The organism is Micromonospora marincola (assembly GCF_056150385.1).
The window spans coordinates 74,146-115,355 of record NZ_JAXCFT010000017.1; the positions used below are offsets into that span (position 1 = coordinate 74,146).

General features: G+C 72.0%; 30 protein-coding genes and 2 pseudogenes. 13 read left to right on the top strand and 19 right to left on the bottom strand.

What is annotated here, in order from left to right; all coding sequences use genetic code 11:
* The first annotated feature begins 148 nt into the window (after positions 1-148).
* Both SM450_RS25950 and katG read left to right on the top strand, forming a co-directional pair.
* Positions 149-577: a Fur family transcriptional regulator gene (locus tag SM450_RS25950; protein ID WP_474622393.1), complete on the top strand. Its 429-nt coding sequence runs from the start codon at positions 149-151 to the stop codon at positions 575-577.
* Positions 578-620: 43 nt separating this feature from the next.
* Positions 621-2,897: a catalase/peroxidase HPI gene (gene katG, locus SM450_RS25955; protein WP_474622394.1), complete on the top strand. Its 2,277-nt coding sequence runs from the start codon at positions 621-623 to the stop codon at positions 2,895-2,897.
* Between the two features lie 62 nt (positions 2,898-2,959).
* Here the strand turns inward: katG and SM450_RS25960 are convergent, their stop codons facing one another.
* Positions 2,960-3,523, bottom strand: coding sequence for a GNAT family N-acetyltransferase (locus tag SM450_RS25960; RefSeq protein WP_474622395.1), 564 nt, complete (start codon positions 3,521-3,523; stop codon positions 2,960-2,962).
* A 48-nt stretch (positions 3,524-3,571) separates the two neighbouring features.
* Between SM450_RS25960 and SM450_RS25965 the strand changes: the two genes are divergently transcribed.
* Entirely contained in the window at positions 3,572-4,354 is a 783-nt protein-coding gene (locus SM450_RS25965) for a methyltransferase domain-containing protein (protein WP_474622396.1), read from the top strand.
* 283 nt (positions 4,355-4,637) lie between these two features.
* On the top strand, positions 4,638-6,827 hold the full coding sequence (locus SM450_RS25970) for a carbohydrate-binding module family 20 domain-containing protein (protein ID WP_474622397.1): 2,190 nt from the start codon (positions 4,638-4,640) through the stop codon (positions 6,825-6,827).
* A gap of 59 nt (positions 6,828-6,886) precedes the next feature.
* Here the strand turns inward: SM450_RS25970 and SM450_RS25975 are convergent, their stop codons facing one another.
* The 6 genes from SM450_RS25975 to SM450_RS26000 form a co-directional block, all read right to left on the bottom strand.
* Positions 6,887-8,107, bottom strand: a complete 1,221-nt coding sequence (locus SM450_RS25975) for an MFS transporter (RefSeq protein WP_474622398.1) — start codon at positions 8,105-8,107, stop codon at positions 6,887-6,889.
* A 77-nt stretch (positions 8,108-8,184) separates the two neighbouring features.
* Entirely contained in the window at positions 8,185-8,661 is a 477-nt protein-coding gene (locus tag SM450_RS25980; protein WP_474622399.1) for a hypothetical protein, read from the bottom strand.
* Between the two features lie 14 nt (positions 8,662-8,675).
* On the bottom strand, positions 8,676-9,503 hold the full coding sequence (locus SM450_RS25985; protein WP_474622400.1) for a hypothetical protein: 828 nt from the start codon (positions 9,501-9,503) through the stop codon (positions 8,676-8,678).
* A gap of 51 nt (positions 9,504-9,554) precedes the next feature.
* The gene (locus SM450_RS25990; protein ID WP_474622401.1) at positions 9,555-10,313 is read right to left on the bottom strand and encodes an SDR family oxidoreductase; all 759 of its coding nucleotides are present in this window, start codon (positions 10,311-10,313) and stop codon (positions 9,555-9,557) included.
* Complete coding sequence (locus SM450_RS25995) at positions 10,310-11,335, bottom strand: zinc-dependent alcohol dehydrogenase (protein WP_474622402.1); 1,026 nt, start codon at positions 11,333-11,335, stop codon at positions 10,310-10,312. Before SM450_RS25995 ends, SM450_RS25990 begins: the two co-directional genes overlap by 4 nt.
* Positions 11,332-12,333: an aldo/keto reductase gene (locus tag SM450_RS26000; RefSeq protein ID WP_474622403.1), complete on the bottom strand. Its 1,002-nt coding sequence runs from the start codon at positions 12,331-12,333 to the stop codon at positions 11,332-11,334. The genes SM450_RS25995 and SM450_RS26000 overlap by 4 nt, the downstream gene beginning before the upstream one ends.
* 110 nt (positions 12,334-12,443) lie before the next feature.
* Between SM450_RS26000 and SM450_RS26005 the strand changes: the two genes are divergently transcribed.
* Positions 12,444-13,139: a FadR/GntR family transcriptional regulator gene (locus SM450_RS26005; protein ID WP_474622404.1), complete on the top strand. Its 696-nt coding sequence runs from the start codon at positions 12,444-12,446 to the stop codon at positions 13,137-13,139.
* A gap of 16 nt (positions 13,140-13,155) precedes the next feature.
* Here SM450_RS26005 and SM450_RS26010 read toward each other — a convergent pair whose 3' ends face one another.
* The 9 genes and pseudogenes from SM450_RS26010 to SM450_RS26050 form a co-directional block, all read right to left on the bottom strand.
* Entirely contained in the window at positions 13,156-14,049 is an 894-nt protein-coding gene (locus SM450_RS26010; protein WP_474622405.1) for an amidohydrolase family protein, read from the bottom strand.
* Positions 14,019-15,332: an enolase C-terminal domain-like protein gene (locus SM450_RS26015; RefSeq protein ID WP_474622406.1), complete on the bottom strand. Its 1,314-nt coding sequence runs from the start codon at positions 15,330-15,332 to the stop codon at positions 14,019-14,021. Before SM450_RS26015 ends, SM450_RS26010 begins: the two co-directional genes overlap by 31 nt.
* 25 nt (positions 15,333-15,357) lie before the next feature.
* Positions 15,358-16,404: an ABC transporter permease gene (locus tag SM450_RS26020; RefSeq protein ID WP_474622407.1), complete on the bottom strand. Its 1,047-nt coding sequence runs from the start codon at positions 16,402-16,404 to the stop codon at positions 15,358-15,360.
* Positions 16,397-17,938, bottom strand: a complete 1,542-nt coding sequence (locus SM450_RS26025) for a sugar ABC transporter ATP-binding protein (protein ID WP_474622408.1) — start codon at positions 17,936-17,938, stop codon at positions 16,397-16,399. The genes SM450_RS26020 and SM450_RS26025 overlap by 8 nt, the downstream gene beginning before the upstream one ends.
* Complete coding sequence (locus SM450_RS26030) at positions 17,935-19,002, bottom strand: sugar ABC transporter substrate-binding protein (RefSeq protein WP_474622409.1); 1,068 nt, start codon at positions 19,000-19,002, stop codon at positions 17,935-17,937. The genes SM450_RS26025 and SM450_RS26030 overlap by 4 nt, the downstream gene beginning before the upstream one ends.
* A gap of 39 nt (positions 19,003-19,041) precedes the next feature.
* A complete protein-coding gene (locus tag SM450_RS26035) occupies positions 19,042-19,281 on the bottom strand; it encodes an RICIN domain-containing protein (RefSeq protein WP_474622423.1) in 240 nt (79 codons plus the stop codon).
* 257 nt (positions 19,282-19,538) lie between these two features.
* Positions 19,539-21,011 (bottom strand): annotated as a pseudogene (locus SM450_RS26040) (alpha-L-fucosidase); the annotation flags it as partial.
* Positions 21,012-21,200: 189 nt separating this feature from the next.
* Positions 21,201-21,500 carry an STAS domain-containing protein gene (locus tag SM450_RS26045; RefSeq protein ID WP_474622410.1) on the bottom strand — a complete coding sequence of 100 codons (300 nt, stop codon included), beginning with the start codon at positions 21,498-21,500 and terminating at the stop codon, positions 21,201-21,203.
* Positions 21,497-25,651 carry a SpoIIE family protein phosphatase gene (locus SM450_RS26050; protein ID WP_474622411.1) on the bottom strand — a complete coding sequence of 1,385 codons (4,155 nt, stop codon included), beginning with the start codon at positions 25,649-25,651 and terminating at the stop codon, positions 21,497-21,499. The genes SM450_RS26045 and SM450_RS26050 overlap by 4 nt, the downstream gene beginning before the upstream one ends.
* Before the next feature lie 287 nt (positions 25,652-25,938).
* Here SM450_RS26050 and rph point away from each other — a divergent pair, with 287 nt between their 5' ends.
* Positions 25,939-28,536: a rifamycin-inactivating phosphotransferase gene (gene rph, locus SM450_RS26055; RefSeq protein WP_474622412.1), complete on the top strand. Its 2,598-nt coding sequence runs from the start codon at positions 25,939-25,941 to the stop codon at positions 28,534-28,536.
* A 53-nt stretch (positions 28,537-28,589) separates the two neighbouring features.
* Here rph and SM450_RS26060 read toward each other — a convergent pair whose 3' ends face one another.
* Both SM450_RS26060 and SM450_RS26065 read right to left on the bottom strand, forming a co-directional pair.
* The gene (locus SM450_RS26060) at positions 28,590-30,098 is read right to left on the bottom strand and encodes an arabinofuranosidase catalytic domain-containing protein (RefSeq protein WP_474622413.1); all 1,509 of its coding nucleotides are present in this window, start codon (positions 30,096-30,098) and stop codon (positions 28,590-28,592) included.
* Positions 30,099-30,142: 44 nt separating this feature from the next.
* The gene (locus SM450_RS26065) at positions 30,143-31,762 is read right to left on the bottom strand and encodes a serine/threonine-protein kinase (protein WP_474622414.1); all 1,620 of its coding nucleotides are present in this window, start codon (positions 31,760-31,762) and stop codon (positions 30,143-30,145) included.
* Positions 31,763-31,922: 160 nt separating this feature from the next.
* Between SM450_RS26065 and SM450_RS26070 the strand changes: the two genes are divergently transcribed.
* From SM450_RS26070 to mmsB, 7 genes are all read left to right on the top strand, one after another.
* Positions 31,923-32,291: a MerR family transcriptional regulator gene (locus SM450_RS26070; protein WP_474622415.1), complete on the top strand. Its 369-nt coding sequence runs from the start codon at positions 31,923-31,925 to the stop codon at positions 32,289-32,291.
* A gap of 44 nt (positions 32,292-32,335) precedes the next feature.
* Positions 32,336-33,430, top strand: coding sequence for an oxidoreductase (locus SM450_RS26075; protein ID WP_474622416.1), 1,095 nt, complete (start codon positions 32,336-32,338; stop codon positions 33,428-33,430).
* A 128-nt stretch (positions 33,431-33,558) separates the two neighbouring features.
* Positions 33,559-34,935 (top strand): endo-1,4-beta-xylanase, encoded by a 1,377-nt coding sequence (locus SM450_RS26080; RefSeq protein WP_474622417.1) that lies wholly within the window; start codon positions 33,559-33,561, stop codon positions 34,933-34,935.
* Positions 34,936-35,015: 80 nt separating this feature from the next.
* Positions 35,016-36,359: an extracellular catalytic domain type 1 short-chain-length polyhydroxyalkanoate depolymerase gene (locus SM450_RS26085; protein ID WP_474622418.1), complete on the top strand. Its 1,344-nt coding sequence runs from the start codon at positions 35,016-35,018 to the stop codon at positions 36,357-36,359.
* 164 nt (positions 36,360-36,523) lie between these two features.
* Positions 36,524-37,663 carry a multiple monosaccharide ABC transporter substrate-binding protein gene (gene chvE / locus SM450_RS26090; RefSeq protein ID WP_474622419.1) on the top strand — a complete coding sequence of 380 codons (1,140 nt, stop codon included), beginning with the start codon at positions 36,524-36,526 and terminating at the stop codon, positions 37,661-37,663.
* An 82-nt stretch (positions 37,664-37,745) separates the two neighbouring features.
* Complete coding sequence (mmsA, locus tag SM450_RS26095; protein ID WP_474622420.1) at positions 37,746-39,284, top strand: multiple monosaccharide ABC transporter ATP-binding protein; 1,539 nt, start codon at positions 37,746-37,748, stop codon at positions 39,282-39,284.
* Positions 39,281-40,531: a multiple monosaccharide ABC transporter permease gene (gene mmsB / locus SM450_RS26100; RefSeq protein ID WP_474622421.1), complete on the top strand. Its 1,251-nt coding sequence runs from the start codon at positions 39,281-39,283 to the stop codon at positions 40,529-40,531. The genes mmsA and mmsB overlap by 4 nt, the downstream gene beginning before the upstream one ends.
* 76 nt (positions 40,532-40,607) lie before the next feature.
* On the opposite strand, the pseudogene SM450_RS26105 reads toward mmsB, so the two are convergent.
* Positions 40,608-41,210: pseudogene (locus SM450_RS26105) on the bottom strand (RICIN domain-containing protein); the annotation flags it as partial.

Genomic DNA, 41,210 nt, shown 5'->3' on the forward strand with positions numbered 1-41,210 from the left:
GCGCGGCCCCCCCCCGGTCCGGCGCCGCGCCCCCCCGCCCGGGGGGGGGGGCCCCCCCCCCCCCCCCCCCCCCCACCTTCGCGTGTGCCGGCCGACACACCCGGGTCGAAACTTGATTCATTCCAGAAGACTGGACTATGTTCGTCGCATGACGTCCGACTTCGAGACCCAGTTGCGGGCGGTCTCGTTGCGCGTGACCCGGCCCCGCCTGGCGGTGCTCGCCGCCCTGCGGGACCATCCGCACGTCGACACCGACACCGTGATCGCGCTGGTCCGGGCGGATCAGCCCACGGTCTCCCACCAGGCGGTCTACGACGTGCTCCGGGCGCTCACCGACGCCGGGCTGGTGCGCCGCATCCAGCCGGCCGGCGCCGTCGCCCGCTACGAGTCGCGGGTGGGGGACAACCACCACCACATCGTGTGCCGCTCGTGCGGCACGATCGCCGACGTGGAGTGCGCCGTCGGCCACGCCCCGTGCCTCACCGCCGCCGACGACCACGGTTTCGTGGTCGACGAGGCGGAGGTCGTCTACTGGGGCACCTGCCCCGACTGCGCGACCGACCGCACCGCCAAGTGATCAGCCAGTTCGGCCAACGATCCGCCAGTTCGGAAGGAAACAGATGAGCGACACCCAGGACAACGGGCCCGTCAGCGCCCAGGGCGTGGACGCCAAGGAGGCGGCCGGCTGCCCGGTCGCGCACGACTCCGTGACCGCGCAGGGCAGTGAGAGCGAGAACCCGGCGATCGACTCGCCGACCCCGAAGACCGGCGGCCGTCCGCGCACCAACCGGGACTGGTGGCCCAACCAGCTCGACCTGTCGGTGCTGCACGCCCACTCGTCCAAGGGCAACCCGCTGGGGGCCGACTTCAGCTACGCCCGGGAGTTCGCCACGCTCGACGTCGACGCCCTCAAGCGCGACATCACCCAGGTGCTGACCACGTCGCAGGACTGGTGGCCGGCCGACTTCGGCCACTACGGCGGCCTGATGATCCGGATGAGCTGGCACGCCGCGGGCACCTACCGGATCGAGGACGGCCGCGGCGGCGCCGGCGACGGCGGCCAGCGGTTCGCCCCGCTGAACAGCTGGCCGGACAACGCCAACCTGGACAAGGCCCGCCGGCTGCTCTGGCCGGTCAAGCAGAAGTACGGCCAGAAGATCTCCTGGGCCGACCTGCTGGTGCTGGCCGGCAACGTCGCCCTGGAGTCGATGGGCTTCAAGACCTTCGGTTTCGGCTTCGGCCGTGAGGACGTCTGGGAGCCCGAGGAGATCTTCTGGGGCCCGGAGGACACCTGGCTCGGCGACGAGCGCTACGCCTCCGAGAAGGAGATGGCGTCCGGCGTCGGCGCGACCGAGATGGGCCTCATCTACGTCAACCCGGAGGGCCCCCGGGGCAACGCGGACCCGCTCGCGGCGGCGCACTTCATCCGGGAGACCTTCCGCCGGATGGCGATGAACGACGAGGAGACCGTCGCCCTCATCGCCGGCGGTCACACGTTCGGCAAGACCCACGGCGCCGGCATCGCCGACAACCACGTCGGCCCGGAGCCCGAGGGCGCCCCGCTGGAGGCGCAGGGCCTCGGCTGGCTGAGCACGCACGGCACCGGCAAGGGCGGTGACACGATCACCAGCGGCCTCGAGGTGACCTGGACCGACCGGCCGACGCAGTGGAGCAACCGCTTCTTCGAGATCCTCTTCGGCTACGAGTGGGAGCTCACCACCAGCCCGGGCGGGGCCAAGCAGTGGGTCGCCAAGGACGCCGAGGCGATCATCCCGGACGCGCACGACCCGGCGAAGAAGCACCGGCCGACGATGCTGACGACCGACCTGTCGCTGCGCGTCGACCCGGCGTACGAGAAGATCTCACGCCGCTTCCTGGAGAACCCGGACGAGTTCGCGCTGGCGTTCGCCAAGGCGTGGTACAAGCTGTTGCACCGCGACATGGGCCCGGTCAGCCGGTTCCTCGGCCCGTGGGTGCCGGAGGCGCAGCTCTGGCAGGACCCGGTCCCGGCCGCCGACCACGCGCTCGTCGGTGACGCCGACATCGCCGCGCTCAAGGCGAAGGTCCTCGACTCCGGGCTCACCATCGCCCAGCTCGTCTCCACCGCGTGGGCCTCGGCCGCGAGCTTCCGCTCGACCGACAAGCGCGGCGGCGCCAACGGCGCGCGGATCCGGCTGGAGCCGCAGCGCAACTGGGAGGTCAACCAGCCCGAGCAGCTCGCCACCGTACTGGCGACCCTGGAGGGCATCCAGCGGGAGTTCAACGCCGGCGGCGGCGCCCAGATCTCGCTTGCCGACCTGATCGTGCTGGCCGGCTCGGCCGCGGTCGAGAAGGCGGCGCGGGACGCCGGTGTCGAGGTGACGGTGCCGTTCCACCCGGGTCGCACCGACGCCAGCCAGGAGCAGACCGACGTCGAGTCGTTCCGGGTGATGGAGCCGCGCGCCGACGGTTTCCGCAACTACCTGCGGCCGGGCGAGAAGACCGAGCCGGAGGTGCTGCTCGTCGACCGGGCGTACATGCTCAGCCTGAGCGCGCCGGAGATGACCGTCCTCGTCGGCGGCCTGCGGGCCCTCGGCAACAATGTCGGCGGCGCGGCACACGGCGTGCTCACCGACCGGCCCGGCGTGCTCACCAACGACTTCTTCGCCAACCTGCTCTCCCCGGGCACCCGGTGGAAGGCGTCGGAGTCCGAGGAGCACGTGTACGAGATCCGCGATCTGGCCACCGACACGGTGAAGTGGACCGCAACCGCGGTCGACCTCATCTTCGGCTCGAACTCCCAGCTCCGGGCGCTGGCCGAGGTCTACGCCAGCGACGACGCCCGCGAGAAGTTCGTGACCGACTTCGTCGCCGCCTGGACGAAGGTGATGGAGCTGGATCGGTTCGACAGGTCCTGATCCACCTGTTCCACCCGACGAGCCCCGGTCGATCCGTCACGGACCGACCGGGGCTCGCGTGGCTACCGCCGCTCCCAACGATCCTTGGTGATCTCGTACCGCACTTCTCCGTGCTCGGCGCCCTCGATCATCTCCAGGTCCGGGGGATGGGGAATGGTGGCCACGAGCGTCATGCCGAGCTTCTCCATGACATGGCGCGAACCGTGGTTCACCGCCATCGTCTCCGCCCAGACCACGCGCACACCGAGCGTCGTGAACGCCTTGCCCAGCAGCGCCCGCGAGCCCTCGGTGGCATAGCCGTTGCCCCAGGCCGCCTGCCGCAGCCGGTAGCCCAGTTCGACCTCGTCCAGCGGGCCCTGCGGCGCGGGGCGCAGGATGAACCAGCCGATGAACGGGCCGCCGTTCTTCTCGTGCGCGGCGAACACCCCGAGGTCGCCGCGCCACTTCTGGTAGCCGGTGAGGATGCTCGGGAGGTAACGTTCGCGGATGGTCTCCGGCGCGGTCGGCTCGCCGCCGGTCAGGTAGCGCATCACCGCCGGGTCGCTGTCCAGCTCGATCAGCAGGTCCGCGTCGTCGGCCGTGAAACGGCGCAGGATCAGGCGTTCGGTCTCCAGGTACGTGTCCACGAGCCGATCATGCGGGAAGCCGGCCGGGCAGCCAATAGGATTTCGCTCGTGCACGGGTTCACCGACGTCGACCGCCAGCCGACCCCGGACGCCTGGGTCGGTGTGCTCGACCGTCTCACCGAGGAGCCCTTCTACCGGTCGTATCAGCGGCGGGTCCGGGAGTTGCTCCACCCCGCCCCCGGCGGTCGCTACCTCGATGTCGGCGCCGGCACCGGGGCAGGCGCAGCCGCCCTGACGGACGAACACGAGGTAAGCGTCGTGACCGTCGACCACGCGCGGACCATGGCTGCCGCCATCCGGGCTCGCGGCCTGACCCGATGCGCCGTCGCCGACGCCCATCACCTGCCGTTTCCCGCCGGCGCCTTCGACGGGGCATGGGCCGATCGCACGCTGCAACACCTCGCCGATCCCCACGCCGCCATCGGGGAACTCATCCGGGTGGTCCGGCCGGGTGGCCGTATCGTCCTCGCGGACCCGGACTACGACACCCAGGCGCTCGACATCGCCGACCAGGGGCTGGCGCGGCGCGTGCTGAGGTTCCGGGCCGACGTCCTCCTGCGCAACGGCACCCTGGCCCATCAGCATGCCGGTCTTCTCGCCGGGCACGGCCTGGTCGACGTCGCCGTCGAGCCCCGGACGCTGCTGTTGCGGGACCCGACCGCCGTCGACAACGTGCTCGGCCTCCGCAGTTGGGCCGCCACCGCCGCGCGACGCGGAGCACTCGACCCGGCCGACGCCCGTGCGTTCGAAGACCAGTTCGACGAGGCCGTCGCCACGCGCCGGTTCACCTACGCGGTGACGTTCTTCCTCACCGCCGCGACGGTCACCTGACTGACGGCCCGCCGCCGACGCCGCCGGGGAGCGATCATGAGGTTGACGGCGGCGTTGATCTCCGTAGGCGGCGTCAACTTCATGGTCACCCCCTTCTCCGGCTGACCTCCGTGCAGATTCACGGAAAGAGTGCGGGGACGGCGGGTGGGGGTGTTGCTTGCAAGCTTCATAAAGTTTGCCGCAAGGTATTGCAAAGACTTTCATGGATGCCGCATCGTGGTCGCACCTGGACGGCCGTCCTTCCCCCGTGAGCCCTTTCGAAAGCGGAAGAGGTCCCTCTGCCATGGAACCCGTCAGGCCACACCCCCGTGGCCGCGCCGTTCGCCTGCTGCTCGCCGCCGCGCTCGTCGCGGCCGGCGGGACGGCCGTCGTCGCCGCTGCCACCACCGCCACCCCCGCCCGCGCCGCCACCGTCCTGAACGACAGCGAGGTGACCGCCAACCTCTGGGAATGGAACTGGACGTCGATCGCCACCGCGTGCACCGACCACCTCGGCCCCGCCGGATACGGCGCGGTGCAGGTGGCCCCGCCGCAGGAGTCGGTGAGCCTGCCGAACAGCCCCGACGGCGCGCACCCCTGGTACGAGGTGTACCAGCCGGTGTCGTACAGGCTGGACAGCCGGTTCGGCAACCGGCAGCAGTTCGCGGCCATGGTCACCGCCTGCCACGCCGCCGGGGTGCGGGTCTACGTCGACGCGGTGGTCAACCACATGGCCGGCACCAACAACCCGGCCGGCACGCGCGGCTACGCCGGCTCCGAGTTCACCGGCTACAGCTACCCGGCGGTGCCCTACGGCAGCGGGGACTTCCACCGACCGGGGGACAACTGCCCGACCGGCGGCGGCATCAGTGACTGGAACAACGAGGCCCAGGTGACAAGCTGTGAGCTGCTCTCCCTGTCCGACCTCTACACCGAGAAGGACGCCGTCCGCACCAGGATCGCCGGCTACCTGAACGACCTGATCGGCCTCGGGGTCGACGGCTTCCGGGTCGACGCGGTCAAGCACGTCCGGAAGGACGACTTCGCGGCGATCCTCGGCAAGCTGAACAACACCGTCGCCGAGGGCCGCCGCCCGTACGTCGCCCAGGAGATCTTCGACGGCGCGAGCAACCCGGCGTTGCAGGCCCGGGCGTACGTCGGCAACGGCGACGTGCTCGACTTCGGGTACGCCAAGGGCATCCGCTCGGCGTTCCTCGGCTCCATCTCCACGCTTGCGAACGTGCCGAACTGGAACCTCGACGCGCCGAGCGCCAACGTCTTCGCCATGGTCACCAACCACGACCTGGAACGCGACGGCGTGGTGCTGTCCTACCAGAACGGCGCCGACTACGTGCTCGCCAATTACTTCGCGTTGGCCTACCCGCACGGCAAGCCGTCGGTCTACGACAGTTTCACCTGGTCGAACCGGAACCAGTCCCCGCCGAGCGACAGTTCCGGGCGGGTCACCGACACGGTCTGCGGCGCCGCCTGGAACTGCCTGACCCGCAGCGCCGGCATCAAGGGCATGGTCGGCTGGGCCAACGCGGCCCGGCCGGTGCGGACCGTCTCGGACTTCACCACCGTGAACAGCAACGTGATCGGCTTCCACCGGGGCGACCGGGCCTGGATCGGCATCAACGACTCCGCTTCCGCCGCCACCGCCACGTTCGCCACCGGGCTGGCCGACGGCAGGTACTGCGACGTCATCGCGGGCAGCGCCACCGCCGGCGGTTGCGCCGGCGCCACGGTGACCGTCTCCGGCGGCCGGGCCACCGTCACCATTCCGGCGAACGGCGCCGTCGCGGTGCACGTCAACGCCCGGCCGGGCACGAACCCGTCGCCGACCGCGTCCGCGACGGCCTCGCCGACGGCCGGCCCGACCACCAGCCCCACCGATCGGGTCGCCACCACGTTCACCATGAGCGCGACCCCGGCCGCCGGCCAGGACGTGTACGTCGTCGGCAGCGTCCCCGAGCTGGGTTCGTGGACGCCGGCCAACGGGGTCAGGCTCGCCGCGCAGGGCGGTGGCGTCTACCGCGCCACGGTCGACCTGCCCCGGTCGACGGCGGTCGAGTACAAGCTCGTCAAGATCACCACGGGTGGGGCGGTCACCTGGGAGTCCGGCGCGAACCGCAGCTTCACCACGCCTGCCGCCGGCACGTACGCGGTGACCGGGACGTTCCGCGGCGACACCGTCTCGACGACGGTGGCCACCTCGTTCGCCGTCACCGCGACCACCACGTACGGCCAGAACGTGTTCGTGGTCGGCGACATCGCGGCGCTCGGCGGGTGGAACGCGGCGAACGCGGTCGCGCTCTCCCCGGCCACCTACCCGATCTGGCGGGCCACGGTCGACCTGCCGCCGAACACCGCGGTCGAGTACAAGTACGTGAAGAAGAACCCGGACGGCTCGGTTACCTGGGAGTCCGGCGCGAACCGGGCCTTCACCACCCCGGCCGGCGGCACCCGCGCCAACACCGACACCTGGCGGTAGCGGCCGGCGGCGCGGCCCGTCCTCCTCCGGTGGGGACGGGCCGCGCCGTGCACCCGAGGTCATGACTCCGCCCGCGCCCGGAGCCGGGCCGGCACTTGTCCCACCGGGCGGCGTCCGACGACTGCCACAAGCGCGGCGGACAGACACGTCACGGCGGCGGCGACGAGCGGTGGCCGGCCGCCGGTCTGCACGGCCACCGAGCCCAGCGGGATGGCCGCCACGATCGGCCCGAACATCACCGTGTTCGCGGTTCCCGACACCCGCCCGAGCGTCGCCGGCGGCGTGTGCGTCTGCACCGCGGTGACGGCGGCGACGAGCGTCCACGGCAGGCCGACCCCGATCACCGCCGAGGCGGCCACCGTGGCCGGCCACCAGGGCAGGCAGCGGCCCAGGCAGCCGACGGCGAACAGCACCGTGCCGGCGACACCGACGGCGGTGGCCCCCCAACGGCCGACGAGCCGGCCGGCGACAAGTCCGGCGAGCACCGAGCCGCCGCCCTGCGCGCCGGCGAGCACACCGAGGAACGTCGAGGGCAGGGCCAGTTCCGTCACCACCACGGCGTAGAGCGCCGCGGTGGTGAAGCCGGACATCGCGATCGACACCGCCGCCAGCGCCACGGGTACGCCTACCGCGCGCCGGCGCAGGATGACGGCGAGCCCGGCCCGGAGGCCGTGTGGGCGGGGCGTCGCCGGGCCGGCCGGCGTCTGCCCGTCGACCGTGGCCGCGCCGGTGGCCGGCAGCCGCAGCGCGGCGTAGAGCACTGCGACAAGCATCGGCATGGCGGCGCTGAGCACGGCGACCGAATGCCCGCCCCGCCAGGCGTAGAGGCCCGCCCCGGCCAGCGGCGCGACAAGCTTCATGCCCTCCTGCGCGCTGGACCGCCAGCCGTTGACGTCGGCGAGTCGCGCCGGGGACAGCGCCGCCGGCAGCAGCGCGGTCTCGCCGGCGTCGATCACCACGTAGCTGACGCCGTACGCGAGCGAGACGGCGTAGATCAGCCAGGTCTCGCCCGGACCGCGGACCGCGAGCAGGCAGAGCAGGGCGGCGGCCAGCGCGAGGTTGACGGCGATGACGAGCGGGCGTCGGGGCGCCCGGTCCAGCAGCCCGCCGAGCCACGGACCGGCAAGCACCGGCGCGTAGACGCAGAGCCCGGCGAGCGCGGCCAGCCCGGTGGAACCGGTGAGGTCCAGCACCCAGATGCCGGCGACAAGCGCCATGGCGCTGCTGCCGAGGCCGGAGAGCAGCGAGATGGTGACGAACAGCGCGGCGTTGCGGCGCATGGGTCCTCCACGGTTGAGCGGGGAAGACTCACATCCTCAATTCTTGAGTGCGGCCGAAGCAATGCTGATGGCTCACGTCAATCGTTTGTTGACAGGGTGGCCGCGATCCGTCGAGCGGCGTCGCGGGCGGGCGCCGGCAGTCGCGGTCCGACCTCGGCCAGGTCACCGACGAGGTACGCGGCAAGCGCGAACAGCGGCCCGGGGGCGGCGTCGAGGGCCGACGCGGTGGTGCCGCGCACAAGTGCCGCCCGGCGGAACCGGCGGTCCCACGCCCGGTCCGCCGCGATCCACCGGTCGAGGTCGGTCACGGCGGCCCGCAACGCCACCACCTCTGCCGACCAGGCCCGGTCGAGTCGCCCCAGCCGCGAACGGCGGGCCGCCACGAGACGCTGCCGGCGTTGCTCGGCGGCCTGGCGGCTGCTCAGCCCCAGCGCGCCGGCGATCTCCGCCCAGGTGGCGCCGTCGTGCCGGGCCCGGTCGATCAGCTCCAGCTCCTGCTCGTCGAGCCGGGCTCGGGCGGCCCCGATCTCGGCCAGGAGGGACAGGTCCGTCACCGCCACCGTGACAGTCAGCGCGGCGGCGCGACGTACAGGCCGGTCTTGCAGCCCATCTCGCCCGGCTCCAGCCAGATCCGGTCGTACCCCGGCTCCTCGATCTTTCCGGCCGGCGTCCGCACCAGCAGGAGGCACTGCCGTTCCGGCGGGACGCCCACGGCGGCGACAAGCGCGCCCTCGTGGGTGACCGTGTCCACGGTGATCCACTCCTGCGGGAACGCCGCTCGCACCGCGCCCGCAAGCGTCGCCGGGGTGGCGGTGCGCAGCACCGTCGTGAGCCGCCTGCGTCCGTCCGCCGGCAGCGCCGGCACCGGCGCGGCGCTCGGCGGCGGAGGAGCGGCCCCGGGCGGGCAGTCGATCTCCCGGTAGGTGGTGTAGCGGTAGAGCCGCAGTTCGTAGCGGTAGCAGCGGGTGGTCCGGCCGGCGGGTGGGCTGCTCTCGCCGGGCCCGGCCGTCGGCCCTTCACCGAGGGACACGAACCGGACGTCGATGGTGGCCAGTTCGTCCGCGTAGACGCGACCCGACCAGGCCAGGGCCTCCTGCCGGACGGCCGGGTCGGCACCCGGCGGCGGCGTCGCGACATCCGTCACGACCTCGGTGGCGGCGATCGACGCGGCGTCCCGGATCCGGTCACGGTGTCCGAGCGCCTGGTTGAGGCGCTCCGCCGCGTCCGTCGTCGGGTCGGTGGGCCGCGCGGCGTCCGACACCGGCGCGTTGTCCCTCGCCAGATCGTCGTCGCGGTGCACCCCGCACCCGAGAAGCACCAGCGCGACCGTCGCCGCGACACCGCCCAGTCGCCGCCGGCCGGATCCCGACGTCCCACCCACCCCTGCCCCGTTCACGGGCGACACGCTACCGCCGCGCCGCCACCGCGCAGGTCCCGGCCACCGGGGTCAGCGGGCCAGCCAGGCGCCGTCGACCGGGATGACCGCGCCGTGCACGTAGGCCGCCGCGTCGGAGGCGAGGAAGACGGTGACGCCGCCCAGGTCCTCGGGCCGCCCCCAGCGTCCGGCCGGGATCCGGTCCAGGATCGCCCGGTTGCGTTCCGGCTGCTCGCGCAGCGCGCGGGTGTTGTCGGTGGCGATGTAGCCGGGCGCGATCGCGTTGACGTTCACCCCGTGCGGCGCCCACTCGTTCGCAAGCGCCCGGGTCAGCCCGGCGATGCCGGACTTCGCCGCGGCGTAACCGGGCACGGTCACCCCGCCCTGGAAACTGAGCATCGACGCGGTGAATATGATCTTGCCGGAGCCGCGCCGGACCATGTCCCGGCCGATCTCCCGGGCCAGCACGAACGGCGCGGACAGGTCGACCTCCAGCACGTGGTCCCAGTCGTCGTCGGAGTGCTCGGCCGCGGGCGCGCGGCGGATCGTGCCGGCGTTGTTGACCAGGATGTCGACCGGGCCGCGTGCGAGCAGCCAACCAGCCAGCTCACGGACGGCGGCCCGGTCGGACAGGTCCGCGCGGCGGGGCACGAACTCCCGCCCGTGCGCCGCCACCCGCTCGGCCACCGCGCTGCCGGTCTCCTCCAGCGCGGCGCTCACCCCGACCACGTCGGCGCCGGCCGCGGCCAGGGCCTCCGCCATGGCCAGGCCGATGCCGCGCCGGCTTCCGGTGACCACCGCCACCCGGCCGCTGAGATCGAACGGGTTCACGCGCCCCCTCCACAGTCGACGAGCACCTTCACGTCGCCGCCGGCGGCAAGCGCCTCGAACGCCCGCGACACCTCGTCAAGCGGCACGATCCGGGAGATGAGCCGGTCGGCGGGCACCTGGCCGCCGTGCACCAGACGGACCGCCTCGGCGTAGTCGTCGGGCTCGTACACCCGCACGCCGATCAACTCCAGCTCGCGCCAGAAGACCCGGTGCAGGTCCACCTGCCGCGGGGTGGGGTGGATCGCCACCACCACCAGGCGTCCGCGCACCGCCAGCAGGTCGGTGGCGAGGCGTACCCCGGCGTCCGAGCCGGACACCTCGAACACCACGTCGGCCCCCGCGCCGCCGGTCGCCTCCCGGATCGCCTCCGGCACGTCGACCGCCGCCGGGTCAAGCGTGGTGAGCCCGAGGTCGGCGGCGAGCGCACGCCGGTCCGGGTCGATCTCCAGGACCGTCACCGTGGCGCCGGTGCCCCGGGCGACCGCGCCGATGAGCAGCCCCACCGGCCCGGCGCCGATGACGACCGCGTGCTCACCGGCGGCGAGTCGGGAGCGGCGGACATCGTGCACGGCCACCGCGGTCGGCTCCACGAGCGCGGCGCGCGGCAGGGGCAGGTCCGCCGGCAGCGGCACCACGATGCGCTCCGGGACCGTCCAGGAGCGCTGCATCGCGCCGGGCGAGTCGACGCCGACGAAAGTGAGCCGGTGACAGACGTGGGGATGTCCGGCGCGGCAGGCCGGGCACTGCCCGCACCATTCCAGCGGCATCACGGTCACCGGGTCGCCCACCCGGTGCGCGTCCACGCCCGGCCCGAGCTCGGCGATCCGGCCGGACATCTCGTGGCCGAGCACCGCCGGCACGCGGACCCGCTTGTCCATCGCGCCGTGCGCGATGTGCAGGTCGGTGCCGCAGATCCCGGTGTACGCGACCGCGATGCGCACCTGGCCGGGGCCGGGCGGCACCGACGGGGTGTTCTCGACGACGAAGCTCCGCTCGCCGACGTAGTGCGCGCTGCGGTTCACGCCGCCTCCTCGGTGTCGCCTGGTCGTCGCACGTCACGCCCTTCTGGGTTGTTCTCGTCCCGGCCGCTGCTCCAGGCGTGGCCGAGCACCGGCGCCAGCAGCGTCTCGATCTCGCCGAGCAGGTCGGGGTCGGTCTCGGTGAGCGCCCAGCGCACGTTGCGGGCCATGTTTTCGGCGCTCGCGGTGCCGACGAAGGTGGTGGCGAACGCGAGCGGCGCGGCGGCGAAGCTGAGCGCCACCTGGGCGATGTCGACGCCCCGGCGGGCGCACAGCTCGGCCGCCGCCGCGGCGGCCCGCCGCACCGGAGGCGGCGCCGGGTGCCAGTCGGGCGCGCCCCGCCGCGAGAGCAGCCCCATGGCCAGTGGCGACGCGTTCATCACCGCCGTGCCGAGGGCGGCGAACCCGGGCGCGCTGTCGGCCAACGCGCGGTCCAGCAGCGTGTAGCGGCAGTAGGACAGCACGGTGTCCACAGGCGTCGCCGCGGCGACCCGGGTGAGCGCGGTAAGCGGATAGCCGGTGACGCCGAGGAAGCGGACCTTCCCCTCCTCGCGCAGCTTCTCCAGCACGGGCAGCGTCTCGGCGATGATCTGGTCGAGGTCGCCGAACTCGATGTCGTGGCACTGGATCAGGTCGAGGTGGTCGGTGCCGAGCCGGTCCAGGCTCTCCTCGACACTCGCCGTGACGCGCGCGGCGGAGAAGTCGAACGCCGCGTCGCCGTACCGGCCGACCTTCGTGGCCAGGACGTAGCCGGACCTGTCGACGCCACGCAGCGCCCGGCCGAGCACCGTCTCGGCGACCGTGGCGCCATAGTAGGGCGACACGTCGATGATGTTCACGCCCAGGTCGAGTGCGGTGCGGACGGCGCGGATGCCGTCCTGCTCGTCGATCCGGCCGTAGACCCCACCGAGGGGTGAGGCGCCGTAGCCGAGCATCGACACGTCCAGGCCGGTCCGGCCGAGCGGGCGGTATCGCACGCCGATCACGCTCCCTTCGGCCACGACCGGATCAGAGATCCGACGTCTCTATAGTGGGGTGGGTCGCCGAGGCTCGCCACCCCGGGCGAGGTCGGGGCGACCGCGCACGGCGAGCCGGTCCGGAAGGGGCGTGGATGGCACTTACCGACGACGCGATCGCGAGGATCCGCGGCATGATCTCCAGCGGTGAGCTGCCACCGGGCGCCCGGCTGCCACCGGAGCCGCAGTTGGCGGCGCAGATGGGCCTGTCGCGCAGCGGCGTGCGGGAAGCGGTCAAGGTGCTCGAGTCGGCCCGGGTGCTCGACGTGCGCCGCGGCGACGGGACGTACGTGACGAGCCTCGCTCCCCGGCTGCTGCTGGAGGGCCTCGGCGTCGCGGTGGAGCTGTTGCGCGACGACACGCTGCTGGAGGTCATGGAGGTGCGCCGGATGCTGGAGCCGGTGGCGACCGGGATGGCGGCGCTGCGGATGACCGACGCCGGGCTCGACGAGCTGGCCCGGATCCTGGAGGACATGCGCGCGGCGGCCGGCGACGCCGAGAAGCTGATCACCTTCGACACCGCCTTCCACCACACCGTCGTGGCGTCGACAGGCAACGAGACGCTCACCTCGCTGCTGGACGGTTTGTCCGGCCGCACCCTGCGGGCCCGGGTGTGGCGCGGTCTGATCGAGGCCAACGCCGCGCACACGACAATCGACGAGCACCACGCGATCTACCTCGCCCTGCGGTCGCGGGACCAACTGCTCGCCCAGGCCAGCGCGCTGATGCATGTGAACACCTCGGAGGCGTGGTTGCGTACGGTGCTGGCGGCCAAGGCGGCGGCCGAGTGAGGTCCGGCGGCCGGGGTCACGCGGGTGGCTCCCGGCGTTCGGCCAGGCGGTAGGTGCGCACGGCGGTGCCGGCGAAGATCTCCTGCCGGTGCCGCGTCGGCAGCGGCGGCAGCGCGCTCTCCAACGCCCGGCGCACCCCCGGATAGTCGGACCGCAACAGGCAGACCGGCCAGTCCGACCCAAACATCAGACGATCCGGGCCGAATTCCGCCACCGCGACGTCGACGAAGGGCGCCAGGTCGGCCGGTGACCAGCCCGGCGTGGCCTCGGTGACCAGCCCGGACAGCTTGCCTGTGACGTTGGCGTTGGCGGCGAGCGCGGCGAGCGGGCCGCGCCAGATCCGCAGCCCCGCCTCGCCCTGGTCGATCCGGGGCTTGCCGAGATGGTCGAGCACGAGGCGTAGCTCGGGGACCGCGTGCGCGGCCCGGGCCGCCGCCGGTAGCTGGTCGGCGCGGATCACCAGGTCGAACGCGAGGTCGGCGGCGGCGACCTCGGCGAGACCCCGCAGCACGTCGGCGCGGTCCAGATAGTCCGGATCGGCCTTGCCCTGCACCTGGGAGCGCACGCCGACGAGGAACTCGCCCCCGCGCAGCGCCCGGTAGCGCGCGATGGTGGCCGTGACGTCGTCGGCCGCGACGTCGAGCCAGGCCACCACGCCCAGGATCGGCGGCGTGTCGGCGGCGTACCCGAGGAACTCGGGCGCCTCGTCGCGATGGCACCGGCCGCCCTCGACAAGCACGGTGCCGTCCACGGCGGACGCGTTCAGCTCGGCGGTCAGGTCCGCCGGGGTGAACGGACGGCGGATGGCGTCCAGCCCGGGCGCGTCGAGCCAGTCGTACCCGTGTTCCGGCCGCCACAGGTGGTGGTGCGCGTCGATGATCACGTCCGGGCCGCCCTCGCCGGGGCCCACCGCGCTCCGTCGGGGAACCGGTACGCGGCCCGCGACGCGGGGACCATCTCCGCGCTCATGCCCGGCGCGCGGGGCGCGTGGTAGTGGCCGTCCCGGACGACCACCGGGTCGGTGAAGTGCTCGTGCAGGTGGTCGACGTACTCGATGGCCCGGTTCTCGGTGCTGCCGCTGAGCACGAGGAAGTCGAACATGGCCAGGTGCTGCACCAGCTCGCACAGCCCCACCCCGCCGGCGTGCGGGCAGACCGGCACCCCGAACTTCGCGGCGAGCAGCAGGATCGCCAGGTTCTCGTTGACGCCGGCGACCCGGCAGGCGTCGATCTGCACCACGTCTACGGCGCCGGCCTGCAACAACTGCTTGAACATCACCGCGTTGTGCGCGTGCTCGCCGGTGGCGACCTTCACCGGGGCCAGGGCGGCGCGGACGGCGGCGTGCCCGAGCACGTCGTCGGGCGAGGTCGGCTCCTCGATCCAGTACGGGTCGAACGGCGCGAGCGCGCGCATCCACCGGATCGCCTCTGGCACGCCCCAGACCTGGTTCGCGTCGACGGCGATGCGGACGTCCGGCCCGACGGCCTGCCGGGCGATGCCCAGGCGGCGGACGTCCTCGCCGAGGTCGGCGCCGACCTTGAGCTTGATCAGGCGGAATCCGGCGTCGACCGCCTCCTTGCAGAGCCGGGCGAGCTTGTCGTCGTCGTAACCGAGCCAGCCCGGCGTGGTGGTGTAGGCCGGGTAGCCCTCGGACAGCAGCCGGCGCTCCCGCTCGGCGCGTCCGTCCCGGGCGGCCCGGAGCAGCCCCAGCGCGTCGTCCTCGGTGAGGGCGTCGCGCAGGTAGCGGAAGTCGACCTGCGCCACCACCTGTTCCGGGGTGAGGTCGGCGAGCAGCCGCCACAGTGGCTTGCCGGCGCGCCGGGCGGCGAGATCCCAGACCGCGTTGACCAGGCCGCCGGCGGCCATGTGCACGACCCCCTTCTCCGGACCCAGCCAGCGCATCTGGCTGTCGCCGACGAGCCGGCGGGCGAGCGCGCCCGGGTCGGCGAGGAGCCGGTCGACCGGCTCACCGACCACCATGGGCGCCAGCGACCGCAGCGCCGCGACCACGAGTTCGGTGCCCCGCCCGACGGTGAACACCAGGCCGTGCCCCTCGGTCCCGGCCGAGGTGTGCAGGAGCAGGTAGGCGGCCGAGTAGTCGGGGAAGGGGTTCATCGCGTCCGACCCGTCGCGCTGGCGGGACGTCGGGAACCGTACGTCGATGGCTTCTACGGACGTGATGCGCTCGCTCAACGGGTCTCCTGGGGATCGAACGGTCTCAGGTCTGTGCTTTGCCACCGGTGATGCGGGAGACCACCAGGGCCACCAGGATGACGGTGCCGTTGAGGAAGTTGGTCCACTGCGCGGGCACCCCGGCCAGGGTCAGCACATTTATGATCATGAAGAGCAGCAGGACACCTGTGAAGGCGCCGAAGACGCTGCCCCGGCCGCCGTTGAGACTGACGCCGCCGATCACCGCGGCGGCGAAGACCTGGAAGATCGCGCCGCTGCCCTGGGCGGCCGGCACCGCCGCGAGCCGACCGCTGATCAGCAGCCCGGCCAGCGCGGCGAGGACGCTCGCGACGATCAGGGCGATCCACAGCACCCGGTCGGTCCGGATGCCCGCGGCCCGGGCCGCGTCGGTGTTGCCGCCGATCGCGTAGAGCGCCCGACCGGCGCGGGTGAAGCCGAGGACGACCACCCCGGCGGCGAAGAGCAGCAGCGACACCCAGATGGACGCCGGCACCCCGAGCCAGCTTGTGGAGCCGAGGTATGTCATCGACTCGGGCAGCGCGAAGAAGGTCTGTCCGCCGGAGATGCCGGTGAGCAGGCCGCGCAGGACGATGAGCATCCCGAGCGTGACGATGAACCCGTTCAGCCCGAAGCGCACGATGAGCAGCCCGTTGAACGCGCCGACAAGCGCGCCGACGAGCAGGACCACGGGCACCGCCCAGGCGCCGGGCAGCAGGTCCAGCCCGAGCCCCCGGGTGAGCGCGGGGTCGACGGTCAACCAGGCCGCGATGCCCGGGGCGAGGCCGAAGGTGGACTCCAACGACAGGTCCATCTTGCCGGCGATCAGCACGATGGTCTGGGCGAGGACCACGATCGCGATCTCCGACATGCTCTGCAGCACGTTGATGATGTTGTCGGGGCTGAGGAAGACCGGACTGACGATCGACCCGACGATCGCGACCGCGACGATCGCCGGCACCAGGGCCAGGTCGCGGAGTCGGGCGAGGGCCAGGCTCCGCGACGAGGGCGCCGGTGGCGTCGCCGGCGGTGGCGCGGCCGAGGACGGCGTGGCGGCGGACAGCGTCTCAGACATGGTGGAGGTCCACCCCTTCCATGGCGGCTACCAGATCGTTGTCGCTCCAGTCGTGCGCCAGCTCGCCGACCACCCGGCCCTGGAACATGACAAGCACGCGATCGCAGATCCGCAGGTCGTCGAGTTCGTCGGAGACGACGAGCACGGCCGCGCCGCGCCGGCGCACGTCCTCCACCACCCCGAGCAGCGTCTGCTTGGACCGCACGTCGACACCGGCGGTCGGGGTGATGAGGACAAGCACCTTCGGATCGCTGGCCAGGGCCCGGCCCATGACCACCTTCTGCTGGTTGCCGCCGGACAGGTCGGCGACCGGGACGTGCGGACCGCTCGCTTTGACCGTCAGGTCGGCGATGGTCCGGCGGGCCAGGGCGTCGCGTCGCTCGGGGGAGATCAGCCCACGCCGGGAGATACGGTCCGGCACGGTCATGGTGACGTTCTCCGCGATGGACAGCGACGGCACCAGACCCTCCCGGTGCCGGTCCTGCGGCACCAGCCCGACCCCGGCGGCGAGGGCGTCGGGCACACTGCCCGGCCGCACCGCGCGCCCGTCGACGCTCACCGTCCCGCCCGCGCGCCGGGCCAGCCCGACGATCGCCTCGGCGGCCTCGACCTTGCCGCTGCCACCGCCACCGGCGAGACCGACCACCTCGCCGGCCCGGGCCTCCACCGACAGCTCGGCGCCGGAGGTGGTGACCAGGTCGCGCACCGACAGCCGCACCGGCGCGCCGGCCGGCAGCGGCCGGTGGTCCGCCCGGGGCAGCGTCACGTCCTCGCCGGTCATGGCCGCCACAAGCGCCGGCCGGCTCAGCTCGGCGACCGGCGCGGTGACGATGTGCCGGGCGTCGCGGAAGACCGTCACCTGGTCGCAGATGTCGTAGATCTCCTGGAGATGGTGGCTGATGAACAGGAACGTCACCCCCTGGGCACGCAGGTCCCGGATCCGGGCGAACAGCCGGCTGATGCCCGCGGCGTCGAGCTGGGCGGTCGGCTCGTCGAGGATGATGAACCGGGCGCCGAACGACAGCGCCCGGGCGATCTCCACGAACTGCCGTTGCTCCACCGAGAGCGTCGAGGCAGGCTGGCGGACGTCCACCTCGACCGACCACGCGGCAAGCGTCCGCTCCGCCTCCCGGCGCAGGCGCGACCAGCGGATCAGCCCGCCCCGACCCCGCGCGTGCCGGTTGAGGAACAGGTTCTCCGCCACGGTGAGCGTGGGGATGATCGTGGACTTCTGGTAGACGCAGGCCACCCGCCGACGCCAGGCGTCGCGGTCACCGAGCGGCGGCGCCGGGCGACCGTCGAACGCCACCGCCCCGCCGTCCGGGGCCTGCAACCCGGTGAGGATGCCGACGAGCGTCGACTTGCCGGCCCCGTTGCGGCCGACGAGCGCGTGCGTCTCACCGGGCCGGACCACGATGCCCGCGTCGGACAGGGCGACAGTCGAGCCGAAGCGCTTGGTGATGCGCACCGCCTCGACGACGGGCCGGCGCTCGCCCACCGGCCCGTCGTCGAGAGTTCGCGGGTCGGCGCTCATGCCTGGTTGCCCCACAGCGACCGGTCGTCGAACTTCAGCGTGGGCTGACCCCCGACCGGCGCGCCGTCGAGCGTCACGAGCGGCGCCGGGAGTTGGTCCTCCAGCAGCCCGTCCCGGACCTGGATGATGGTGCTGTCGTGGTCGGTGGGGCCGGGCTGGAACGTCTTGCCCTCGATCGCCGCCCGCACGTACTCCAGCCCGTACTTCGCGTACAGGTCGGCCGGCTGGCTGACGGTGGCGTCGATCAGCCCCTTGCCGATGTTCGTCAGCTCCTCCGGGATGCCGTCGTTGGAGACGACGAAGACGTGCTTCGGGTCGGTCGGTGGCACCTGGAGGCCCCGCTGCTTGAGGATCTGGAGCGTGCCCGACAACGCGAACGAGGACTGCATGTAGACGCCCTTGACGTCCGGGTCGGAGGCGAACCGGGTCTGCAACTTCGTCGCGGCCACGTCGGCCTTCCAGTCGGTGGCCTCGCCGAACACGGTGATGCCCGGGAAGTCCTTACGCATGCACTCACCGAACGCCTCGGTGCGGTCCCGGCCGTTGATCGAGTCGAGGCCGCCCTGGAGCATCACGACCTTTCCCTTGCCGCCGAGCTTGGCGCCGAGGAACTGGCAGGCCCGGGTGCCGTAGGCGCGATTGTCGGCGCGGACGACCATGAAGACCCTGCCGGTGTCCGGCCGGGTGTCGATGGTGACCACCGGGATCTTCTTGCTGTCGAGCTGGCTCAGCGTCGGCGCGATGGCGGCGGTGTCCTGCGGCGCCATCACCACGCCCTTGACGCCCTGGCTCATGAACGTCTGGGCGTTCGAGATGAGGTTCGCGATGTCGTTCTGCGAGTTGGTGGTCTTCAGCTCGACCTTCAGCTCGTCCGCGAACTGCGGCACGTATCTGATGTACGAGTTCCAGAAGTCGGTGTCGGAACGCGGGTAGTCGACGCCGACGAGGGGACGGGAGTCGTCCGATCCGCCACCGGCCGTGCCGTCACCGCAGCCGGCGGCGGACACGACCGACGCGCCGAGCATCAGTGTCAGTCCCGCGCTCAGGAGAGCCCTACGGGTCATGGTGCTTCCTCCATCGTCCGGGGGAGTCGTCACGGTGGTTCAGACGGCGGTGATCGTCCACTGCAGGTTGGTGCTGCCGTCCCAGGTCCACTGCTTGACCGGGGAGCCGGAGGCGACCTGGCCGCCACCGTCGAGGACCAGGCCGGTCGCCCGGTTGGCGATCCGGTACCGCCCGTTGCCCTGGTCGGTGAGCTGCCACTGTTGGTTGTTGCCGCCGTTCCACGGCGCCTGCGCGGCGGCGACGCCGTTGCCGGTCCGGCCGAAGCCGTCGACGACCATGCCGTTGGTCCGGTTGACGATCCGGTGGTATCCGGTGCCCAGGTCTGGAGGTTGGTGCTGCCGTCCCAGCTCCACTGCTTGAGCGCGGACCCGGAGGCGACGTTGCCGCCGCTGTCGAGCGCCAGCCCGTTCGTCACGTTGGTGATCCGCCGCCAGGTGGTCGTGCCGCCGCCCAGCTCCGGGATCGGGCCGTTGAAGGTCAGCTTGAGCACGTACGCGGGCGCGCTGAACGGCGCGCCGGCCGAGGGCAGGGTGACCCGCAGGCCGCCGGTGTCCTGGGTACGGGTCGGCAGGTTGACGTAGCTGCCGGCGGTGGAACCCAGCAGTTGCACGCCGGCCAGGCTGCTGAGGTCGATCCGGTTCGACGCGAGCGTGGTGATGGTGACCGCGCTGCCCGGCCAGCCGAGGACCGTGGCGTACAGCACCCGGTTGTCCTTGCTGCGGGTGAACCGGATGTCCTGTGCGGTGCCGGCCCGCGGCGTGCTGAACGATCCGCCGCCCATCTGGGTCGGACCCTCGCCGTACGTGGTCCAGGCCCGGGTGGCGTAGACGGACTCGCCGAAGCGCCGCAGGTAGTCGCCGATGCCGAGCAGGACGGTGCGCTGCCCGGCGGGGATGGTGCCGTCGGCCATCGGCGCGATGTTGAGCACCATGTTGCCGTTCTTGCTCACCCGGTCGAGCAGCGAGTGCAGCATCTGGTTGAGCGAGTAGTAGCCGATGCCCACCGTGTAGCACCAACTGGAGCTGCTGATGCTGTCGTCGGTGAGCCAGTAGGGCTGGCGCAGGGCGGCGGGACCGCCGCGCTCGTAGTCGAAGACCGTGCCGCCGAGGTCCAGGCCGTCCTTGTAGGTGGCGACGACCTCCTTGTCCCACGCCACGGCCCGGTTGTAGTAGTAGGCCAGGAACCTCAGCCGCTGCGCCTCGCTGATCCGGGTGAGGTTGAAGTCCTGCCAGATCATGTCCGGCTGGGCCTGGTCGATGACCTCGCGCAGCTTGTCGTACCAGAGCTGTTCCTGCGCGGCGGTGCCGAGCTGGCCGTAGAGCTTGCGCAGGCTCGCGTCGGACTGCTGCGGCACCCACTGGTAGAACCCGGTGAAGTTGTACGCGTGGTGCATGGCGACCATGACCTTGAGGCCACGGGCCCGGATCGCGTCGGTGTGCAGGCGGAGCAGGTCCAGCCGGGGGCCGCGGGCCACCGAGTTCCACTCGTTGACCTGGCTGTTCCACATGGAGAAGCCGTCGTGGTGCTCGGCCACCGGCCCGGCGAAGCGCGCGCCGGCGTCGGCGAACAACTGGGCCCACTCGCCCGGGTCGAAGGCGCCGCCGGCGGAGCGGAGCTTCGGAGCGAACTGGACGAGGTTGCCGGCCTTGTCCCGGGCTCCGTTGATGAAGTTGTGGTAGGGCCAGGCCGACGGGTCGCCGTAGACGGACCGGTGGTGGTTGTTCTCGTTCGAGCCGTTGTTGTACATGTTGCGCGGGTACCACTCGTTGGCGTACGCCGGGACGCTGAACACGCCCCAGTGGAAGTAGACGCCGAACTTGGCGTCCTGGAACCACTCCGGCGCGGCCGGGTGCTGGCCGACCGACGCCCAGGTCTCGGCGTAGGAGGACGGGCCGGGGATGGCGGCGGCGACGGGCCCGGGGCGGAGGACGCCGCCGGCGGCGATCGCGGCGCCGCTCGCGCCGAGGGCGGTCAGAACCGACCGGCGGGTGAGGTGGGGACGGGACATGGCGATCCCTCCGGAACACGGTGGTGGGCCTCAGACATCAGACGTTAAGCGTTTCCGGCATGTAACGTCAATGATGAGCTGCGCGCAACCCTGCCGCATACATCTTATGTATCTGCGAGAGGGGAGGTCACCGAGGTTAACGTTAACATCGATGGCCCTAAAAGCCAGAGAATCGGTCGCGTCGAGGCGTCAGCGACTTCGCACCGTGGTCATGTCCGCGAGCCCGGAGATGGTGAGCAGGGGCTCCAGCAGCGGGCTGGCGACGAGCGCGATGCGCTCGGCGTGCGGGAACAGCACGGCCAGGCCGGCGCTGTCCAGGTATTCCACCTCGGTCAGGTCAACCACGAGGGGGTCGCCGTCGGGCCGTACGGCGTCGTCGAGCGCGGCGGCGAAGGAAGCCGCGTTGCTCAGGTCGATCTCGCCGACCGCGGTCAGTACGCGCGCGCCGTCGGAACCGCTGCTCGTGGTGAGCGTCAGGGCCGTGCTCATCGGATGATCCTTGCCTGCATGTCGACGGTCGTGCCGGTGGCTCCCGGCGTCACGGTGATGCTGTCCATGAGAGCACGCATGAGCACCAGACCTCGACCGCGACTCGGGTCGGCGGGACGGTTCTGCTCCCGCCAGTGCCCGCTGTCGGTCACGCTGAGCCGCAGCGCGTCGGCGGTGGCGGCGGCACGGAGCCGGATCCGGCCGCCGGGGCTGTCCCGGTGGCCGTGCTCGATCGCGTTGGCGCACGCCTCACCGGCGGCCACCAGCACGTTGTAGGAGTAGGCGGGCGCCAGCCCGCACCGGTCCAGCCACCCGCGCAGCGCGGTGCGGACCTCGGCCAGGCGGGTCGACTCGGCGGGAAAGTCCAGCTCCAGCGGACCCGGATGGCGGTAGAGGAGCAGGGCCACGTCGTCGTCGTACCCGCCGTCCGGGGTGAGCCGCTCCATCACGTCGGTGGCCAGGGCCTCGACCGGGATGCCCCGGCCCTCCTGGATCGCGGCGGTGACCCGGTCGATGCCGGCGGTCAGCGGCTGGCGGCGGCGCTCGACGAGACCGTCGGTGTAGAGCATGAGCGTGGCCCGGGCCGGCACGACCGCCTCGGCCTCCGGGCGTTCCCGCCCGGTCCGCACCGCCAGCGGTCGGGAGCGGCCCTGGTCGAGGAACTGGGGCGTGCCGTCGGCGTGCACCACGATGGCCGGTGGGTGCCCGGCGCTGGAGTAGCGCAGCAGCCCGGTGACCGGGTCGAGGACACCGCAGAAGACGGTGGCGCACTGCGCGCCCGGAAGCAGGGCGGCGAACCGGTCCAGGGCCATCAGCGTCGGGGCGGGGCTGGCGTCCTGGAGCAGCAGCGCCCGGCAGGCGCTGCGCAACTGTCCCATCACGGTGGCGGCCTGGAGGCCGTGGCCGACACAGTCGCCGACCACGATGCCGATCCGTCCGTCGGGCAGCTCGACGGTGTCGTACCAGTCGCCGCCGACCTTGAGCGGCAGCGTGGCGGGGGAGTAGCGCACGGCGAAGCCGGCCGGTAGTTGGGACGGGCCGAGGATCGCCCGTTGCAGCGCCAGCGCGGTCTCGCGCTGCTGGTCGATCTGGTGCACGCGGTGCAGGCCCGGACCGAGGTGACCGGCGAGAAGCGCCAGCAGCGTCTGGTCCTGCTCGGTGAAGGGCCGCTTCTCGCCCAGGTCGATCCAGAGCGCCATCGCGCCGTGCGGGTGCTCCACCGCGATGCCGGCGCCGTGCGCCCGGGTCGCCACCGGCGTCAGCGGCGGCGTGTCCCGCAGCGCGAGCAGCGCCTGCCGGCGCCCGTCGGGCAGCGACTCCCAGCGCAGCGCCGGGTCGGTCGCGAGGACCTCGGGCACGGCGGAGTCACCGAAGACGGCGGTCACCACGGCGGTGGCCCGCCACAGCTCGCGCATCTCGTCCAGCACCCCGTGCAGGGCGTCGGCCAGGTCCTCCGCCTGGGACAGGCGCACGCTCACCCCGGCCAGCGCGGTTTCGCGCCGCACGGCGTAGTGCTCGGCGGTCACGTCGCGGAACGTCCCCACGATCACCCGGCGCCCGGTGTCCGGGTCGTCGACCTGGTTGAACGAGGCCGCGATCCAGAGCCGGTGCCCGTTGCGGTGCGTCACCGGCACGGTGTAGGTGCCCTGGCTCTGGCCGAGCAGCGCCGAGAACGCGGCGGACACCTGACGGTGCGCCTCGGGCTCGGCCTCCGGGTCCGGCCACCACGGCTGCACCGGCCCGTACGGCAGCCCCTCGGGGCCGTAGCCGAGGATGTCGGTGAACGCCGCGTTGATCTCGACGACCGAGCCGTCGGAGTCGCAGACGAAGAACGCCTCCTGCAACGAGTCGACGAGCGCGGTGCGCCAGCGGGCGTGGTGGTTGCGCAGCCGGGCCAGCTCCACGTTCGCCCGCACCCGGGCCAGCAGCTCGGCGGCCGGGAACGGCTTGACCAGATAGTCGTCGGCGCCGGCCTCCAGCCCCTCGATCGAGGCCTCCTGCCCGGCGCGGGCGGACAGCAGCAGCACCGGCGTGCCGGCCGTGCGGGTGTCGGCGCGCAGCGCGGCGACCAGTTGCAGGCCGTCGAGCCGGGGCATCATCACGTCGCTTACCACCAGGTCGGGCGTGTGGGTGCGGGCGGCGTCAAGCGCCGCCTGCCCGTCCGCCACGGCCTGCACCCGGTGGCCGGCGGAGCGCAGCAGGCGGGTGAGGTATTCCCGCATGTCGGCGTTGTCGTCGGCGACCAGCACCCGGGCGGGCACCTGCCCGGGCATGGCCGGCGTCGGCCCGTCGACAGGTGCGGGGTCCTCCGGTACCACCTCGGAGGTCGGGTCGTCGGGCAGCCAGCGAAGCGCCTCCTGCACGAACGGCTCGGCGGAGACCGGCGGGCGGCCCGGGTCGGCCGGGTCGATGGCGTCGTCGGGCAGGTGGGCGGCGCCGAACGGCAGCCGGACCGTGAACTCCGTGCCGCGACCGGGCGTGCTGACCGCGCCGATGGTGCCGCCGTGCAGGCCGATCAGCTCCTTGACCAGCGCCAGGCCGATCCCGCTGCCCTCGTCGGACCGGGACCGGGCCTTCTCGATCCGGTGGAACCGCTCGAACAACCGGGGCATCTCCTCCTCGGCGACGCCGATGCCGGTGTCGGCGACCCGCAGCACGGCCTGCCCGCCCTCGGCGCGCAGCGCCACCCGCACGCTGCCGTCGAAGGTGAACTTCAACGCGTTGCTGAGCAGGTTGAGCACCACCTTCTCCCACATCGCCGGGTCGATGTGCACCGGCTGGGGCAGGGGCGGGCAGTCGACCTCGAAGGCCAGGCCGGCGCGCTCGATCGCGGAGCGGAAGACGCTTGTCAGGTCCGCGGTCACCGCGGCCAGGTCCACCGGTTGGTAGCGGGCCTGCATCCGGCCGGCCTCGATGCGGGAGAAGTCGAGCAGGCTGTTGACAAGCTTCCCCAGGCGCAGCCCGTTGCGGCGGATGACCTCCAGCTCCTCGCGGACCGGCCCGTCGGCGTCCCGCAGCCGGCCGCGCAGTTCGTCCACCGGGCCCATGATCAGCGTCAGCGGGGTGCGGAACTCGTGGCTGATGTTGGAGAAGAACGCGGTCTTGGCCCGGTCCAGCTCGGCGAGTTCCTCGGCCCGCCGCTGCTGGGCCTGGTAGCTGCGGGCGGAGGCGATCCCGGTCGCCACGTGCCCGGCGGTCAGCTCCACGAACCCGCGGTATCCGTCGTCGAGGGTCCGGTAGCGGTTGAGCCCCGCCACCAGGAACCCGTACGGCGTGCCGCCCTGCTGGCGCAGCGGCACCAGCAGCGCCTCGGCCGGCGGGTCCGGCCAGTCGCCCGCCGGCAGGCCGGCGAACGGGCCGCCGTCGAGCGGCACCCGCACCGACTCCCCCTCGGCCAGGGCCCGGACCGGCCACACCGCGTCGGGGTCGCCGGGCGACAGCGCCGCCGGCGCCGCGGGATGGTCGGCCGTGAAACCCGTCGCCTCCACCAACCGCGCGTCGCCGTCCTCGCCGAAGAGGTACGTCAGCGTGAACGGCAGGTCCTGCGGGTTACGCCCCAACTGGCGGCCGGCGAAGGCGAGCGTCTCCTGCTCGGTGCGGATCACGCTCGGGTCCGAGCCGAGGTCGCGCAGCGTGGCCATCCGCCGTTCGCCGATGACCCGCTCGGTCTCCTCGCTCACCACGCAGAGCATCCCGACCAGGGCGCCGTCGTCGTCGCGGAGCGGGCTGTAGGAGAACGTGTGGTAGGTCTCCTCGCGGTAGCCGGAGCGCTCCAGGAACAGCAGCAGCCCCTCGTCCCAGGTCGCCTCGCCGGTGCGCAGCACGGTGTCGATGCGCGGTCCGATGTCGTCCCAGATCTCCGCCCACACCTCGTTCGCCGGCCGGCCCAGCGCCCACGGATACTTGCGGCCCAGCGTGTCGCGCCGGTAGGCGGCGTTGCAGAAGAAGGTCAGCTCGGGTCCCCAGGCCATCCACATGGGGAAGCGGGAGGACAGCAGGATGCGTACCGCGGTCCGCAGGCTCTGCGGCCAGTCGCCCGGTTGCCCCAGCGGGTGGGCCGACCAGTCGAGCCGGGCCAGGTCCGGGCCGATCTCACCGTCGACGGCGAACACGTCGGCACGTGTCCGCGGGTCGGTGCCAGCGCCGGTCATCGCCTGAGTCCCCCTCACCGTCTCGGCTCTCCGCGTTGTTCTTGCCCCGGCGGCGTGCCGGCCATGCCGCCGGGCCACGGTCAGGAGTGCCACAATTCGGCGGTGCGGCCGGACCCGCGCCCCGCCGGTCGGCGCTGTGCTTCCACCTGTGACAACAGGAAAGGCAGGGAGATCACACTCCCTGCCACCTCTAACGTATATCGCACCCGGGGGCTTGTGGCAAGACCGGGGTGGTGCCGCAGAATCGTCGGCCGGACGCGATTCACCTGGGAAAACGGGGGCACGGAATGACCGGACAGTACGTGGTCGGATTCGACGGGATCGACGAGACGCAGGTCGGCGTCGTCGGCGGCAAGGGCGCGCACCTCGGGGCGCTGTCCCGCATCGACGGGGTGAGCGTGCCCGCCGGCTACTGCGTGACCACAGATGCCTTCCGGCGGGCCATGGCCGACGTCCCGACGCTCGACGACCAGCTCGACCGGCTCTCCCGGGCGCGGCCGGACGACCGGGAGGCGATCCGCACGATCAGTGCGGAGATCCGCCGCGCCGTCGAGGAGGTCGCCGTTCCCGACGACGTCGCGGCGGCGATCACCCGCGCCCTGACCGGCTTGGGCGAGCACGCCGCCTACGCGGTCCGCTCCAGCGCAACGGCGGAGGACCTGCCGACGGCCTCGTTCGCCGGCCAGCAGGACACCTACCTCAACGTGGTGGGCCCGGCCGCGGTCCTCGCCCACGTCGGCAGGTGCTGGGCGTCGCTGTTCACCGAGCGGGCGGTCACCTACCGCCTCCGCAACGGCATCGACCACCGCGCCGTGCGGATGGCCGTGGTGGTGCAGCGGATGGTCCTGCCGGAGGCGGCCGGGATCCTGTTCACCGCCGACCCGGTCACCGGCAACCGGAAGATCGCCTCGGTGGACGCCGGCGTCGGCCTCGGCGAGGCCCTGGTCTCCGGGCTGGTGAACCCGGACGTGTTCGCGGTGCGCGACGACGCGATCGTGCGCCGAACGATCGCCGTGAAGCGGCGGGCCGTGCGCGCTGTACCAGGTGGCGGCACGCGGATCGAGACGATCGACCCGGCCCGGCAGGAGCAGCCCGCGCTGACCGACGCGCAGGTCCTGCGGCTGGTCCGGCTCGGCCGGTTGATCGAGGCCCGGTTCGGCCGCCCGCAGGACATCGAATGGGGCCTGGTCGACGGCGACTTCCAGATCCTCCAGAGCCGGCCGATCACCACGCTGTTCCCCGTCCCGGCGGTCGACGACGGGAAGAACCACGTCTACCTGTCGGTCGGGCACCAGCAGATGATGACCGACGCGATGAAGCCGCTGGGGCTGTCGATGTGGCGGCTGACCGCCATGGCGTCGATGCACTCCGCCGGCGGCCGGTTGTTCGTCGACGCCACCCGGCACCTGGCCACGCCGGCCGGCCGTGCCGCCTTCCTGGGCCTGATGACGCGGTCCGATCCGCTGACCCGGGACGCGCTGGAGACGATCCTGGAGCGCGGTGACTTCGTGCCGACGCTGCCGGACGCGGGCCCCGCCGGTCCGCCGGCCGGTCTGCCGCCGGCGTCGATCGAGACGGATCCGGCAATCGTCGCGGCGCTGGTCGAGGGCAACCAGGACAGCATCGCCGCGCTGCGGCGCGACATCCGGACCCGGTCCGGGCCGGGCCTGTTCGACTTCCTGACCGAGGCGTTCGAGGAGCACAAGCGGGTGCTCACCGACCCGCTGAGCATCCAGGCGATCATGGCGGGCATGGAAGCCACCTGGTGGCTCAACGACAAGCTGGGGGAGTGGCTTGGCGAGCCGAACGCCGCCGACACGCTCACGCTGTCCGCCCCGGGCAACGTCACCTCGGAGATGGGGTTGGCGCTCCTCGACGTCGCCGACGTCATCCGCCCGTACCCGGAGGTGGTGGCGTTCCTGCGCGACACCCGCAGCGACGACTTCCTGGACGAGCTGCCGAAGCTTCCCGGCGGGGTCGAGGCGCGCGACGCCGTCGTGGCCTACCTCGACCGGTACGGCATGCGCTGCGTCGGCGAGATCGACATCACCAGGCCACGGTGGAGCGAGCGGCCGGCCATCCTCGTACCGCTGATCCTCGACCACGTCCGGAACTTCGCGCCCGGCGCCGCCGGGCGGCGCTTCGAGCAGGGCCGGCGGGAGGCGGAGCGGAAGGCCGGGGAGGTGCTGACGCGACTGCGGGCGCTGCCGGACGGGGAGGAGAAGGCCGACCAGACCCGGCGGATGATCGACCGGGTCCGGACCTTCATCGGCTACCGGGAATATCCGAAGTACGGCGTCGTGAGCCGCTACCTCGTCTACAAGCAGGCGTTGATGGCGGAGGCGGACCGGCTGGTGCGGGCCGGCGTGCTTGCCGACCGCGAGGACGTCTTCTTCCTGACCTTCGAGGAGTTCCGCGACGCCGTGCGCACGCAGTGGGTGGACCGACGGCTGATCCGCGAGCGCGCGGACGAGTTCCGGTCCTACCAGGCGCTGACGCCGCCCCGGGTGCTCACGTCGGACGGCGAGGCCGTCGCCGGGGCGTACCGGCGTGCCGACGTGCCGAGCGGCGCCCTGGTCGGCCTGCCGGTCTCGAACGGGACGGTCGAGGGACGGGCGCGGGTCGTCCTGGACCTGGCCCGGGCCGACGTCGAACCGGGCGACATCCTCGTCACGGCGCACACCGACCCCAGTTGGACGCCGCTGTTCGTCGCGGTGGCCGGCCTGGTCACGGAGGTGGGCGGCCAGATGACCCACGGCGCGGTGATCGCCCGGGAGTACGGCCTGCCGGCCGTCGTGAACGTGCCGGGGGCCACCCGGCTGATCCGGGACGGCCAGCGGATCCGGGTGCACGGGTCCGGCGGGTACGTCGAACTCCTGCCCTGACCGGGGGAGGTGACGCGGCCGGCGAGCCGCGTCACCTCCCGCCGCCGGGCGGTTCAGCGGTAGCCGGCGGCCACCACGTTGGCCTGGACGGCGTTCTCGGTCGCGTCGGAGGGATAACCGGCCACCATGGCCCCCTCGTAGAACGTGCCGACGCTCTGGTTCCGGTTGTCGATGCAGCAGTCGCCGCCGCTGCCCAGGATGATCGCGCCCTGCTTCTTCATCGGGCTGTAGCCGGGTGGCAGCGACCCGTCGTAGAGCGTGTAGAGGTTGCCGGACTGGGCGTTGCTGCCCTTGATGGCGAATCGGCTGGTGCCGTTGTTCTTCAGCGTGGCGGTGACGAACTTGCTGGTGAAGGCGCGCTGGTTGGGGTTCCAGGACTGGCTGCCGCCGGGGTAGAGGCCCCATTCCAGGTCGGCCTGCACCCAGGGGCCGCTGCCGGAGCAGCCGCCGAACCAGCAACTGGTGCTGAAGTTGATCGCGTCCATCGCCCCGGCGCCGTCGGCCCGGCGGGTGGTCTCGCTGTTGCCGTAGTCGAAGCAGCAGCCGCTGTTGACGTGGGTGCCGCTGGTGACCATGTACATGCCCTCGGGCGCGCTGCCGGTCGGGATGCCTGTGGCGCGGCCGTCCCGCCAGTAGCTGCTGTTCCCGGGAATGAACAGCGAGTACGCCTTGGCGCCGCCGACCGTGACCGACTCGCGGTTCGCCACGGCCGGCTGGACCGCGCCGCCGATGCCGCCCGAGCCCTGGTAGCCGAGGTTGTTGCCCCGGGTGGTCTGGTCGTAGATCCAGGTGATGACGCATGTGGTGTTGGCGCAGAAGGAGTCCTGCGCGGCGGCGTTGGCGGGGCCGCCGGCGTTGACCGTGGCGATGTCGCGGGTGGTGTTGTCGGAGGAGCGGCGGACCTGGTAGAGGCGGCCGTTGTAGGCGCGGAACAGCGCGCGGGTGGTGCTGTGGGCGGCGACGCAGGGGGTACCGCCGGAGGCGTAGATGTCGCAGGGGCCGTTTGTGGTCGGCGGCGGGGTGGTGGGTGGTGGCGTCGTGGGCGGGGTGCTTGTCGGTGGCGTTGTCGTCGGTGGGGTGCTGACGCCGCCGGTGCAGGTGGTGCCGTTGAGGGCGAAGCTGGTGGGCGCCGGGTTGCTGCCGGTCCAGGCGCCGTTGAAGCCGAAGCTGGTGCTGCCGCCGGTGGGGATGGCGCCGTTGTAGGAGACGTTGGCGGCGGTGACGGCGGCGCCGGTCTGGGTGAGGGCGGTGTTCCAGTACTGGGTGACGGTTTGCCCGGCGGTGAAGTTCCAGGTCAGCCGCCAGTTGGTGACGGGGTCGCCGAGGTTGGTGACGGTGACGTTGGCGCCGAAGCCGCCGGACCACGACGACGAGACGGTGTAGGTGACCGAGCAGCCGGCGGCTGCCGCGGACGCGAACTGGGTGCCGGTGAGTCCGGCGGCGGTGACGGTGAGCGCGGCGGCGCAGGCGACGAACGCCCACCGCCGGCGGGAATGGCTCGTGGGTGGCACGGGGGACCTCCCGGTCCGTGGGTGGTGGAGCGAGCGCTCAGAGGCCCCCATGTTTGCGTTAACATTAGATGGATGTCAATGGACTGGTGAGTCGGTCAGGCCGTGCCGCGGTCGACCAGGCTGAAGGTGGTGTCGATCGGGGCGTCACCGAGCTCCTGGACGTAGATCTTCCTTTTGCTCTCGTCCCACTGCACCAGGCCGTACTTGTCGCTGACGATGGCGTACGACGTGCGCCCCTTGTCGTCCTTGCCCTCGGGGGAGATCCCGAACATGGTGGCCGCGGTGGGTTCGCAGTCGGTCCCCACAAGCGAGGCGTAACTCTCGGCGTCGAGCTTGACGCCGAGGCACGGGCGGTGCGCGATGTCCGGGTTCACCGATTTGATCATGAAGTCGACGCCCACCGGTTCGAGCACGAAGAGGGCGTCCTTGCCGGTACCGTCGCCGACCGTCAGATCGCCGTCGAACGGCAGCGAGAGATCGCGGTCGGCCTCCACCACGTGCAGCAGGACCCGCCGCTTTCCGGCAAGCATGGCGCGGGTCCGGTCGGCCGCGGCGGAGGGCGACCCGTTCGGCGTACGCGACGCCGGCGACGGGGACGCCGATCCGCCGGTCGCGGGCCCGCCGGTGGTCGTCCCGCCGGCGGCCGGCGGTTCGGTCACCCCGGGCTCCGAACCGGAACGGTCGCGCACCAGGTCCGGGCCGAACAGCACGGCGGACACCAGGGCCGCCGTCACCACCGCGCCGGCGACCAGCCCGACGATCCGGGGTCGTCGCCGCCAGCCGGCACGGGCGTCCGGGACGGGCGGGAGCGGGTCGGATCCGTCCCCGCCACCGGACGCGGGGGCCCCGGGCGTCGCCGCCCGCGCGCTTGGGAGCCGGCCGGCGTCCCGGCCCGGGTGAGCCGTGGTCAACAGTCCGTCGAGCAGTTCCCGGGCCGAGGGCCGGTCGGCGGGATCCTTGGCAAGCGCCCGGGACACCAGCTCGCGCAGCGACCCGTCGAGGCCGGTCAGGTCCGGAGGCTGGGTGAGGATCTTCATCGCGGTGGCGGTCGTGGAGTCACCCTCGAACGGGTTTCGGCCGGTCGCGGCGAAGGCGACCACGGCGCCCCAGGCGAAGACGTCCGCCGCCGGGCCCACCCGGTGCCCGGAGGTGGTGTCGAACCGCTCCGGCGCCATGTAGGCGACGGTGCCGACCATCTGGTTGGTTCGGGTGTGCTGGCTCGTCGCCTCGAACGCCCGCGCGATGCCGAAGTCGATGACCTTGATCCCGCCGGGGGCGACCAGGACGTTCGCCGGCTTCAGGTCCCGGTGGATCACCCCGGCGCCGTGGATGGCGATGAGCGCGGTGGCCACCCCGACCGCGGTGGCGTGCACGCCCGCCGCGGTCATCGGTCCCTGTTCCCGGATCACCTGGACCAGGCTGGGGCCCTCGACGTACTCCACCACCAGGTAGGGCGGGTCGTGGTCCGGGTCGGCGTCCAGGACCTCGGCGGTGCAGAACGGCGGGACCTGGCGGGCCCGGTTCACCTCGCTGCGGAACCGCCCCCGGAACTCGTCATGGTGCGACAGCTCCGAGCGGACCACCTTGACCGCCACCCGCCGTCCCTGCGGGGAGCGGGCCAGGAAGACGCTGCCCATGCCGCCCTCGCCGAGCCGGCCGAGCAGCTCGTACCCACCGAGCCGGACGGGGTCGCCGGGACGCAGCCCGCCGCTCACTCCGGACCACCGCGGACCGCAACCGCACCGCGAACCGCCACGCCTGCCACGCGTTCCCCTTCGGACACTCCGACGACGGCCCGCAGCCTATCGTCCGCCCGCCCGGCTCCCCGGCCTGGCATGCTTGGTGACGGACGCCGGATCCGGGCGGGGAGGGGCGATGCGGATCGGGGAGCTGTCGGCACGGACCGGGGTGAGCGCCCGGTCGATCCGCTACTACGAGCAGCAGGGCCTGCTCGCGGCCGTGCGCACGGCAAGCGGGCAGCGGGTGTTCGCCGAGTCGGCGGTCGAGCGGGTACGGCTCATCCAGCGTCTCTTCTCCGCCGGGCTGAGCAGCCGGCGGATGTCCGAGCTGCTGCCCTGCGTGACCGACCCGGAGATCCGTACCCGCTGGCTCACCGACCGGCTGCGCGAGGAGCGGGCCCGGATGACGGCCGAGATGGCGCAGCTCGCCCACGCGGTCGCGGTGCTCGACGAGGTCGTCACCGACATGACCGTCCCCGACGACGCCCCCACGTCCGCGGCCTGAACGGGCTTGCCCCTGACACCGGTGTCAACTCCTACCGTCGGGGCATGACAGTCACCCTGGCCGCCGGATCGCCTGTGGCACCGCTTGTCGAACCCGTCACCGTCGCCGGGATGCCGTTGCGCACCCGTTTCGTCATGGCGCCGATGACCCGCAACCGGGCGCCCGGCGGCGTGCCGACGCGGGCGGTCGCCGACTACTACCGGCGGCGCGCCGAGCAGGGCATCGGCCTGGTCGTCACCGAGGGCGTCCTGGTGGACCACCGCAGCGCCGGTCACGAGGACACCGTGCCCCGGCTCACGCCGGGGCCGGCCGAGGCGGGCTGGCGGCAGGTGGTCGAGGCGGTCCACGGCGTGGGCGGCCGGATCGCCGCGCAGCTCTGGCACCTGGGCAGCCTCCGCGAGCCGGTCGACGGCCGTCCGGCGTGGACGCCGTCCGGGGTGGCGGAACCGGGGCGGCCGGCCGCGCACGCGATGACGCTCGACGAGACCGACGAGCTGCTCGCGTCGTACGCGGCTGCGGCGCGGGTGGCGGGCCGGGTCGGGTTCGACGCGGTGGAGATCCACGCCGCGCACGGCTATCTGCTTGACGAGTTCCTCTGGCCGTACACCAACCGCCGCGGCGACGCGTTCGGCGGCTCCCCGGCACGCCGGGCGGCGTTCCCGGCGGCCGTGGTCCGGGCGGTCCGCGCGAACCTGCCGGCGGGCCGCCCGGTGATCGTGCGGTTCTCGCAGTTCAAGGAGCGCGCGTTCGACGCCCGCATCGCGGACACCCCGGCCGAGCTGGCCGAGATCCTGACCGCGTTCGCCGAGGCCGGCGCGGACGTCCTGCACGCGTCGCAGCGCCGCTTCTGGCAGCCGGCGTTCGACGGGTCGCCGCTCAACCTGGCCGGCTGGGCGAAGCGCCTCACCGGGCTGCCGTCGATCACCGTGGGCTCGGTCGGCCTGACCCGCGACTTTCTGCGCCCAGGCGGTCCGGAGTCGGTGTCCGGGCTGACCCGCCGGCTTGCGGACGGCGAGTTCGACCTGGCCGCGTTGGGTCGCGCCCTGCTCGGCAATCCGGACTGGGTGACGCGGGCGGCGGCCGGCCGGTCGGCGGAGATCATGGACTACCGCAAGGAGCACGAGGAGGTGTACCTCTAGGGCGGCTCGGACTTGACGTGGGGCATGTTATCGCTCACAGTCGATGGCAGGGCATCCGCAGCACAGGCTCTCCGGGCGAGCCGCGCTGGTCGTATCACCACCGCTGTAACCCGGAAGAGGAATTCTGCATGAGACCCACGAGAGCCTTGCTGTCCACCGGCCTGTTGGCGGGCGCGCTCGCCGCCGGCATGGCGGTGGCGCTGGCGCCCACCGCCAGCGCCGGCACGACGCTACGCGCGTCGGCGGCCGAGAAGGGCCGCTACTTCGGCGCGGCGGTCGCCACCAACAAGCTGTCCGACAACACGTACGTGACGGTGCTCAACCGTGAGTTCAACTCCGTGGTGGCGGAGAACGAGATGAAGTGGGACGCCACCGAGTCCCAGCAGGGGCGGTTCAGCTACACCGGCGGCGACCGGCTGGTCAGCCACGCCCGGGCGAACGGGATGAGCGTCCGTGGCCACGCCCTGCTCTGGCACCAGCAGCAGCCGAGCTGGGCGCAGGGCATGTCCGGCACCGCGTTGCGCAACGCGGCGATCAACCACGTCACCCAGGTGGCCACCCACTTCAAGGGCCAGATCTACGCCTGGGACGTGGTGAACGAGGCGTTCGCCGACGGCGGCGGCGGTGGGCGTCGCGACTCCAACCTCCAGCGCACCGGCAACGACTGGATCGAGGCGGCCTTCCGGGCCGCGCGGGCCGCCGACCCGGGCGCGAAGCTCTGCTACAACGACTACAACACCGACGGCGTCAACGCGAAGTCGACTGGCGTCTACAACATGGTGCGGGACTTCAAGTCCCGTGGCGTGCCGATCGACTGCGTCGGTTTCCAGTCGCACCTGGGCACCACGATCCCGGGTGACTACCAGGCCAACCTCCAGCGCTTCGCCGACCTCGGCGTGGACGTGCAGATCACCGAGCTGGACGTGATGACCGGCGGCAACCAGGCCAACATCTTCGGCACGGTCACCCGCTCCTGCATGGCGGTGTCGCGGTGCACCGGCATCACCGTGTGGGGCGTGCGGGACTGCGACTCGTGGCGCGGCTCGGACAACGCGCTGCTCTTCGACTGCAGCGGCAACAAGAAGGCCGCGTACACGTCGGTGCTGAACGCGCTGAACGCCGGTGGCACCAGCACGCCGCCGCCGAACACGACCTCACCGCCGCCGAACCAGACCACGCCGCCGCCGAGCACGACGTCCCCGCCGCCGAGTACGGGTGGTTGTTCGGCTTCGGTGTCGTTGAACTCGTGGACCGGTGGTTTCGTGGCCACGATCAAGGTGACTGCGGGTTCCGGTGGCACCCGGGGTTGGACGGTGAGTCTGACGCTTCCCGGTGGGGCGAGTGTCACGAACACGTGGAGCGCGACCGCGAGCGGTAGCACCGGCACGGTGCGGTTCGCGAACGTGGACTACAACGGCCAGCTCGGCGCCGGCCAGAGCACCGAGTTCGGGTTCCAGGGCAACGGCAGCGCGTCGGGCCTGACGCCCACCTGCTCCGCCAGCTGATTCCCGCGCCGGTCCGGCCCGCGTCACAGTGGGCCGGACCGGCGACCTCCGTCCGTACCCCCACCATGGAGGAACCGCCGATGAGAGCGAAGATCGCGCTGCTCGCGGCCGTGCTGGCGACGGCCCTGACGACGGCGGTCGCCGTCGTCACCGCCGCCGGCCCGGCGTCCGCCGCCGCGCTCACCCAGGTGACCAATTTCGGGACCAACCCGACCAACCTGCAGATGCACCTGTACGTGCCGGACCGGCTCCCGTCCCGGCCGGCCCTGCTGCTGGTCCTGCACTACTGCACCGGCAGCGGTCCGGCGATGCACACCGGTTCCGGCTACAGCCCGTTGGCCGACCGCTACGGGTTCATCGTGATCTACCCGTCGGTGACCCGCAGCAGCAAGTGCTGGGACGTGTCGTCGCCGCAGGCGCTGCGGCGTGGCGGCGGCAGCGATCCGGTCGGCCTGAAGTCGATGATCGACTACGTGTCGAGCCGTTACCCGGTCGACCCGGCCCGCATCGGCGTCGCCGGCGCTTCGTCCGGCGCGATGATGACAAACGTGATGGCGGGCGTCTATCCGGACGTGTTCCACGCCGGGGTCAGCTCGTCGGGAGTGCCGTACGGCTGCTTCGCCACCACCAACGGCTCGGAGTGGAACAGCGAGTGCTCCGGCGGGCGGATCACCAAGACCCCGCAGCAGTGGGGTGACCTGGTCCGCAACGCGTACCCCGGCTACACCGGCCGGCGTCCGCGGATGCAGATCTGGCACGGCACCACGGACACCACGCTGAGCTACGTCAACTTCGGTGAGCAGATCAAGCAGTGGACGAACGTGCTGGGCGTCTCCCAGTCGCCGAGCATGACCGACTACCCGCAGGCCAGCGCCACCCGGACCCGCTACGGCGGCACCGGCGGCATGCCGCCGGTGGAGGCGATCAGCTTCCAGGGCTACGGCCACTCGATCCCGTTCGACGCCGCCCAGGCGGTGCGGTTCCTCGGCTTCGACGGCACCGGCGCGACCACGCCGCCGCCGAGCCCGACGACCCCGCCGCCGAGCCCGACCACGCCGCCCCCGAGCCCGACGACCCCGCCGCCGAGCCCGACCACGCCGCCGCCGAGCACGACGTCCCCGCCGCCGAGTACGGGTGGTTGTTCGGCTTCGGTGTCGTTGAACTCGTGGACCGGTGGTTTCGTGGCCACGATCAAGGTGACTGCGGGTTCCGGTGGCACCCGGGGTTGGACGGTGAGTCTGACGCTTCCCGGTGGGGCGAGTGTCACGAACACGTGGAGCGCGACCGCGAGCGGTAGCACCGGCACGGTGCGGTTCGCGAACGTGGACTACAACGGCCAGCTCGGCGCCGGCCAGAGCACCGAGTTCGGGTTCCAGGGCAACGGCAGCGCGTCGGGCATGACCCCGACCTGCACGGCTTCCTGAATCCACCGCCCCGACGGCCTCCCCTCCTCCGTACGGTGCTCTTGTTACGAGAACGAGACATGCGCGTTTCGCCCGATCGGTTGACGGTGCAACTTGTGAGCGTTAACACTCCCCGGGAGGAATACCTGTGCGGTTCGTGGAGTACGTAGGGGAGAGGACAACTCGTGCGCAGACGATTTCTGGCCGCGCTCGGCGGCATCGCGATCGCCGTCAGCCTGGCCGCATGCAGCGGTGAGGGCGCGGGTGGCGACGAGGACAAGAGCTCGGCCAAGCCCAGCGACCTGACGATCGGCGTGTCGATGCCGACCCAGACCTCGGAGCGGTGGATCGCCGACGGCAACTCGGTGAAAGAGAAGCTGCAGGCCAAGGGCTACAAGGTCGACCTGCAGTACGCCGGGGACGAGATCCCCACCCAGTCGCAGCAGATCGACCAGATGATCACGCAGGGCGCGGACGTGCTGGTGATCGCCCCGATCGACGGCACCGCGCTCAGCGGTCAGCTCCAGGCCGCCGCGGCGGCGAAGATCCCGGTCATCTCCTACGACCGGCTCATCCGCAACAGCCCGAACGTCGACTTCTACGTCAGCTTCGACAACTACAAGGTCGGCGTGGCGCAGGCCAACGCGCTCCTGGTCGGCCTCGGGCTGCAGAACAAGGACGGCTCGAAGGGCAGCGCGACCGGCCCGTTCAACGTGGAGTTGTTCGCCGGCTCGCTCGACGACAACAACGCCCACTTCTTCTTCAACGGCGCGATGGACACGCTCAAGCCGTACTTCGAGGCCGGCACGCTGAAGGTGAAGTCGGGTCAGACGAAGATCGAGCAGATCGCCATCCTGCGCTGGCAGCAGGAGACCGCGCAGAAGCGGATGGAGGACGTGCTCACCTCCAGCTACAACGACGGCACCAAGATCGACGGCGTGCTGTCGCCGTTCGACGGCATCTCCCGGGGCATCATCACCGCCCTGCAGAACGCCGGCTACCGCGGCGGGGCCAAGAAGATGCCGGTGATCACCGGCCAGGACGCCGAGGTCGCCTCGGTCAAGCTCATCAACGACGGCATCCAGAGCTCGACCGTCTTCAAGGACACCCGCCTGCTTGCCGAGCAGGCCGTGGCCGCCGCCGAGTCGTTCCTCAAGAAGGAGGAGCCCAAGGCGAACGACACCAAGGCGTACGACAACGGCGTCAAGGTCGTGCCCGCGTTCCTGCTGCCGGTGCAGACCGTCTACAAGGACGACATCAAGTCGGTGCTGATCGACTCCGGCTACCTGACCGAGCAGGAAGTCGCCGCCGGCCGGGCCGGCTGATCCGCGCGGCGGACCCGGTGGCGTACCGCGTCACCGGGTCCGCCGGCGTACCGACGCGACGGCCACGAGCAGGACGGTTTCCATGAGCGATCACATCCTCGAAATGCGGAACATCACGAAGACCTTTCCCGGAGTGGCCGCGCTCCAGGACGTCTCGCTCGCCGTCCGGCGCGGCGAGATCCACGCGATCTGCGGCGAGAACGGCGCCGGCAAGTCCACCCTGATGAAGGTGCTGTCCGGGGTGTACCCGACCGGCAGCTACGACGGCGAGATCGTCCTCGACGGCGAGCCGGTCGAGTTCCGGGGCATCCGGGACAGCGAGTCCCGTGGCGTCGTCATCATCCACCAGGAACTGGCGCTGGTGCCGTACCTGTCGATCGCGGAGAACATCTTCCTCGGCAACGAGCGCCGCGGTCGCAGTGGTCTGATCGACTGGCACCGCACCAATGGCGAGGCCGCGGCGCTGCTGCGGTCGGTCGGGCTGGACGAGAACCCGCTGACCCCGGTCATTCAGCTCGGAGTCGGCAAGCAGCAGTTGGTGGAGATCGCCAAGGCGCTGTCCAAGAAGGTCCGGCTGCTCATCCTGGACGAGCCGACCGCGGCGCTCAACGACGTCGACTCGGCGCACCTGCTGAACCTGCTGCGCCGGCTGCGGGACCAGGGCATCACCTGCATCATGATCTCCCACAAGCTCGGTGAGATCACCGCGATCGCGGACTCGACCACGGTGATCCGGGACGGCCGGACCGTCGAGACCCTCGACATGAGTGACGGCACCGCGACCCAGGAGCGGATCATCCGCGGCATGGTCGGCCGTGACCTCGCGGCGTTCTACCCGACCCGGACGTCGACGCCCGGCGCCGAGGTGCTGCGGATCGAGGACTGGACCGTGCGCCATCCGACCCAGGACCGGCTGGTCGTCGACCGGGCCTCGCTCTCCGTCCGCGCCGGCGAGGTGGTCGGCATCGCCGGACTGATGGGCGCCGGCCGCACCGAGCTGGCGATGAGCGTGTTCGGCCGCGCGTACGGCCGGGACATCTCCGGCCGGATCTTCGTCAACGGCCGCGAGGTGCGGACCAGGACGGTGGCCGAGGCGATCGCCAACGGCATCGCGTACGCGACCGAGGACCGCAAGCACTACGGCCTCAACCTGATCGACGACGTGCGGGGCAACATCTCGGCCGCGGCGCTGGGCAAGCTCGCGCGCAACGGCTGGATCGACGGCAACGAGGAGATCAAGGTCGCCGAGCGGGGCCGGCGCGACATGAACATCAAGGCGCCGACCGTCATGTCGGTGGTGGGCAAGCTCTCCGGCGGCAACCAGCAGAAGGTCGTGCTGGCGAAGTGGCTGTTCACCGACCCGGACGTGCTGATCCTCGACGAGCCGACCCGGGGCATCGACGTCGGGGCGAAGTTCGAGATCTACACGATCGTCAACCGCCTGGTGGCGGCCGGGAAGGCAGTCGTCATCATCTCCTCCGAGTTGCCCGAGCTGCTCGGCATGTGCGACCGCATCTACACCCTGGCGGCCGGTCGGATCACCGGCGAGTTGCCGGTGGGCGACGCCACCCAGGAGAACCTGATGGAACTCATGACCAAGGACAGGGATCTCGTCGGATGACCAGCACGAAGCCCTCCGCCTCGCCGAAGGCCACCGCGCCCGACGCCGGGGCGGGCGCCACCCTGCACACCGGGACCAGTGACCCGCGGACGCTGATCCTCGGCAACCTGCGCCAGAGCGGCATCTACATCGCACTCGTGGTGATCGTCGCGCTGTTCGCGATCCTGACCGACGGCGTCTCGCTCAGCCCCGGCAACCTCACCAACATCGTCCTTCAGTACTCCTACATCCTGGTGCTCGCGATCGGCATGGTCATCGTGATCATCGGCGGGCACATCGACCTGTCCGTCGGGTCGGTGGTGGCGCTCACCGGGGCGGTCTCCGCCGTGCTCGTCATCCGTGAGGGCATGCCCTGGTGGGTCGGCATCCTCGCGGCGCTCGCCGTGGGCATCGCGGTGGGCGCCTGGCACGGCCTCTGGGTCGCGTACGCCGGGATCCCGGCCTTCATCGTCACCCTGGCCGGCATGCTGCTGTTCCGCGGCCTGACCCTGCGGGTGCTTGACAACATCTCGCTGTCGCCGTTCCCGGACGAGTACCAGCGGGTCGCGGCCGGCTTCCTCAACGGGCTCCTCGGCGGGCAGGGCTTCGACGCCTTCACGCTGTTGATCGGCGTCTTCGCGGTGGTCGGGTACGCCGCGAGCGTCTTCCGGACCCGGCTGGCCCGGGTCCGTCACGAGCAGCCGGTGGAGTCGTTCCCGCTGTTCGTCGTCCGGGTGGTGGTGGTCGGCGCCGTCGTCATGTGGTTCGCCTGGCAGCTCGCCCACGCGCGTGGCCTGCCGATCGTGCTGATCATCCTGGCCGTGCTGGTGCTGATCTACGGCCTGCTCACCCGCCGCACCGTCTTCGGCCGTCAGGTCTACGCGATCGGCGGCAACCTGCCGGCGGCGACGCTGTCCGGCGTGCGGGTGAAGACGGTCAACTTCTGGGTCTTCGTCAACATGGGCTTCCTCTCCGCCGTGGCCGGGGTGATCTACTCCTCCCGCTCCAACGGGGCCCAGCCGGCGGCCGGCAACATGTTCGAGCTGGACGCGATCGCGGCGGCCTTCATCGGCGGCGCGGCGGTCACCGGTGGGGTCGGCACCGTCGTCGGGGCGATGGTGGGTGGCCTGATCATGGCGGTGATGAGCAACGGCATGCAGCTCATGGGCGTCGACCAGTCCATCCAGTCGGTGGTGAAGGGCCTGGTGCTCCTCGCCGCCGTGGCGTTCGACATCTGGAACAAGCGCCGCGCCGCGGGCAGCCGCTGAGGCCGGGCGGGCGCGCCGCGGGGTCCCCGGGCGGCCGGCCCCCCCGGGACCCCCCGCGCCCCCCCCGGGGGGGGTTTGCGGGGGAGGTCCAGAGGATCACCCGGGTGCCGTTGGCGGTGCCGCCGCCGTCGACGTCCAGGCACAGGGACGGGAAGCGCACGTTGCTCACCGTGCCGTTGCTGTTGAACGTCCACTGCTGGTTGGTGCCGCCGTTGCAGTCCCAGATCTGCACCCGGGTGCCGGTGGTCGCGTTGGTCGGCACGTCGAGGCACTTGCCCAGCACCTGGAGCGCCTGCCCGCTGGCGGTGAACTGCTGGTTCGGGTTGCTGTGGCAGTCCCAGATCAGCGTCCCGGTGCCGTTCGCGGTGCCGGCGTTGTCGACGTCGAGGCATCGCCCGGCCGACTCGCTGCGCAGCCGGAACGTGGTCGGGGTGGGCGGCGGGGTGGTGGTGCCGCCCCCGCTGACCCGGTAGACGACAGTGCCGTGGCCGGGCACGCTCGCCGAGATCGCGCCGGTGCTGCTGGAGGTGGCGTCGGTCCAGGCGTCGCGGAGGGTGAACGAACTGCCGCTCTTGCCCACCGCCGCCGCGGTGGTGCTGATCGTGGTGGTGGCGCTGCCCTGGTTGAACAGAGCGACCGCGACGTCACCGTTGGCCAACCGCTTCGCCAACACCCGACG

Bases quoted from the DNA above. Each gene is read 5' to 3' on its own strand.
- SM450_RS25950 (WP_474622393.1), top strand. From the start codon at position 149: ATGACGTCCGACTTCGAGACCCAGTTGCGGGCGGTCTCGTTGCGCGTG.
- katG (WP_474622394.1), top strand. From the start codon at position 621: ATGAGCGACACCCAGGACAACGGGCCCGTCAGCGCCCAGGGCGTGGAC.
- SM450_RS25970 (WP_474622397.1), top strand. From the start codon at position 4,638: ATGGAACCCGTCAGGCCACACCCCCGTGGCCGCGCCGTTCGCCTGCTG.
- SM450_RS25975 (WP_474622398.1), bottom strand. From the start codon at position 8,107: ATGCGCCGCAACGCCGCGCTGTTCGTCACCATCTCGCTGCTCTCCGGC.
- SM450_RS26005 (WP_474622404.1), top strand. From the start codon at position 12,444: ATGGCACTTACCGACGACGCGATCGCGAGGATCCGCGGCATGATCTCC.
- SM450_RS26020 (WP_474622407.1), bottom strand. From the start codon at position 16,404: ATGTCTGAGACGCTGTCCGCCGCCACGCCGTCCTCGGCCGCGCCACCG.
- SM450_RS26025 (WP_474622408.1), bottom strand. From the start codon at position 17,938: ATGAGCGCCGACCCGCGAACTCTCGACGACGGGCCGGTGGGCGAGCGC.
- SM450_RS26030 (WP_474622409.1), bottom strand. From the start codon at position 19,002: ATGACCCGTAGGGCTCTCCTGAGCGCGGGACTGACACTGATGCTCGGC.
- SM450_RS26035 (WP_474622423.1), bottom strand. From the start codon at position 19,281: ATGGTCGTCGACGGCTTCGGCCGGACCGGCAACGGCGTCGCCGCCGCG.
- SM450_RS26045 (WP_474622410.1), bottom strand. From the start codon at position 21,500: ATGAGCACGGCCCTGACGCTCACCACGAGCAGCGGTTCCGACGGCGCG.
- SM450_RS26050 (WP_474622411.1), bottom strand. From the start codon at position 25,651: ATGACCGGCGCTGGCACCGACCCGCGGACACGTGCCGACGTGTTCGCC.
- rph (WP_474622412.1), top strand. From the start codon at position 25,939: ATGACCGGACAGTACGTGGTCGGATTCGACGGGATCGACGAGACGCAG.
- SM450_RS26060 (WP_474622413.1), bottom strand. From the start codon at position 30,098: ATGGGGGCCTCTGAGCGCTCGCTCCACCACCCACGGACCGGGAGGTCC.
- SM450_RS26070 (WP_474622415.1), top strand. From the start codon at position 31,923: ATGCGGATCGGGGAGCTGTCGGCACGGACCGGGGTGAGCGCCCGGTCG.
- SM450_RS26075 (WP_474622416.1), top strand. From the start codon at position 32,336: ATGACAGTCACCCTGGCCGCCGGATCGCCTGTGGCACCGCTTGTCGAA.
- SM450_RS26080 (WP_474622417.1), top strand. From the start codon at position 33,559: ATGAGACCCACGAGAGCCTTGCTGTCCACCGGCCTGTTGGCGGGCGCG.
- SM450_RS26085 (WP_474622418.1), top strand. From the start codon at position 35,016: ATGAGAGCGAAGATCGCGCTGCTCGCGGCCGTGCTGGCGACGGCCCTG.
- mmsA (WP_474622420.1), top strand. From the start codon at position 37,746: ATGAGCGATCACATCCTCGAAATGCGGAACATCACGAAGACCTTTCCC.
- mmsB (WP_474622421.1), top strand. From the start codon at position 39,281: ATGACCAGCACGAAGCCCTCCGCCTCGCCGAAGGCCACCGCGCCCGAC.